This is a genomic window from Nocardia sp. bgisy118 (genome assembly GCF_057708605.1).
The window spans coordinates 1-55,861 of record NZ_JBYISM010000023.1 but is presented as its reverse complement, the minus strand read 5'-3'; the positions used below and the strand labels follow the sequence as shown (position 1 = coordinate 55,861).

General features: G+C 68.1%; 54 protein-coding genes and 2 pseudogenes (1 of these 56 cut by a window edge). 30 read left to right on the top strand and 26 right to left on the bottom strand.

Annotated features, from left to right (window positions below):
* On the bottom strand, positions 1 to 844 hold the 5' portion of the coding sequence (locus AC3EO7_RS25540; RefSeq protein WP_435592577.1) for an ABC transporter permease. It extends 203 nt beyond the left edge of the window; only the first 844 of its 1,047 coding nucleotides appear in the window; its start codon is at positions 842 to 844; its stop codon lies off the left edge, out of view.
* 130 nt (positions 845 to 974) lie between these two features.
* Here AC3EO7_RS25540 and AC3EO7_RS25535 point away from each other — a divergent pair, with 130 nt between their 5' ends.
* On the top strand, positions 975 to 2,171 hold the full coding sequence (locus AC3EO7_RS25535) for a sensor histidine kinase (protein WP_435592576.1): 1,197 nt from the start codon (positions 975 to 977) through the stop codon (positions 2,169 to 2,171).
* Positions 2,168 to 2,785, top strand: coding sequence for a LuxR C-terminal-related transcriptional regulator (locus tag AC3EO7_RS25530; protein ID WP_435592575.1), 618 nt, complete (start codon positions 2,168 to 2,170; stop codon positions 2,783 to 2,785). Before AC3EO7_RS25535 ends, AC3EO7_RS25530 begins: the two co-directional genes overlap by 4 nt.
* Positions 2,786 to 2,842: 57 nt before the next feature.
* Here AC3EO7_RS25530 and AC3EO7_RS25525 read toward each other — a convergent pair whose 3' ends face one another.
* Together AC3EO7_RS25525 and AC3EO7_RS25520 are read right to left on the bottom strand one after the other, a co-directional pair.
* Positions 2,843 to 3,580 carry an MBL fold metallo-hydrolase gene (locus AC3EO7_RS25525; RefSeq protein WP_431970502.1) on the bottom strand — a complete coding sequence of 246 codons (738 nt, stop codon included), beginning with the start codon at positions 3,578 to 3,580 and terminating at the stop codon, positions 2,843 to 2,845.
* Positions 3,581 to 3,590: 10 nt separating this feature from the next.
* A complete protein-coding gene (locus tag AC3EO7_RS25520) occupies positions 3,591 to 4,544 on the bottom strand; it encodes a fumarylacetoacetate hydrolase family protein (protein ID WP_435592574.1) in 954 nt (317 codons plus the stop codon).
* A 184-nt stretch (positions 4,545 to 4,728) separates the two neighbouring features.
* Between AC3EO7_RS25520 and AC3EO7_RS25515 the strand changes: the two genes are divergently transcribed.
* The gene (locus AC3EO7_RS25515) at positions 4,729 to 5,361 is read left to right on the top strand and encodes a TetR/AcrR family transcriptional regulator (RefSeq protein ID WP_435592573.1); all 633 of its coding nucleotides are present in this window, start codon (positions 4,729 to 4,731) and stop codon (positions 5,359 to 5,361) included.
* A gap of 79 nt (positions 5,362 to 5,440) precedes the next feature.
* Here the strand turns inward: AC3EO7_RS25515 and AC3EO7_RS25510 are convergent, their stop codons facing one another.
* Together AC3EO7_RS25510 and AC3EO7_RS25505 are read right to left on the bottom strand one after the other, a co-directional pair.
* Entirely contained in the window at positions 5,441 to 6,307 is an 867-nt protein-coding gene (locus AC3EO7_RS25510; RefSeq protein ID WP_435592572.1) for a thermonuclease family protein, read from the bottom strand.
* A 68-nt stretch (positions 6,308 to 6,375) separates the two neighbouring features.
* Positions 6,376 to 7,578, bottom strand: a complete 1,203-nt coding sequence (locus tag AC3EO7_RS25505; RefSeq protein ID WP_435592571.1) for a peptidoglycan-binding domain-containing protein — start codon at positions 7,576 to 7,578, stop codon at positions 6,376 to 6,378.
* A 286-nt stretch (positions 7,579 to 7,864) separates the two neighbouring features.
* On the opposite strand from AC3EO7_RS25505, the gene AC3EO7_RS25500 reads away from it, so the two are divergent.
* Together AC3EO7_RS25500 and AC3EO7_RS25495 are read left to right on the top strand one after the other, a co-directional pair.
* Positions 7,865 to 8,224 (top strand): hypothetical protein, encoded by a 360-nt coding sequence (locus AC3EO7_RS25500; RefSeq protein WP_431970497.1) that lies wholly within the window; start codon positions 7,865 to 7,867, stop codon positions 8,222 to 8,224.
* A gap of 106 nt (positions 8,225 to 8,330) precedes the next feature.
* The gene (locus AC3EO7_RS25495) at positions 8,331 to 9,194 is read left to right on the top strand and encodes an SDR family oxidoreductase (RefSeq protein ID WP_435592570.1); all 864 of its coding nucleotides are present in this window, start codon (positions 8,331 to 8,333) and stop codon (positions 9,192 to 9,194) included.
* A 109-nt stretch (positions 9,195 to 9,303) separates the two neighbouring features.
* On the opposite strand, the gene katG is transcribed toward AC3EO7_RS25495, so the two are convergent.
* From katG to AC3EO7_RS25465, 6 genes are all read right to left on the bottom strand, one after another.
* Positions 9,304 to 11,535, bottom strand: coding sequence for a catalase/peroxidase HPI (gene katG / locus AC3EO7_RS25490; protein ID WP_435592569.1), 2,232 nt, complete (start codon positions 11,533 to 11,535; stop codon positions 9,304 to 9,306).
* Between the two features lie 34 nt (positions 11,536 to 11,569).
* Positions 11,570 to 11,974 (bottom strand): Fur family transcriptional regulator, encoded by a 405-nt coding sequence (locus AC3EO7_RS25485; protein WP_431970626.1) that lies wholly within the window; start codon positions 11,972 to 11,974, stop codon positions 11,570 to 11,572.
* A 385-nt stretch (positions 11,975 to 12,359) separates the two neighbouring features.
* On the bottom strand, positions 12,360 to 13,214 hold the full coding sequence (locus AC3EO7_RS25480) for a class I SAM-dependent methyltransferase (RefSeq protein ID WP_431970494.1): 855 nt from the start codon (positions 13,212 to 13,214) through the stop codon (positions 12,360 to 12,362).
* Between the two features lie 5 nt (positions 13,215 to 13,219).
* Positions 13,220 to 13,561, bottom strand: a complete 342-nt coding sequence (locus tag AC3EO7_RS25475; protein ID WP_431970493.1) for a VOC family protein — start codon at positions 13,559 to 13,561, stop codon at positions 13,220 to 13,222.
* Positions 13,558 to 13,734 carry a CopG family transcriptional regulator gene (locus tag AC3EO7_RS25470; protein WP_431970492.1) on the bottom strand — a complete coding sequence of 59 codons (177 nt, stop codon included), beginning with the start codon at positions 13,732 to 13,734 and terminating at the stop codon, positions 13,558 to 13,560. Before AC3EO7_RS25470 ends, AC3EO7_RS25475 begins: the two co-directional genes overlap by 4 nt.
* A gap of 50 nt (positions 13,735 to 13,784) precedes the next feature.
* Positions 13,785 to 14,012, bottom strand: a complete 228-nt coding sequence (locus AC3EO7_RS25465; protein ID WP_431970491.1) for a hypothetical protein — start codon at positions 14,010 to 14,012, stop codon at positions 13,785 to 13,787.
* 224 nt (positions 14,013 to 14,236) lie between these two features.
* On the opposite strand from AC3EO7_RS25465, the gene AC3EO7_RS25460 reads away from it, so the two are divergent.
* From AC3EO7_RS25460 to AC3EO7_RS25450, 3 genes are all read left to right on the top strand, one after another.
* Positions 14,237 to 14,521, top strand: coding sequence for a hypothetical protein (locus AC3EO7_RS25460; protein WP_431970490.1), 285 nt, complete (start codon positions 14,237 to 14,239; stop codon positions 14,519 to 14,521).
* 20 nt (positions 14,522 to 14,541) lie between these two features.
* Positions 14,542 to 17,277, top strand: a complete 2,736-nt coding sequence (locus AC3EO7_RS25455) for an ATP-binding protein (RefSeq protein ID WP_435592568.1) — start codon at positions 14,542 to 14,544, stop codon at positions 17,275 to 17,277.
* 111 nt (positions 17,278 to 17,388) lie between these two features.
* A complete protein-coding gene (locus AC3EO7_RS25450; protein WP_435592567.1) occupies positions 17,389 to 18,054 on the top strand; it encodes a hypothetical protein in 666 nt (221 codons plus the stop codon).
* A 75-nt stretch (positions 18,055 to 18,129) separates the two neighbouring features.
* Here AC3EO7_RS25450 and AC3EO7_RS25445 read toward each other — a convergent pair whose 3' ends face one another.
* The 3 genes from AC3EO7_RS25445 to AC3EO7_RS25435 all read right to left on the bottom strand — a co-directional run bounded on the left by AC3EO7_RS25445 (position 18,130) and on the right by AC3EO7_RS25435 (position 22,372).
* Positions 18,130 to 18,651, bottom strand: coding sequence for a RipA family octameric membrane protein (locus tag AC3EO7_RS25445; protein WP_435592566.1), 522 nt, complete (start codon positions 18,649 to 18,651; stop codon positions 18,130 to 18,132).
* A gap of 118 nt (positions 18,652 to 18,769) precedes the next feature.
* Positions 18,770 to 21,592, bottom strand: coding sequence for a TIR domain-containing protein (locus AC3EO7_RS25440; RefSeq protein WP_435592565.1), 2,823 nt, complete (start codon positions 21,590 to 21,592; stop codon positions 18,770 to 18,772).
* Positions 21,593 to 21,853: 261 nt separating this feature from the next.
* Positions 21,854 to 22,372: a hypothetical protein gene (locus tag AC3EO7_RS25435; RefSeq protein ID WP_431970485.1), complete on the bottom strand. Its 519-nt coding sequence runs from the start codon at positions 22,370 to 22,372 to the stop codon at positions 21,854 to 21,856.
* 377 nt (positions 22,373 to 22,749) lie between these two features.
* Between AC3EO7_RS25435 and AC3EO7_RS25430 the strand changes: the two genes are divergently transcribed.
* Positions 22,750 to 23,298, top strand: coding sequence for a hypothetical protein (locus AC3EO7_RS25430; protein WP_431970484.1), 549 nt, complete (start codon positions 22,750 to 22,752; stop codon positions 23,296 to 23,298).
* Between the two features lie 215 nt (positions 23,299 to 23,513).
* Positions 23,514 to 23,996 carry a hypothetical protein gene (locus AC3EO7_RS25425; protein ID WP_431970483.1) on the top strand — a complete coding sequence of 161 codons (483 nt, stop codon included), beginning with the start codon at positions 23,514 to 23,516 and terminating at the stop codon, positions 23,994 to 23,996.
* A 309-nt stretch (positions 23,997 to 24,305) separates the two neighbouring features.
* Here AC3EO7_RS25425 and AC3EO7_RS25420 read toward each other — a convergent pair whose 3' ends face one another.
* Positions 24,306 to 24,971, bottom strand: coding sequence for an SRPBCC family protein (locus AC3EO7_RS25420; RefSeq protein ID WP_431970482.1), 666 nt, complete (start codon positions 24,969 to 24,971; stop codon positions 24,306 to 24,308).
* Positions 24,972 to 25,117: 146 nt separating this feature from the next.
* On the opposite strand from AC3EO7_RS25420, the gene AC3EO7_RS25415 reads away from it, so the two are divergent.
* From AC3EO7_RS25415 to AC3EO7_RS25390, 6 genes are all read left to right on the top strand, one after another.
* Positions 25,118 to 25,765 (top strand): TetR/AcrR family transcriptional regulator, encoded by a 648-nt coding sequence (locus tag AC3EO7_RS25415; protein WP_431970481.1) that lies wholly within the window; start codon positions 25,118 to 25,120, stop codon positions 25,763 to 25,765.
* Between the two features lie 230 nt (positions 25,766 to 25,995).
* Positions 25,996 to 26,433, top strand: a complete 438-nt coding sequence (locus tag AC3EO7_RS25410) for a Pycsar system effector family protein (RefSeq protein ID WP_431970480.1) — start codon at positions 25,996 to 25,998, stop codon at positions 26,431 to 26,433.
* Between the two features lie 120 nt (positions 26,434 to 26,553).
* Entirely contained in the window at positions 26,554 to 29,268 is a 2,715-nt protein-coding gene (locus tag AC3EO7_RS25405) for an AAA family ATPase (RefSeq protein WP_435592612.1), read from the top strand.
* Positions 29,269 to 29,442: 174 nt separating this feature from the next.
* A complete protein-coding gene (locus AC3EO7_RS25400) occupies positions 29,443 to 30,489 on the top strand; it encodes an alpha/beta fold hydrolase (protein WP_435592563.1) in 1,047 nt (348 codons plus the stop codon).
* Positions 30,490 to 30,730: 241 nt separating this feature from the next.
* Positions 30,731 to 31,159 (top strand): hypothetical protein, encoded by a 429-nt coding sequence (locus AC3EO7_RS25395; protein WP_431970478.1) that lies wholly within the window; start codon positions 30,731 to 30,733, stop codon positions 31,157 to 31,159.
* Positions 31,159 to 32,073: an alpha/beta fold hydrolase gene (locus AC3EO7_RS25390; protein ID WP_435592562.1), complete on the top strand. Its 915-nt coding sequence runs from the start codon at positions 31,159 to 31,161 to the stop codon at positions 32,071 to 32,073. Before AC3EO7_RS25395 ends, AC3EO7_RS25390 begins: the two co-directional genes overlap by 1 nt.
* A gap of 159 nt (positions 32,074 to 32,232) precedes the next feature.
* Here the strand turns inward: AC3EO7_RS25390 and AC3EO7_RS25385 are convergent, their stop codons facing one another.
* The 4 genes from AC3EO7_RS25385 to AC3EO7_RS25370 form a co-directional block, all read right to left on the bottom strand.
* Positions 32,233 to 33,678, bottom strand: a complete 1,446-nt coding sequence (locus tag AC3EO7_RS25385) for a dihydrolipoyl dehydrogenase family protein (protein ID WP_435592561.1) — start codon at positions 33,676 to 33,678, stop codon at positions 32,233 to 32,235.
* A 23-nt stretch (positions 33,679 to 33,701) separates the two neighbouring features.
* Positions 33,702 to 34,148, bottom strand: coding sequence for a VOC family protein (locus AC3EO7_RS25380; RefSeq protein ID WP_435592560.1), 447 nt, complete (start codon positions 34,146 to 34,148; stop codon positions 33,702 to 33,704).
* Positions 34,149 to 34,181: 33 nt separating this feature from the next.
* Complete coding sequence (locus AC3EO7_RS25375; RefSeq protein ID WP_431970474.1) at positions 34,182 to 35,033, bottom strand: alpha/beta fold hydrolase; 852 nt, start codon at positions 35,031 to 35,033, stop codon at positions 34,182 to 34,184.
* 259 nt (positions 35,034 to 35,292) lie between these two features.
* Positions 35,293 to 35,523 carry a hypothetical protein gene (locus AC3EO7_RS25370; RefSeq protein WP_435592559.1) on the bottom strand — a complete coding sequence of 77 codons (231 nt, stop codon included), beginning with the start codon at positions 35,521 to 35,523 and terminating at the stop codon, positions 35,293 to 35,295.
* A gap of 207 nt (positions 35,524 to 35,730) precedes the next feature.
* Between AC3EO7_RS25370 and AC3EO7_RS25365 the strand changes: the two genes are divergently transcribed.
* Positions 35,731 to 36,504, top strand: a complete 774-nt coding sequence (locus tag AC3EO7_RS25365; protein WP_435592558.1) for an SMP-30/gluconolactonase/LRE family protein — start codon at positions 35,731 to 35,733, stop codon at positions 36,502 to 36,504.
* Positions 36,505 to 36,616: 112 nt separating this feature from the next.
* A complete protein-coding gene (locus tag AC3EO7_RS25360) occupies positions 36,617 to 37,522 on the top strand; it encodes a GlxA family transcriptional regulator (protein WP_435592557.1) in 906 nt (301 codons plus the stop codon).
* A gap of 327 nt (positions 37,523 to 37,849) precedes the next feature.
* Here the strand turns inward: AC3EO7_RS25360 and AC3EO7_RS25355 are convergent, their stop codons facing one another.
* Both AC3EO7_RS25355 and AC3EO7_RS25350 read right to left on the bottom strand, forming a co-directional pair.
* Positions 37,850 to 39,034 (bottom strand): zinc-dependent alcohol dehydrogenase family protein, encoded by a 1,185-nt coding sequence (locus AC3EO7_RS25355; protein WP_435592556.1) that lies wholly within the window; start codon positions 39,032 to 39,034, stop codon positions 37,850 to 37,852.
* Between the two features lie 293 nt (positions 39,035 to 39,327).
* Positions 39,328 to 39,489: a hypothetical protein gene (locus AC3EO7_RS25350; protein WP_431970449.1), complete on the bottom strand. Its 162-nt coding sequence runs from the start codon at positions 39,487 to 39,489 to the stop codon at positions 39,328 to 39,330.
* Positions 39,490 to 39,522: 33 nt separating this feature from the next.
* Here AC3EO7_RS25350 and AC3EO7_RS25345 point away from each other — a divergent pair, with 33 nt between their 5' ends.
* Together AC3EO7_RS25345 and AC3EO7_RS25340 are read left to right on the top strand one after the other, a co-directional pair.
* Entirely contained in the window at positions 39,523 to 40,203 is a 681-nt protein-coding gene (locus tag AC3EO7_RS25345; protein ID WP_435592555.1) for a hypothetical protein, read from the top strand.
* A 64-nt stretch (positions 40,204 to 40,267) separates the two neighbouring features.
* A complete protein-coding gene (locus AC3EO7_RS25340; protein ID WP_435592554.1) occupies positions 40,268 to 41,098 on the top strand; it encodes an SGNH/GDSL hydrolase family protein in 831 nt (276 codons plus the stop codon).
* A 161-nt stretch (positions 41,099 to 41,259) separates the two neighbouring features.
* Here AC3EO7_RS25340 and AC3EO7_RS25335 read toward each other — a convergent pair whose 3' ends face one another.
* Positions 41,260 to 42,222 (bottom strand): NADP-dependent oxidoreductase, encoded by a 963-nt coding sequence (locus tag AC3EO7_RS25335; protein ID WP_431970446.1) that lies wholly within the window; start codon positions 42,220 to 42,222, stop codon positions 41,260 to 41,262.
* A gap of 69 nt (positions 42,223 to 42,291) precedes the next feature.
* Between AC3EO7_RS25335 and AC3EO7_RS25330 the strand changes: the two genes are divergently transcribed.
* The 6 genes and pseudogenes from AC3EO7_RS25330 (at position 42,292) to AC3EO7_RS25305 (ending at position 48,860) form a co-directional block, all read left to right on the top strand.
* A complete protein-coding gene (locus AC3EO7_RS25330; protein ID WP_435592553.1) occupies positions 42,292 to 43,302 on the top strand; it encodes a GlxA family transcriptional regulator in 1,011 nt (336 codons plus the stop codon).
* 66 nt (positions 43,303 to 43,368) lie between these two features.
* Positions 43,369 to 43,491: pseudogene (locus AC3EO7_RS25325) on the top strand (zinc-binding dehydrogenase); the annotation flags it as partial.
* Positions 43,492 to 44,124: 633 nt separating this feature from the next.
* Positions 44,125 to 44,838 (top strand): type 1 glutamine amidotransferase domain-containing protein, encoded by a 714-nt coding sequence (locus AC3EO7_RS25320; RefSeq protein ID WP_431970444.1) that lies wholly within the window; start codon positions 44,125 to 44,127, stop codon positions 44,836 to 44,838.
* 194 nt (positions 44,839 to 45,032) lie between these two features.
* Positions 45,033 to 45,986 (top strand): alpha/beta hydrolase, encoded by a 954-nt coding sequence (locus tag AC3EO7_RS25315; RefSeq protein WP_431970443.1) that lies wholly within the window; start codon positions 45,033 to 45,035, stop codon positions 45,984 to 45,986.
* Positions 45,987 to 46,021: 35 nt separating this feature from the next.
* Entirely contained in the window at positions 46,022 to 47,014 is a 993-nt protein-coding gene (locus tag AC3EO7_RS25310; protein ID WP_431970442.1) for an NAD(P)H-quinone oxidoreductase, read from the top strand.
* 280 nt (positions 47,015 to 47,294) lie between these two features.
* A complete protein-coding gene (locus tag AC3EO7_RS25305) occupies positions 47,295 to 48,860 on the top strand; it encodes an acyl--CoA ligase family protein (protein ID WP_435592552.1) in 1,566 nt (521 codons plus the stop codon).
* 6 nt (positions 48,861 to 48,866) lie between these two features.
* Here the strand turns inward: AC3EO7_RS25305 and AC3EO7_RS25300 are convergent, their stop codons facing one another.
* Positions 48,867 to 49,448 carry a TetR/AcrR family transcriptional regulator gene (locus AC3EO7_RS25300; RefSeq protein WP_431970440.1) on the bottom strand — a complete coding sequence of 194 codons (582 nt, stop codon included), beginning with the start codon at positions 49,446 to 49,448 and terminating at the stop codon, positions 48,867 to 48,869.
* 95 nt (positions 49,449 to 49,543) lie between these two features.
* Positions 49,544 to 49,852 carry an ArsR/SmtB family transcription factor gene (locus AC3EO7_RS25295; RefSeq protein ID WP_435592611.1) on the bottom strand — a complete coding sequence of 103 codons (309 nt, stop codon included), beginning with the start codon at positions 49,850 to 49,852 and terminating at the stop codon, positions 49,544 to 49,546.
* 163 nt (positions 49,853 to 50,015) lie between these two features.
* Here AC3EO7_RS25295 and AC3EO7_RS25290 point away from each other — a divergent pair.
* The 4 genes and pseudogenes from AC3EO7_RS25290 to AC3EO7_RS25275 all read left to right on the top strand — a co-directional run.
* A pseudogene (locus AC3EO7_RS25290) lies at positions 50,016 to 50,678 on the top strand (energy-coupling factor ABC transporter permease); the annotation flags it as partial.
* 12 nt (positions 50,679 to 50,690) lie between these two features.
* Positions 50,691 to 51,077 (top strand): PDGLE domain-containing protein, encoded by a 387-nt coding sequence (locus tag AC3EO7_RS25285; RefSeq protein ID WP_435592610.1) that lies wholly within the window; start codon positions 50,691 to 50,693, stop codon positions 51,075 to 51,077.
* Positions 51,078 to 51,839, top strand: coding sequence for a cobalt ECF transporter T component CbiQ (gene cbiQ / locus AC3EO7_RS25280; RefSeq protein ID WP_435592551.1), 762 nt, complete (start codon positions 51,078 to 51,080; stop codon positions 51,837 to 51,839).
* Complete coding sequence (locus tag AC3EO7_RS25275; RefSeq protein ID WP_435592550.1) at positions 51,836 to 52,555, top strand: energy-coupling factor ABC transporter ATP-binding protein; 720 nt, start codon at positions 51,836 to 51,838, stop codon at positions 52,553 to 52,555. Before cbiQ ends, AC3EO7_RS25275 begins: the two co-directional genes overlap by 4 nt.
* Positions 52,556 to 52,779: 224 nt before the next feature.
* Here the strand turns inward: AC3EO7_RS25275 and AC3EO7_RS25270 are convergent, their stop codons facing one another.
* Positions 52,780 to 54,378, bottom strand: coding sequence for an HD domain-containing phosphohydrolase (locus AC3EO7_RS25270; RefSeq protein WP_431970437.1), 1,599 nt, complete (start codon positions 54,376 to 54,378; stop codon positions 52,780 to 52,782).
* 97 nt (positions 54,379 to 54,475) lie between these two features.
* The gene (locus tag AC3EO7_RS25265) at positions 54,476 to 55,792 is read right to left on the bottom strand and encodes a tetratricopeptide repeat protein (protein ID WP_435592549.1); all 1,317 of its coding nucleotides are present in this window, start codon (positions 55,790 to 55,792) and stop codon (positions 54,476 to 54,478) included.
* Positions 55,793 to 55,861 lie beyond the last annotated feature (69 nt).

Below are 55,861 nucleotides of genomic sequence, written 5' to 3'. Positions count from 1 at the left end.
GCACGACGGCGGCTTGGCCGAGCGCGTCGCGGACCAGCGATCCCGAGGTCGCCCCGAGCGCCTTCAGTGTCGCGATGTCGGGCGTGCGCTGGATCGTCCACACGGTGAAGAACGCCCCGATCACCAGCGCCGAGATGGCGAAGAGCAGCACGGTCATCAGGGTCAGCGAACCGTTCTCGGCGCGGTAGGAGCCGAGCGCGTCCAGTGACCCGGAGACGCTGGTCGCGGTGGTCCGCGCGGCGGCGTTCGCGGCCGCGGCGTCGGACACGCCGGAGACCGCGAGCACCGTGGCCGCACCACCGCGCGGGCTGACCGAGCGCCAGTCCTCGACCGTCATCCAGACCACCGGCGTGTGGCTGTACCAATCGTCGCCGCGGACCGCCGCCACGGTGAAGTCGCGCTCGCTGAGATGCAGAATGTCACCCGCCGCCGTCTTCAGTTCTCGCGCCGCGCCTTCGCTGAGCACGACCGATCCCTGCTCGGTTGCGGCGCGATTGCCGACCGTGGATTCCCGCGCGCCGAACAGGGCGACGCGCGCGGGGGCGCCGGACCCGACCGCCTCGGCGCGTCCGATGCCGACCGGGTCCACCGTCCGCGCGGCGGCTCGCCAGATCTCGACCTGCCGCTCGGTGAGCGCGGACGTGTCGAAGGACGGATCACCGCCGCTGTCGGCGAACACCAGTTGCTCGGCGGAGATGGCCTGGACCGCGGAAATGTTCTGGTGCGCGAGCCCGGCGGTGAGACCGCTCAGGAAACTCACCAGCAACGCCACCAGCGTGACGACCAGCGTGATGAGCAGGAAACGGCCGCGGGCGACGCGCAAATCCCGGAGTGCGAGGAACATGCCTCCACTCTCGCGGTGCGCGGCCGGTGCGCCATCGCACGCGGGAAGGAACCGGCGGCGGACGAAGGGTGGAGGCGGTTTTCCACCTTTCGATGGATGCCGCCCGGATAACCGCACATAAGCTGGCAGCGTGCACCCGTCGCCGCTCACCCCTGTCGTCACCGCGCTGCGGCTGGGCTTGCACCTGTTGGTGACGGTGCTCGCCGCGGTGGTCGTGGTGCGCGCGCTGCTGCCGGGCGCGCCGCATTCGGTGCCGGTGGTCGTGCTGACGGCGGCGTTTCTGCTCGTCTATTTCGCGGGCGCGTTCTTCGGTGATCAGCGGGGCGCCGCGCTGCCGGTGTGGCTCGGGGCGCTGACCTTGCTGTGGCTCGGCCTGGTCGTCCTCGCACCCGACGCCGGGTACCTGGCCTTCGGATTGTTCTTCCTCTACTTGCACCTGCTGCCGCGTCCGTGGAGCCTGCTCGCGGTGGCGGCGGCGACCGCGGTCGCGGTCACCGGGTTCGGCGTGCACACCGGGTGGTCGGTCGCCGGCGTGGTCGGTCCGGTCATCGGGGCCGCCGTGGCGGTGGGCATCGGGCTCGGATACGAGGCGCTGTTCCGGGAATTCGCGGAACGACAGCGGCTCATCGACGAATTGCTCAGCACCAGGGCCGCTCTCGCGGACCGCGAACACACCGCGGGCAGGCTCGCCGAGCGTGAGCGCCTCGCCCAGGAGATCCACGACACCGTCGCCCAGGGGCTGAGCAGCATCCAGCTGCTGTTGCACGCGGCAGAACAGGCCGATCCGCGGCATCCCGCCCTGCCGCAGATTCGGCTCGCTCGCGAGACGGCGGCCGAGAACCTGGCCGAGACCCGTGGTCTCATCGCCGAACTCGCGCCGGTGCCGCTGGAGGGCTCGTCGCTGGCCGAGGCGCTGGAACGGATCTGCCGTCGCGCCGAAACGCCGAGTCTGCGCACCCAGCTGGTGGTGGAGGGCGAGCCCGAGCGGCTGGCCATGCCGATCGAGGCGGCCCTGGTGCGCATCGCGCAGGGCGCGGTCGCCAACGTGGTACAGCACGCGAACGCCGGTCGAATGCGTCTCACCCTGACCTACGCCGACACCGACGTGCACATGGACGTAGTCGACGACGGAGTCGGCATGGACCCCGAGGTTTCGGTGCGCACCAAGTCCGGCGGCTTCGGGTTGCCTGCGATGCGGGCGCGGGTCGAGCAGCAGGGCGGCAGCATGGCGGTGGAGTCGGAACCCGGGCACACCGCCGTCTCGGTATCGTTTCCGCTCGTGCCGGGAACCGTTGTCGCCGAGGCAGATTCGGCGGCCGACGGATGATCCGGCTGCTGCTGGCCGACGATCACGCCATCGTGCGCGCGGGCTTGCGCGCGCTGCTCACCGGTGCCGACGACGTCGAGGTCGTGGGGGAGGCGGCGACCGCCGAAGCGGCCGTGGCGTTCTGCGCCACGACGCCCGTCGACCTCGTGTTGATGGACCTGAGTTTCGGTGGCGGGCGTTCCGGCGTGGACGCCACCGCGGAGATCCGCGCGCTGCCGCGCCCGGCGAACGTCCTGGTGGTGACCAACTACGACACCGACGCCCACATCCTCGGCGCGATCGAGGCGGGCGCCTGCGGGTACATCCTCAAGGACACCCCGCCGCCCGAGCTGCTCTCGGCGGTGCGTTCCGCCGCCGCGGGGGAGAGTGTGCTCTCGCCCGCGGTCGCGTCCAAACTCATGACGCGGGTCCGGCGTGCCGACACCACGTTGAGCCCGCGCGAGATCGAGGTGCTCCGGCTCGTCGCCGACGGACGGTCGAACCGGGAGATCGCCAAGGAACTGTTCCTGAGCGAGACCACTGTGAAATCCCACCTCGTGCACATCTACGCCAAGCTCGGGGTCCGCTCCCGCACCTCGGCGGTGGCACGCGCTCGTGAACAGGGCGCGATCTGAGACTGTCCCATCACATCGCGGGTTTCGCGCGGCGTGATTCGCCCGGGCGGGAGGCGTTCACGGCTGCTGGAGGATGCTCATCGGCGTCGCCGGGTCGCGCTGTGTCGGCAGCCCGTGTCCGGGGACGATGATCCGGGCCGGCTGGGCGGCCAGGATATGAGCGCTGTCGAGGGTGCGGGTTTCGTCGTGGTTGAACACCTTCGGCAGCAGTTGCGGTCCGGTCTCCCGGACGAGGGGGTGTCCGGTGACCAGGGCGTCGCCGGTGAACAAGACCGCTTCGGACGGCATGAAGTAGGCGGTGTGGCCGTCGGTGTGGCCGGGGGTCGGTATCGCGACGAAGCCGCCGGGCAGCGACGACAGGGTGGTGTCGTCGGCGGCGGTGGCGGACGGCACGCTGGTACCGAGATGGCCCCGCACCGCTCGCAGGGTCTGGACCACCCATCGACGGCCCCGGCGGGTGCGGAGGAGCCCGAGCATCTGGGCGGGGGTGATTTGTTGCAGGTATTCGCGTTTCGCGTGCCGGACTTCCTCGGCGCCGGTGTAGACGGGCGCCCCGGTCCGTTCGACGAGGGTGGGGATGGCGCCCATGTGATCGAGATGGGCGTGGGTCAGCAGGACGGCGGCGATGTCGGCGAGCTCGTGGCCGATCTGGCGTACCGAGCTCAGGACGTCGTCGGTGTCGGAAGGGTATCCGGCGTCGACGACGGTGACGCCGGATCCGTCGCTGACCAGTGCCCAGTTGACGTTCGTTCCGGCCACGACGTAGACGGAGTCGGAGACCTGGTCGATCTTCACGGGTGTGTCCTCACTGCTCGATGCGGTGTTCGATGACGCCGACGCCGTCGATCTCCAGGCACAGTTCGTCGCCGGGCGCCAGCCAGCGGCCCAGTTCCATCCCGCAGCCTCCTGGCAGGGTGCCGCTGGACAGGAGTTCACCGGGATAGAGCTGCTCGCTTCGGGAGGCGTGCGCGATCGCCTCGGCCATCGAGTATCGCATTCCCTGAGTTCCGGTCCGCGAGACCGTGTTTCCGTTGATCCTCACGGTGGCCGTCAAGCGATCGAGCCGGTCGGCCACCGCCGCACCGGCGACCGCGGTCGCCGACATCGAGGTGGTGAAGTGCTTGGACTTCTGCGGACCGAACCCGGAACGCATTTCCGCGAGTTGCACGTCGCGCGCCGAGAAGTCGTTGACGACGACCACCGCGCCGATCGCGGCGGCGGCTTGCTCGACGGTGGCATCACGCAGCGGTGCGGCCAGCACGACCCCGAGTTCGAGTTCGAAATCCAGTGCGCGGCTGTAGGCCGGGCAGGTGATCGGGACGCCGGAGGGGACGATGGTCAGCGCGTTGGACATGTAGTAGATCGGCTGACGGTACCAGAGCGCGTGCGGCCGGAAGGCGGGAAAAGTGCGGCGGGTCAGTGTTTCGAAGGCGCGTCCGAGCCGGTGGGCGGCAGGCACGAAGCGTCGCGCCAGACCACGGGCGGCGGCGATGGCGTGCTCTTCGAACACCATGAAGTCGCGGAAGGACGCCGGGCACACCGGCAGTACCGTGGCACCGTCGGCCAGTCCCATGCTGTCGTAGCGGGCGAGCTCGAATTCCGTGGTGAACGCCGATGGAATAGCGAAAGCCTCTGTAGAACTGTCTATTTCGTCTGCGGACTGCCAGCCGTCACCGGTGTCGATGTGCACTTCGATCCGCCGTTCGGCGAGGTCGAGCGTTCGCCGCATCCGCGGCAGCAGCGTCGGAGAATCGTTCATCGCGTCACCGCCACGACGGTCTCGCGGACGACCGAATGATCGTGCAGACCCGTTTTCGCCAGTTCCGGCAACGACATCATTGCTGAGCCTTCCACCTAGCCGCTGATTCGCAGAATATTCTGCTTTAGTAAGCCTAGGTAGCCGGCGCGGCTAAAAGCAAGAGATTCTGCTTTAGAATTTCTGCGTGACCGAACTCGAGAACGCCGTGCCGCAGCGACGACCGGGAGGTCGCGCAGCTCGAGTGCGGGAAGCCGTCCACAGAGCGGTCCTCGACGTCGTGACCGAGCACGGCGTCGACAAGGTCGGGATCCCGGAGGTCAGCCGCCGCGCGGGCGTGCGCGACAGCTCCATCTACCGACGCTGGGGCAGCCGTGAGAATCTGATCCTCGACGCACTGCTCGCCGCGAGCGAGCGCACCCTGCCGCTGCCCGACACCGGGACGCTGCGCGGCGACCTCACCGCCTTCGGCACCGCTCTCATCGATCTCCTCGACAGTCCGCTGGGCCACGGTCTGTTCCGTGCGCTGGCCTTCGTCACCGACTCCGAGGAAGTCGTCGAGGCGCGAAAGGCATTCTGGGCCACCCGATATCGCGTGACCACGCTCATGATCGGCCACGCTGTGGCACGCGGCGAACTCCCGCCGGACACCGACGCCCGCCTCGCCATCGAACTGCTGATCGCGCCCATCCATTTCCGCAACCTGCTCACCGGCGACCACCCCGACGCCGAGTTCGTCGACCACCTCGTCGCCCACGTGATCCGCGCCCTCCAACCGGCTCCTGTCGGCGATCCCGACGATGGTCGCGCTCGAGAATGAGCTCACCAGGCGCGCTGTTGCGAGTATGCGACTACTCGAATTCTCGTCGACGCGCCTGGTCGCGCAGGCACTCGGCGCCTCAGTGGATACCGACCAGCCTAGGGGAGGGTGTCAGGTTGAGGCTGCCGACGGCCGCGCGGACGTCGGTCGGCCAGATGAAGAGCCGGTAGGTCGGGTCGATGTCGAAATAGTCCTCGGGGCCGACCAGCACTCGCGTGCGCATGTCGGCGCAGTATCGTTCGCGCCAGGCGAAAGGATCGGGTACCGGCTTCCTGTCGACGATGATCGATTTGGCGATCGCGTACAGCCTTTCCACGCAACGGTATTCGTATGCGGGCATGGTCGTCGGCTCGTCCCAGATTCCGCGTCTGGCGGTGACCGCCTCGTCGGCGGCGCTGAGGAACAGGGGCAAGTCGAGTTCGCCGGGGATCGATGGGTAGATGATGAACGTCGCAGCCCAGCCCGAGCGCACCATGTCGAGGTTGAAGGTCGAGCGTTGTTCGCGGGTCAGTGTCGCCAGTTCCGGCTTCGAGTAGTTCGGGGCGAGGTAGGCGAGCAGTCGTCCGTTGCCGTCGAACGGTGCGTCCGCGGTGTGCACGAACAGGTTTCGCCGGGTCCCGTCCGGCCGTGTCAGTCGCTGGGCGGCATTGGCTTTGGCGAAATCGGCCGCCTGCGTGCCCTGGGTGAACTGGATGGTTCCCGCCTTGCCGGTGGAGAGTCTCGGTAGGAGGAAATCGGCGAACCGGCGTGAGACGGGTACGTCGGCCGGCCGTTGCTGGATCCACTCCGCGAGTTGAGCGAACTTCTCGTCCACCCCCACCGCGCCTTGTGGCGAACCGGCGGTGACTTCCGGTGTGTCGATCGACAGCATCCGCACGGGCATCCGGATGCTCGGTGTGTCGCCGTCGTGGATGTCCACCAAGGCCTTCGAATCGAGTGACGGCATGCCGACACCGCTGGATGACCAGAAGATTTGTACTGCCTCGAGCATTTCGGTTCCTTCCGAGTTCGGATTCAGTGAAAGTCGCCGGGTTCCGGGAACAGGCCCCTGCCGATGGGGCGGTGCGTATTCGGGTCGGCGGCGATGACGTCGGCCACGTCGGCGGCGTCGCGGAACAGCCGCGCACTGATCTCCTGCTGCTCCGGCTTGCTGGTGAAGGTCAGCTGAGCTGTTCGACGAAGCCACAATGCGAGCTGCCGGTAGGTCTTCTCATGGCTCTGCACCATGTTCGCCATGTAGCCGTTGTCGAAGAACAAGCGAAGGCCGGTCTCGGCGAAGTAGAAATGCGCGGCCGCGCACAACTCGGACGGCGGCAGGAATCTCGCGGCGAAGGGATCGCCCGCGTCCTCACGCTCGGTGATCCACGTGACGTGGCGGGCGTTCATTTCGTTCGCGAAATGCATGAAGACGAAGGCGGTATTCGGCAAGTTCGCCGCGAGGACCGGGTCCAGGAAGGTATCGGTATCGAAGGTCGGCGTGCGCTCCAGGTTCGCACCCTCATTGCGCATGTGCGTCAGCTCGTGGGCGAGCTGGCCACGGAAGCTGGCCTTCGCCTGGCGTCCGTCCGGGTGGTGGGTCAGGACCATGCGTCCGCGAATCAACAAGTCGTTCAGCGCGATTGCGCTGCGCTGCCGCCCATTCGAATCCTCGAACGAGACCGTGACACCGGATGCGTCCCGGGGTAGTTCGGCGAGTTCCTCGATGACGTTCTCCGGTATTCGATCGTCGTTCAAGCCACGGGCCCGGCTCGCCGCGACGATGGCCGAGCAGTCACCGGAGGTGAGCCTGTCGAGCATCGCGCGGCCGAGGTCGTGGCGTTGGCTCTCGAACGACTTCCGCAGCAGGTTCGCGAGCTCCAATCCGACGAAGGGCTCCACGCGGTGCTCGGCGACGAAACCGGCGAGTTCACCGAAATCGGCGTCCCCCGAGATGACGGGATCGTGGAACATGAACATGTCCAGGCGGCCCGAAGTGCCCTCGCCGACGACCGGATCGTCCGGGAACAGGCGCTGTTCCCGCTTGAATTCGCTGACCGCCGCGCCGGTCTTCACCCCGAAGATGCCGTCGAGTATTCCGGGGTCTTTGTCCAACCTGCGCAGTGCTTCCTGCACCCGCATGACGGAGAGGTTTTCCTCGGGCTCCATCATTCGGTGGGAACCCGCCAAGCACTTCTCCAGCACCGGATCGCCGGAGAATCGTTTCGACATCAAGCTCATGTCTCGCCTCGCATTCGCACTGGCCTGGACACTCGCCACGCGGTCTCGCGACGGGGTCGACACTTGTCGGGACGCCGACCGGCGGGCAGCGGACCCGCACGATTCGTGCGTCACGTGCACTATCCGCTCGGACCCCCGAGGCGCACACGAGTAGCCGGTACTCGATTTCTCGACGGCACGCGTTGGCGGTGTCCGCTCGAACCGGCGATCGCTCCACCTTCGGTGCCCGAGTGCGTACCGTGGCGAGGGTTCCGGCGTGGAAACGCTCCGTGAGAAGGGTGGAAGCATGACAGAGGCGCGAGTGCTTGTGGTCGGTGTAAATCCCGCGACGTTCGAGGGCTGGGATCCGGCGCCGGTCGAGGCGGCGATGGCACGCGGCCGGGCCCGATTCGACGATCTCGGTATCGAGGCCGACTGGTGCTTGGTGGCCCTCGACGAGAACCCCGAAGGAACGATCGTGGCGGCGCTGAACCGCAACAACTACGCCTGCGTGGTGATCGGCGGCGGCATCCGCAAGCACGAGCCGCTGCTCGAGTTGTTCGAGAAGATGGTCAACCTGGTCCGGCAGCACGCGCCCGACGCGGCCATCGCCTTCAACAACAGCCCCGAGGACTGCGCCGACGCGGCGCTGCGGTGGCTGCCCTAGCCGGCGTGTGGGCTCGGTTTCGGCCGGGCGACCACTCCGGAACCCGCGCGCGCTACCGACTGACTGACGTCCGAACTCCATGATGGTCGAAACCGAAAGGGAGCACATGAAACTGGAAACAGGCCAGGTCGCGGTGGTGACCGGCGCCGCCAATGGAATCGGACGAGCCGTGGCGCAGGCATTGTGCGACCGCGGGATACGAGTGGTGCTCGCCGATGTCGATGGCGACGTGGTCGCGACAGCCGCCGACGAGCTCGGGCCCGACGCTCTCGCGGTGCGAACGGATGTCGCTGATCCACAACAGGTTCGGCAACTGGCCGACACCACCCTGGCGCGTTTCGGGCGGGTCGATCTGGTGTTCAACAATGCCGGAATGGCCGTGGGCGGACCGATCTGGCTGGTGGAACCCGAGGACTGGCAGCGGATCTGGGCGGTCAATGTGCAGGGCGTCGTCAACGGGATGCGTGCCTTCGTCCCGCACCTGATCGCGGCGGGACGCGGCCACGTCGTCAACACCTCGTCCCTGGCGGGTGTCACCACCGGTATGTTCAACGCCCCCTACACCGCGAGCAAGCACGCGGTCGTCTCGCTGACCGAGGCGCTGCACGGCGAACTGGCCGTACTCGCGCCCGGGATCGGTGTCACGGTGGTGTGCCCGGGCCCGGTCGACACCCAAATGTTGCGCGGGATCACCGACGGCATCGGATCCCTGCTCGGCGACAGCGTTACCACACAGCCGGAGGAAGGATGGCTCGGCACGCTCACTCCCGAGCAATGGGAGCGTCTCGCACCCGGGCTGGGCGTCATCGCCCACTTGGCGGACGAGGCCATGCCCGCGGCGCAGGCCGCGGAGATCATCCTGGGCGCGGTCGAGGCCGATCGCCTCTACGTGACCACTCACCCCACCTGGGCGACACAGGCCAGCGAACGGGTCGCGAGGATCGTGGCCGACATGCAAGCGTCCACCTAGCCTGCGGTCCTACGACAATCTCTCAGGGTCGCGCCCGCGTATTCGCTTGTGCGACAAATAAATCCCCAGGCCGACCCGGCAAGGTCGGCCTGGGGATCGTCGATATCGATCAGGCCAGGTCGAAGCGATCGTTGTCGACCACCTTGGCCCACGCGGCGACGAAGTCGTCGACGAACCTCCCCTCGCCGCCCTCCTGCGCATACACCTCGGCCACCGCGCGCAGCACCGAGTGCGATCCGAAGACGAGATCGTTGGCGGTGGCCGTCCACTTGGTCTGGCCGGTGCGCCGGTCGGAACCTTCGTAGACGTTCTCCGTCGACTCGGACGCCTTCCACTCCGTGCCCTGGTCGAGCAGGTTGACGAAGAAGTCGTTCGTCAGGGTGCCCGGCCGGTCGGTGAAGACGCCGTGCGAGGTTCCGCCGAAATTGGCGCCGAGGGCGCGCAGGCCGCCGATCAGTACCGTCAGCTCCGGAGCCGTCACGTCGAGCATGTACGCCCGTTCGAGCAGCAGTCGCTCGAGCGGGGCCTTCTCGCCCTCGCGCACGTAGTTGCGGAACCCGTCGGCCCGCGGTTCGAGCACCGCGAACGACTCCACATCGGTGTTCTCCTGCGTGGCGTCGGTTCGTCCGGGCGCGAACGGCACCGTGACGTCGTAGCCCGCGTCCTTCGCGGCCTTCTCGACCGCCGCGGACCCGGCGAGGATGATCAGGTCGGCGAGCGAGACCTTCTTGCCGCCCGAGGCCGACCTGTTGAAATCCTGCTGGATCTGCTCGAGCATCGGGAGCACCTCGGTCAGCTCGGCCGGCTCGTTGATCTCCCAGCTCTTCTGCGGCTCCAGCCGGATCCTTGCGCCGTTGGCGCCGCCGCGCTTGTCGGTACTGCGGAAGGTCGCCGCCGACGCCCAGGCGGTCTTGACCAGCTGGGAGACCGACAGGCCGGACTCGAGCACCTGGCCCTTCAGCGCCGCGATGTCCTGCTCGTCGATCAGCTCGTGGTCGACCGCGGGCACCGGATCCTGCCACAGCTGCGGTTCGGCAACCCACGGCCCGAGATAGCGGCTGATCGGTCCCATGTCGCGGTGCAGCAGCTTGTACCATGCCTTGGCGAACGCCTCGGCGAGTTCCTCGGGGTGATCCAGCCAGCGGCGGGTGATCTCCCGGTAGATCGGGTCTTCCCGCAGGGACAGGTCCGTGGTCAGCATGGTGGGGGCCCGAGAGGGTCCGCCGAACGGATCCGGGATCGTGCCTTCGCCGGCGCCGTCCTTCGCCTTGTACTGCCACGCCCCGGCCGGGCTCTTGGTGAGCTCCCATTCGTAGCCGTAGAGGTTTTTCAGGAAGCCGTTGTCCCACTGGGTCGGGGCGGCTGTCCAGATGACCTCCAGGCCGCTGGTGATGGCGTCTTTGCCTTTGCCCGTGCCGTAGGCGCTCTTCCAGCCCAGGCCCTGCTGCTCGATCGGGGCGGCTTCGGGTTCCGCGCCGACGAGATCGGGGTCGCCCGCGCCGTGGGTCTTGCCGAAGGTGTGGCCGCCGACGATCAGTGCGGCGGTCTCCACGTCGTTCATCGCCATGCGGCGGAACGTCTCTCGGATGTCCCGTGCCGCGGCCACCGGGTCGGGCTTGCCGTTGGGCCCTTCCGGATTGACGTAGATCAGGCCCATCTGGACGGCGCCGAACGGGCGCGCCAGCTCACGGTCACCGCTGTAGCGTTCATCGCCGAGCCAGGTGTCCTCCGGGCCCCAGTAGACCTCTTCGGCCTCCCAGATATCCGGGCGACCGAAGCCGAAGCCGAAGGTCTGGAACCCCATCGACTCGAGGGCTACGTTGCCCGCGAACACCAGCAGATCGGCCCACGAGATCTTGGTGCCGTACTTCTGCTTGACCGGCCACAGCAGCCTGCGCGCCTTGTCCAGGCTGGCGTTGTCCGGCCAGCTGTTGAGCGGCGCGAAGCGTTGCGCGCCCTGACCGCCGCCGCCGCGTCCGTCGGCGATCCGGTAGGTGCCCGCCGCGTGCCAGCTCATCCTGATGAACAGGCCACCGTAGTTTCCGTAGTCGGCGGGCCACCAGTCCTGCGAATCGGTCATGACCGCGGCGACGTCGGCCTTCAGGGCGTCGACATCGAGCTTCTCGAATTCTTTCGCGTAGTCGAAATCCTCGCCCAACGGGTTGGATTTGGACGAGTGGGCGTGCAGCACCGAGACATCGATCTGCTCCGGCCACCAGTCTTCGTTGGTGCGGGGGCGATGGCCGGTCTGGGGAGTTGGGGACGTGATCGCCGGGTTCTCGCTCTCACTCGTGCTTCGAGTTCCGGCGTCAGGAGTGGATGGACGGCTATCGGATGTCACGACATTCCTTCCTGAGAGGTGGTGCGGGCTGCGATCAGCGAGGTGGTGATGCCGCACAGTCGGGGCACAGGCCCCAGTAGATGACCTCGGCTTCGTCGATCGAGAAGCCGCGATCGTCGGACGCGGTCAAACACGGGGACTCGCCGACCGCGCAATCGACGTCGGCGATCAACCCGCAGGTCCGGCATACGACGTGGTGGTGATTGTCGCCGACTCGCGACTCGTAACGCGCCACCGAGCCGGACGGCTGGATACAACGGATCAAGCCTGTCGCGGTGAGCACGCGCAACGAGTCGTACACCGCCTGGTGGGATACCGCCGACAGACGGGACCGCACGGCGCGGATGATCGAATCCGTGTCGGCGTGCGGACGATCGTGCACCGCGCTCAGCACCGCGACACGCGGAGCGGTCACGCGCAGCGAAACTTCCCGCAGCATTTGCTGGAATTCCGTGGCCGTGGGCACGCTCGGAAGTCTCGTCCGGTTTCTGGAACGAGTCAAGCATTTCGGCGGCCGGGTTTCGATTCGATGTGCGGCCACAATCGCCCCTGACCTGGGCCTCGGGCGCCGTTGCGCCACCGCGGAGGGGTTCGGCCGGATCCGCTCGGTCGAAGGTAGCGACGCGTCTGCTGCGACCACCGCGTCAGTCGATCACGGACCGTTTCCCCTCGCTTCGATCACCGAGTGGCGTGCACCGGCCGCCGCTCGGCGCTGCCGCGGTCAGGGCCGTCGCTCTCGACACTGCAGCGCTCCGCGGCGACGAGGTCTTGTCCCGGGCACGCGCTCTACTGCATCGCTCCACAATGCGCGCGGCTCCGGGACATCAGCAGGTTGCCACCAGGATCTGCTCCGATTCCGCGGGCCGCAGACCGTCGGCGCGGTCGGCGAAGTAGCGGCGCGTCAGCTCTTCGGACGAAATATGCTGGGCGGCAGGGAAACCCGCTTCCTCGGCGAGCGACACGACCTCGTCGGGGCGGAAGAAGCTGATGAACGGAGTGCCCGAGGCGCGGGCGCCCTGTTCGGCGAACCGGCGCATCTGCTGTTCGCCGGAGCCGACGAGTTCGAACGGCAGCATGAATGTCATGGCCAGGGTGGACCCGGGCGCGAGTGTCGAAATCTGACGCAGGGTGGCGATATTCGCCTCTCTCGTGAGGTACATCGAGACGCCGGTGGACGCCACGACCGCGGGCCTGCTCGGATCGAAACCGGCGGCCAGCAGACGCTCCCACCACGAGTCCACCTCGAAATCGACGGGTACCAGCCGCAACTGGTCCGTGAGGTCGAACCCGAGCTCGGCGAGGCGTTGGCGCTTCCACGCCTGCGGGCCGGGCTGGTCGACCTCGAACACCGTCAACCGCGCGGCCGACTCGGGCCTGCGCTGGGCGAAGGTGTCCAGTCCTGCGCCGAGCAGGACGTACTGATCCACGCCCTGGCCGACCTGTTCGGCGAGCAGATCCTCGACGAAGCGAGCGCGGGACACCATGCCCGCGCGCATCGGGCCGGTGGTCTGCGGATCCATATCCGGGCGCTGCTCCCAGCCGTCCTCGGGCCCCGCGAGCCGCAGCCCGATCTCGTCGTCGAAAACATGCGGGGCCGCATCGATCCGCACGTGCAGCGCCCGCCACAGCGCGGTCCGGATCGCGGTCTGATCCGGGGCGATCGTTAGCTCGTTCGGCATCGCGCTCACTCCTTGCCCGGTGCCTGTAGATTCCACTGCCGCCCGTCCGGGTCGCGGACGGTCATCTCCTGGGTCCCGTAGTGGGTCTGCTCGAATTCGGTGACGATCTCGACATCGCCGCCGGGGCGGCTCTGCGTGTCGGCGACCTTCATGACCAGCAGTGTCCGCGGATCCTGGGTCGGCGGGACCTCGGCCACGAAGACGGATGGGCCGTCACCGTTGCGAAACTGACCCGAACCGTGGCCGGTCTCGAACTCGACCTCGAATCCCAGCTCCTGCAGAAACCTGGCCTGCTTGCCCCAATTGTGGGTCTCCAGGAACACGGCATCGATGCCCTCGGTCCTCATTGCTGATCCTCTCCTGATGGTGACTGCGGGTGGGTGTCGCCGAGGTACGCGCGCAGCGCGGCGGCAACAAGCGCCGACAACGACATTCCCGACTCGATCGCCTGCAATTTGACCTGCTTGATCAGCCCGATCGGCAGATAGACGTTGAACTGCTTCACATCCTCGTCGCCCACGAGAGGATGCTAGCACGCTAGCTTGCTAGCATGCTAGCTCGAGCTTCCGATCAGAGTGACCGGTGGTCGGTCGTCGCGGATCTCCGGAGACCGACGCGGTTCAGCACCTGCACCACGATCGGCGCCGCGACGGCCGCCAAGACAGTGGCGACCACCTGCGCGAGCGCCGTGCTCATGAGGCAGCCGTCGCCGTAGCTTCGAGCGAGCCTGCCGGATTCTTCCGCGGCCCCTCTCGCGCGGGCGGCCGCTTCGGCTCCGTCCCAATGGGGAGATGTCATGGCGGTGAAGTCCTTTCGAGATCGGTGTCACCGACACTGTGACGCTATCGACCCGGAGGACGCGTCGAATCCGCCGAAATACTCAGCCTCGCTGCTCATTCCGTCGTTCCCGCGGGGCGCCGAATGAGTAGTGCCATTGAGTAGTTCGGCCGATGTCACCGAAACGTCGGCGCTCGTAGCGTTCGGTGCGTCAACACCGTGAGTTCGCGAAAGGCGGAGAAGCTATGCCATACATTCACATCACCCATGCCCCTGGCGCCGGTTTGACGGAATACCGTGCCGTGGTCGAAGCGCTCGGCCCGGAACCGGTGACGGGGAACCTGCTGCACATCGTCGGGGAATCCGATGGCGTCCTGCACGTGGTCGATGTCTGGGATTCGTCGGTGTCGGCCGATCGGTACGCGGCCGAGAGACTGTTCCCGGCGTTCGAGAAGGCCGGAGTGCGGCTGGGTCCCGATACGCGATGGGAGGTCTTCGACACCGAAATCATCCGGGGCACAATGGATTGACCCGGTGGAGGAGGCGGCGAGTGACATCCGGATTGATCGGTCGTGACCGCGAGCTCGCCGATCTGCTCTGCATCCTGGACGGGGCGGTCGGCGGAATCCCGCAGCTGGTGACGTGCTCCGGTGAGGCGGGCATCGGCAAGACCAGGCTGATGACGGAGCTCGCCGGACGCGCGCGCAGCAGGGGCATACGCACCCTCTGGTCGAGAGCGATGGAATTGCCCGACGCGCCGCCCTTCCGGCTGTGGCAACCGGTGCTCGGCGACGGCTTCGGCGATGAACCGATCTCCGGCCGTGCGGCATTGTTCGAGAGGTTCGCGGCACGGCTCGATTCCGGCGGGACCCCGACACTGTTCGTCATCGACGATGTGCAATGGGCCGACGAACCCTCGCTGCTCGGCCTGTTGCACGTGGTGCGTCAGCTGCGGACACAGCGAATCCTGGTGTGTGTCACCGAGCGCGACACCCTCGCCGACGCGGCGCCGGGCTGGCGAGTGATCAAACCGGAGCTGCTGCGGGAGGCAGCGGCCCGCACGATCCACCTCGCCGGCCTCACTTCGACAGCGGCCGCGGCGTGTCTCGCGGCGGAGGCGGAGCAGCCGGTGCCGGACGAGCTCGCCGTGCGCGTCCATGCGGCAACCGGCGGAAATCCGTTCTACCTGAGAGAATTCGGCCGCGCGTTCCGGGACGGCGCGGACCGCCGGCTGCCCGTGCCCGCCACCCTGCGGCAGGTGATCCAGGGCCGAGTGGCGCGGTCGTCACCCCGGGCGCAGGAGTTCCTGCGCGCCGCCTCGATCATGGGCGACCAGTTCGCGATCGCCGTCGTCGCCCGCCTGATCGGGCGACCGGCAGCCGAATGCCTGTCCGCCGTGGACGAGGCCGCCGCAACCGGGTTGTTGACCACCACGACCGAGCCCGGCTCGATGCGATTCGGGCACGCACTGGTCAAGGAGGCGTTGCGGGAGGGGCTGCCGCTACAACAGCGCGTGGTATGGCACACGCGTGCGGCGAACGCCATCGAGGCGTTGTATCCCGATGCGCTGGACGCGTTTTCGGCAGCGCTGGCATGGCACTACGCGGAGGCGGCGATCGCCGGAGATCGCGAGCCCGCCCGGCGGTGGGCGCTTCGCGCGGGCGATCTGGCGTTGCGTGAACTGGCTTTCGAGGAGGCCGTCCGGCTGTACGGGCTCGCGGTGGCCAATGCCGACGATGCCACGCCCGGCAAGCGGAGCCGGATGCTGCTTGCCCGGGCCACGGCAAGCCAGCGGGCCGGTGATCTGGCCGCGGCGCGCGCCGATTGCTCGGCGGCCGTGGCCCTGGCCCGCCGCACGAACGACGCGACGTTGTCCGCCGAGTGCGCACTGGTCCTCGAACCGATCGGAGATCGGTTGTGGGACCGTGACATTCACGCGTGGTGCGCCGAGGCGCTGGCGGGCGATGTCCCCGACCTGCTGCGGGCACGACTGCTGGCCCGCCTCACCGAGGCTGCCGTCTATCTCGGGCAACTCGATGAAGTAGCCGAAACCAGCAGTGCGGCAATGGCTCTCGCTGCCACAGTGGCGGACGACGAAACCAGCGTGGCGGCGCTGCGCGCGCGTCAGCTCGCCTGCACCGGGCCGGAACATCGCGACGAGTACGCCGTCCTCGCCGCCGAGATGGTCTCCGCCGGTGTCCGCACGGGCGACGCCGCGGCCGAGATGTGGGGCCACCTGTGGACCATCGACAGCCTCTGGGCGCGCGGAGCGATCACCGGCATCGCGACCGAACTGTCCCGGCTGCGCTGGTGCGTGCGGCACACCGGCGGCCCGATGGCGAACTGGCATCTCTTGATCGCCGAGGCCGCGCTCGCCCAAGGGCGTGGTGATCTCGCGGAAGCGACACGCCTCGGCGAGGAGGCATACCGGCTGGCCGAGTCGGTCGCCCACCCGGCGGGCGAAGGCGCGTACCGCGCATTGCTCACGGTGATCGGCCATCACGGCGGCCAGTCCGACGTCTCGTGCACGCCGCCTCCGCCGCGCATGAGCGGCGAGGTGCGCAACGCATTGTTCGCGGCACTGGGCATGGCGTTTCCGCTGGTGGAGCGCGGCCGGCTGCACGAAGGCGAATCGCTGTACCGCAGCCTCGGGCCTCCGCAGAAGTGGGAGATCCCGCCCTATTTCCTGCTGGATGCCCTGGTGACCGGAGGTGCGGTCGCCAGCAGGCTCGGGGCTGTCGACGATATCCGGTATTTCGCCGACCGCCTCGGCGAGCATCGCGGATTCCACGTGGCGGGCACCGGTGGAAGCGGTCACTACCTCGGACCGGTCGAATTGTGGCTGGGTAAGTTCGCTGCCGCGCTGGGTGACGCCGACTCCGCCGCAGCCGACCTGCGCAGCGCGGGACGGATCTGCCGTGACATCAGCGCCCGGTGCTTCGCGGTCGAGGCCGACTGCGAGCTCGCCGAACTGGTCGTGGCGGACGCACCCGAGGAAGCTCTGGCTTTGGCGAAAAGAGCTCTGCCCCTCGCGGAGAGCTGCGGCATGGCGCCGTGGGCGCAGCGCCTGCGAACGATCATCGGCGTGTACGCGCAGTCGACGACACTGTCACCCCGCGAGCTCGAGGTCGCCGAACTGGTCGCCACCGGCGCGACCAACCGCGACATCGCGCGCATCCTGATCATCTCCGAACGGACGGCACAGAACCACGTCCAGCACATCCTCACCAAGCTCGGCGTCAACAACCGCAGTCAGATCACGGCCTGGATGCGCCGGTCCGGCTGACAGCCGCACTTTCCTGCGGGAATCCGACTTCGGGCGGGTCTTGCACCGTGGAGTTCGCCGCGCCGCCCGGCAGCTGCCCGGTCTGTCGGGGCGCGCCGATAGTCTGCCGGGATGGTCAGTCCCGATTCGGCGCTGCGTCGTGTGCTGCGTGAGACAGGAAAGTTGCTACAGCCGTATGGGTTTCATGGTTCGGATCCGGTGTGGGTGCGGATCGAGCCGGGTGGTGTCGCCTCCGTCGGCCGCACCCGGTTGACCCGCACGTGGACCGGTGGACAGCAAGTCCTCGCATTCGGGCTGGAGCTGAACGCCACGCCGACGGCTTGGTGGGAATTCTGCAACTGGCGCGACGCTCGGCTGGGTCTGCCGCCGACGCCGCTGGAGAAGGCCGCGGGCCCGGACCTGATCACCTCCCATCGTCTGCCGGACGAGCTGACCGCGCTGTGGTCGGTGCGACTCGACCCGGAGCAACCGGGTCAGCACGTCCTGCAAGCCGATATCGATGCCATTCGCACCGAGTTGCCCCGCCGCGTACACGCTTACGCGCGCCGCGCATTGCAGCTGGTGGAGCCGGATCGGTACCTGGATGAGCTGCTGGATCGGCCGGACAAGGGGATCGGGGAGTGGGAGGTGATCGTGGTTCTGCTCGCCGATCGTGGTTCGGGGCCCCAACTCGATGACGCGATACGCCGGCTCCGAGTGTGCTTGTCGGAGCATGATGCGGCGGCCTACGAAGAGAACGTCATCGCGTACGCGCAGACCAGGGCCGCGCTGGTCTGAAGGCATCGAGGTCGTCGGAACCCGGGTGGTTACTGTTTCCGATTCGGTCCCGAGATGCTTGGGACAGAGCCGGATTCAGGTGAAAACGAGGGCCAGGAACCCGGAGGTGTAGGCGAGCGCGAAGAGGATGGGGATCCACTCCTCGATGTGCGAGAGGGGCCAGTACCGTGCTCGGTCCTTTCCTTCACCCAGCGCCCACCATTCGGCACGCCAGAAGGGGGAGGCGGGGAGTCGTTCCTCCAGGGCGCCGACGACCTGGTACTTGGCACTGTTGAGGAGCCGGTAGCTGCGGACCAGGTAGAACCACGCGAAACACTGGCCGAGGATCGCGGCCAAGGGGATCGCCAGCCACCAGACCTTGTCGTTCGGCGGGGCTTTCCCGAAGGCGGTCGTGAAGGTGAAGATGCCGGTGTTGAGTGTCAGGAAGAAGGAGTTCGCCAGGCCGCGCCTAGCGCTCACCCGGTCGGCCATCTCGACGCAGAGCCGGTACTGTTCGAGCACCGCACTCTCGAAGGTGGCGGTGCGGTTGTCGGAGTCTTCCGGTGCGTCGTTCCAGAGTCGGGTGCGAAGCTCGGATCGCTGATCGTCGTGGTGCACCGCCGACCTCCTCGTGTCGTTCTGGGCGTCCGGCTCGATCCGTCTCTTCCGGAGGCGTGGCCGGTAGGCGCGGACTCCGCTTCGGCGCCGAACTGCTTGGTTTGCAAAGGCTTTGGATTCAGCCGGCATAACGGCACGTCATCTTCCAGCCGGATGGCACGTAGGTCTGTACTTGGGCTCGGGTCACGAACGGAGTGGCGAGTTCGCACGCCTTGTTCGCGTCCCAGGGGCGGTCCCACAGTCGCACGGTGTGATCGGCGCCGGCGGTGGCCAGCCGCATGCCATCCGGGCTGAACGCCACCGCGTACACGGCGGCGGTGTGGCCGGTGAGTGGGGGACCGATCGGCCTACCGGTAGTCGGGTCCCACAACCGCACGGTGTTGTCCGAGCCTGCGGTGGCCGACAAGGTATCGGACGGGGCGAACGCGACGTTGTTCACCCCGTCGGTGTGGCCGATGAGCGGCGGACCTGTGGGTTGTCCGTCGGTCGCGTTCCACAGCCGCACGGTGTGGTCGGTGTCGGCGGTGGCCAGCCGGGTGCCGTCGTGGCTGAACGCCACCGCGGAGACCCCGCCGGTGTGGTCGATGAGTGGTCCGTCGACCGGCTTGCCGGTGGCCGGGTCCCACAGCCGCACGGGATGGTCGTCGAAGAGTCCTGCGGTGACCAGTCGGGAACCGTCTGGGCTGAACGCCAACGAGTACACCGGACCGGTGTGGCCGGTGAGCGGCGCACCGATAGGCCGTCCGCCGGTGGGATCCCACAGCCGCACAGTCCGATCCTGTCCTGCGGTGGCCAACCGCGTGCCGTCCGGGCTGAAGGCCACATCGAGCACCGCCTCGGTGTGGCCGGTGAGCGGAGGGCCGACGGGTTGTCCGGTAACGGGGTCCCACAGTCGCACGGTGTTGTCTGCGCCCGCGGTCGCCAGCCGAGTGCCGTCGGGGCTGAATGCCACCGCAGCTACCGGGCCAGTGTGTCCGGTGAGCGGTGCACCGATCGGCTTGCCGGTGGCCGGGTCCCAGATCCGCACAGCGCCATCCCGGCTGACGGTGGCCAAGCGGGTGTCGTCCGGACTGAACGCCACGTCGAGCACCCCGTCGGTGTGTCCGGTGAGCGGTGCACCGACCGGCGCGCGAGTACTGACGTCCCAAAGCCGCACCGCGTCGTCATCACCGCCGGTGGCCAGCCGAGTGCCTTCCGGGTCGAACGCCACCGCGTTCACCTCGCCGGTGTGGCCGGTGATCGGTTCACCGAGGGAATGACCGGTGGCGAGGTCCCATAGACGGACGGTGGTGTCGTTGCCTGCGGTGGCCAGCCGGGTCCCATCCGGGCTGAATGCCACGGAGTGCACCGTGGCGGTGTGGCCGGTGAGCGGGGTGCCGAGCGGCTGACCGGTGGTGGCGTCCCACAATCGCACGGTGTTGTCTCCACTGGCGGAGGCCAGCACGGCGCTGTCCGGGCTGAACGCCACGTCCGCCACCCAGTCCGTGTGGCCGGTGAGCGCGGGACCGACCTGTCCGCCGGTCGCCGGGTCCCACAACCGCACGGTGTGATCGGCGCCCGCGGTGGCCAAGCGAGTGCCATCCGAGTTGAACGCCACGTCGGACACCGCGTTGGAGTCGCCGACGATCGGTTCACCGACTTGCTGTCCGGTCGCCGGATTCCACAGCCGCACCGTTCCGTCCCAGCTTGCGGAGGCCAGCACTGTGCCGTCCGGGCTGAACGCCACCCCGTTCACCCTGTCGATGTGTCCGGTGAGTGGGGGACCGACCTGCCTGCCGAGGGCGGTGTCCCACAGTCGGACGGTGTTGTCCGCGCCAGCCGTGGCCAGCCGGCTGCCGTCCGGGCTGAAAGCTACCGAGTACACCCGCTCTTGGTCGCCGGTGAGTGGGTCGCCGACCGGCGCGCCGGTCGCCGGATCCCACAGTCGCACAGTGCCATCCATGCTCGCGGAGGCCAGCCGGGTTCCGTCCGGGCTGAACGTCACGTCGTTCACCCAGTCGGTGTGGCCGGTGAGCGGTGCGGCGGCTTGCTGCCCGGGGGCCTTGCCGAAGGCGATGCGGGCGTTGACCAGTGCGCTGGTGGCCTGCCACAGCGGGGCCGGCGTCGCTCGGCTGCTCTCGGCGGCAAGCGCGAGTGCGAGCCCGGCGTTGCCGGGCGCGGCATCGCGGGAGGCCGCGGCCAGGGCGAGAGCGACCGCCTCGTTGCGTTGTCGTTCCGCCTCGTGCTGCTGGTGGATCGCTTCCCGCCGTTGATCGAGCGCGATGGTCGCGGCGGCGAGGGCGATGACGGTCAGCAGGGCCAATCCGGTGACAGCGGCACGACGCAACCGCCGGAAGCGACGTTGCTCACGCAGGTCTTCGCTGGCCAGTTCGTATTTGGGCTTGCCGTGGACGGGGGCGGCCAGATCGATGACCTTCTCCCGGAACATCGGTGCGCGCGGGTCCCACGGCGCATCGTCGGTGACGTCGACGTAGAACGGTTCGGTCGTCAGGACACCCGGTCGTGTCAGCACCGGCAGGGCCACGTCGGATCGGTCCGGGTCGAACCGCCCGGTCTTCTCGTCCCAGATCAGGCGTCCTCCGGTGACGACGAACAGCAGGTTGTCCGATCCGCGGCGCGCCAGCCAGTGCGCGACTTCCTTGTCGACCCAGCCCGAGGCGGCCGCGTGCGGGGAGAGGACGACGACCAGGAACCGGGCCCGGTCCATCGCTTCGGCGACCTTGCCCCACAGGTCGGGACTGGCGGTGAGGTCGGTAGCGTCGCGAAACACACGCAGTGCGTGCAGGTGGCCCATGCGCCGGCCGATGCGGTGCAGGCCTTTCTGAATTCCGGCGGCGACCGGTCGATCGCGGTGGGTATAGGAGATGAAGGCGTCGTAGTCGAACGACGCCCCCTGTCCGCGAGCCGGCTGCTCCAGAGCAGCGGCAGGCTGTGCGCACATGGAAGATCTCCCGAGCCGAGACGTATGGGGCTGCGATATGCGAGCCTGAACGATACGAATGCGGATGTCGCGGGTAGTTCACTACTCGGGTTTACGGCAGGTCGAGAACCTCCCCGTGACCAGCAGTGCGGCGGACCCAGCGCGCACCGCGCCTGGGCGGCCGCCGCCTAGGCGCGGTGCGCGGACAAGCTGGAATCCCATGCCGATCCGATCGCCGATCATCGCCAGGTCGTCAGCCACCGGATCAGCCGTCGGACGGGCTCAGGGGAGGACGTTCGGAATGAGCTCCGGAGCCTGCTCCGCCACTGCCGATCCGATGAACGAGCCCGCGTAGTAACCGGCGTAGGTGCCGACCACGCCGCCGATCACACCGCCTGCGACGACTCCGATCGGTACGGCCGAACCACCCGTCGGCCCGGCGAGAGGCGTGGCGAGCGCGGCTCCGACGGTGCCGCCGAGCACCGCTCCGGTCACGCCTCCGATCACCTGGCCCGCGGTCTGGCCGATGTAGGTGCCGTTCTCGTTCGGGCTCGCGATCGCCGTCGCGTGAGCGACCGGTGCGGCCTGGGGGAGCGGCTCTACCGCCGAGGGCTCGACACTTTCGGCCACCGGATTCGATACGGCCGAGCTCGGAACGAAGTGGGCTGGGATCGCCGCCGGTGACTGGGTCGCGTATACGAGCGTGGCGGTGTCGGGCGCGTGCTCGACAGCCTGCGCGGGGGCGGCGTGCGCCGTAGTGACACCCAGATCGCCGAGGCTGACGGCAGCAGGCAGCGCCATCGCAACCGGTATTCCGCGCAGAACTTTGCTGCGCCTGCTCATCGCACGATGCCGACCGGCCATGTGTCTCCGCCTCTCCGTGAAAACGTCTGCTGTCGTCCGGGTATCGGCGGCCGCTTGCGGGGCACAACAGGAATGTGACCGGGTTCGCGCCCTGTCGCCGCGGCTATGGGTCGTTGGCCGGGCCGCTTCGCTCCGCGACCCAGGCCGCGATCTGGGCGCGTGAGGTGGCGCGGGAGCCTGCGAAGGCGTTGCGGGTGAACAGAAGTCGTGATCGGCATCGACAAGTTGCGGTCGAGCTGCGAAGAACGTCCGGGCGTGGGAGTTTATGATCTCGAAATCCGGGCGGCCACAACAGGACTGCCCTACATGCCTGCTTGGAGAACGCATTGAACAGCCCGTACTCGCCTGTTGCGGAGCTCAACCTGCTGATGGAGTTGCAGGAGAGACTCGGCTACGAGAATTACGCCGACGGTTTCGGCCTGACCGACTTCGGAGACCTCTCGGGCCTGGTGGCGGGCTGGTCGAAGGATCCGGAGTTCACCGACCGGCTGATTCCCTTCGCGCAGGCCAACGGTTCCGGTTCGTTCTACGCGCTGTGGCGTTTCGACGACCGAGACGATCCGGCGACGCTGCCCGTCGTCGTCTTCGGAGACGAGGGCGGGCAGCATGTCGTCGCCCGTCATCTGCGGGAGTTGTTTCAGCTCCTCGGCTTCGACTCGGAGATACGAGTCGATTGGGACGAGGTGTACTTCTACCGCGAGGAGGACGAGGAGTACAGCGACGGGCACGACGAGTTCGTGACGTGGCTCGACGAGCACTTCGGCCTGCCGGTGGCGGAGGACCCCGCGGCCGTTCTCGCGGCGGCGCAGGCGGGGCTGGGGGAGCGGTTCACCGAGTGGGCAAGGCCGTTCCTGGAGCACTGATGTCCAGCCGACCGGCGAGCCGCAAGTCTGGGCGGGTCGATGCCGTGAATATCGCACGCCGGGCTGTTTACTGGCAGGTGCTCGTTACCGCTCCGTGCCGAATGCGCAGGCAGCGCGGTGAATGCGGCCGTCGGCAACGCTGATCCGATCATGTCATCGATCGTCACGGCGTCACCGGCACGGATGCGGGCCGGAATCGACTGTGAGGAGGGCTAGTGACGAATAACGTGGTTCGCCGGGCTGCCGGCGCGGGCGTCAAGCTGGGTGTCGCGGGTACGGTGGCCGGTGCGCTGGTGCTGGGACAGCACACCGTCGCTCACGCCGCGCAGACGACCACGTTCCAGCTTCCGCTGATGAAGTTGACCCAAACATGGGGTATTCCATCGCAATTCAACGTCTACCTGACGGCGACCGTCGGTGACCAACCCGGCGTCACCACCTTCGGCGTCGCCAATCCCAGCCCCTTCGGCGGTGGCAGCATTTTCGACTCCCACGCCCGGATCTACTGGTCGAACACGACGACCGGAGCGTCCGGCATGGTCGACGTGGCGGATCGGGAAACGGCGCAGCGGCCCTGCGACTGCGCCCCGGCGCCGGTGCCGGTGTTCACCGGAGCGGGCGATATCGTCGCGGTCGCGTTCGCGGGCGGCTTCGCCATCAATATCTCCTCGGGCCTCGGTCTCTTCAGGGCTGTGTGAGCCTGGCTGCACGGCGTCGGAACCGCTCGATCCCACCGTCCTCACCGCTATCTGGCATCGCTCGGTGTGGGGTCGAAGCAGCAAGGCTTTCTCTCCGATCGGCCCGGGCGGGCATGGAACTCCGCCCGGGCCGATCGCCGAGTTGCTGTCACCCCGAACGAGTTTCGCCCGGTGGGTGCTGGATTCGCTCGCCGAAGGCTGGGTTTCCGGCAGGCCGGGCCGCGCGCGTCGAGGGCGGTCGGAACCCGATCGGCGAGCGCCATGTGCTGCCGCTGCGTCCATACCGAAATCTGTTGGTGAACAGAGGGTTTACCGACCTTCGGCGGCGGCGCGCAGGTCGGTCAGCCAGGCTTCGAGACCGGCCCCGAGGAACTGGGTGGAGGTCGCTACGTCGGCTTCGACCTGGGCTCCGTTCCAGTTCTCCTCGGTGCGCACGAGGACGCCGCCGTCCACCGGGGTGAAAGTCCAGACGTGGATGCCGTTGTCGATGCCGATCCCGTCGCCGATCGCAGGCCCGCTCCAGCGGATGCAGCGCTGGGGCTCTATCTGCTGAACGGTCGAGGTGATCGTGAGGGTGGTCGCGGGAGTCGTGGCGGTGGCGGGGACGGGGGTGGTCCACCGGAATTGTGAACCGGGCTGCAGTGGACCGGAATCCAGGCGCTTGTTGCTGGTGACGGGCTTCTGCCAGGTCGGCCAGCGTTCCACGTCGGTCTGCAAGTTCCAGATGGTGTCCAGCGGCGCCTTGATCAGGGTCTCGGTGCGGTAGTGGATCGGGGCGGCGGGATCGATGCCTTGTCCCCCGCAGGTCAGCGGAGCCGAGTCCGGCGAGCCGTCGGCGAGGGCCTGTGTGGCGGTGGCGCCGGCGATCGCGGCGGTCAGGGCGATACCGAGCAGGGCGGTTCGTCCACGGCGGCTGCGCGTGGCGCCGGAGGTGGTCTGCGTTTTCGGTGTGCTGGCCGGGCGGGTGTCGGTCATGGTTCTGCTCCTTGTCGGCGGCGGGCGAGGGAGTGTTATTCGGTCTCGCTTAAGTTAGAAGCTATAACAGATCACGGTGAGAGGCAAGAGTCAAAGTGATAGCCTCTAACCAACGTCGGAGAGACACAGTGGGAAAGGGGTGGACCATGACGGACACAGGGGTGCGCAGCCCGCGGGAGCGCTATCGCGCGCAGATGCGTGCGGAGATCAAGCAGTGCGCCTGGGAGCAGATCGCCACGGCGGGAACGTCCGCGCTGTCGCTCAACGCGATCGCCAAGCAGGTGGGCATGAGCGGCCCCGCCCTGTACCGGTACTTCGCGGGCCGCGACGAGTTGATCACCGAACTCATTCGCGACGCCTACCGAAGTCTTGCCGATACCCTCCGCGCGGCCCGAGACTCCGGCGCCGACGTGACCGGGCTGGCCTACGCCCTACGGGAATGGGCCTTGGCCGACCCTCAGCGGTACTTGCTCATCTACGGCACACCGGTTCCCGGCTATCGCGCACCCGACGACACCACCGCGATCTCGAACGAGACCATGACGATGCTGATCGAGGGATTCTCCGCGCTGCCCCTCGACAAGCGGGCGACACCGTTCGACACCCACCTCGAACACCATCGCCGATGGGCCCCCGACGACTCCGTGCCTACCGCGACCCTGCACCGCGCCCTGTCGTTCTGGACCCGAATCCACGGCGTCCTCTCCCTCGAACTCGCCGGGCACTTCACCGGAATGGAGTTCGACCCCGCCCTCCTGTTCGACGACGAACTGAAAACCCTCGTGACCGACTGACCGCGATCCCACTCCCACCGGCTTGTCGCCACCGTGCGGCCGGTCCCGGAGGCGGCGCACGGGAGACACTGGCTCCCTTTTGGTTTCGCGATGAATCTCGTCGAGAATCGGGTCATGACTACTGGGGGATCCGGCGGCAGACCGCGCGGCGTGAGTCTGGATGTCGTTCACTGGCACATCCTTCGAGAGGACGCCAGGTTTGCCGCGGGGTGACGACGCGGGCGACCGCTGTGCTGAGTACGAATGCGCTCGTGGTCGCGGGAACGGCGCTGGCGTTCTCGTCGAGGGGCTCGAAGCCGTTGAGTCCGTGGGTGTTCGCGCTGGCGGTCGGCACGCTGGTGCTCGTCGCGGGCTCGGTCATCTACGCGACGCAAGCATTGGTTCTCTTGCGGCGTCGACCGTTGGGCAAGGTCTTCGCACCGCGCAGCGCGGCGTCCGAGCTCTACAACTATCCCTACATCGGTCGCACCTGGTCGAGCTTCGAAGACTTCCATGCCTCGGTGATGAGCCAGTCGCCGGAGCAGCAGCTCAAAGGGGCGCTCGACGAGCTGTGGCGGACGTCGCACCTCTACCTCTACCGCTACCTGAAGTTCCGCAAGGCCACGTGGTTGTTGCTGGCGTCCATCGGGCTGCTGCTGGCGACCGTACTCTTGGCGGCCGTGTCCTGAGAGATCGCGAGCTTCTCGGCCCTTCGCGCTCGCCGACTGCGGCGGCGCAGATCGACCGGACGGGCTCGAGTAGGGTCGTAGGGCCCGCGATCGAAACGGGCAGGAGAGGGAGTGCGCACCATGCCGCTGTTCGGGCGGGATACCGAGCTGAAGGATCTGGGTGCGCTGGTCGACGGGCCCGAGGATCGCAGTGGGATGCTGATTCGGGGTGCGGCCGGGATCGGGAAGTCGGCACTGGTGGACGAGGCCGTCGCGGCGGCGGCCATCGCGGGGGTGCGGGTGCTGCGGACCGCGGGGGTGGAGGCCGAACAGAACTATGCCTACGCCGGGCTGCATCGACTGCTGTACCCCTTGCGGAAACAGCTGGATGGGCTGCCGCCCCGGCAATACTACTCTCTCGCAACCGCTTTGGGATTGCCGGACGGCGGCGACGAACCCACCGCCTATCTCGTCGGGCTCGCGGCGCTGACGCTGCTGGCCGACGCGGCGGGCGAGCGGCCGCTGTTGATCGTCGCGGAGGATGTGCACTGGCTCGATCCCGCAAGTGCGGAGGTTCTGGCGTTCGTGGCCCGCCGCATCGACCCCGAGCCGATTGCGTTGATCGCCACCCTGCGCGATGGCGTCGACTCGCCACTCGCCGACGCGGGGCTGAGCCTCATGGGGCCCGAACCGCTGTCCGACGACCATGCCGCCGCACTGTTGGACCTGATCGCCCCCGAATTGCCCGCGCAGACCCGTCATCGGCTGCTGGCCGAGGCTCACGGCAACCCGCTGGCGCTCACCGAACTGCCGAGCGCGGTGCGCGACCTCGATGAGCTTCCCGCGACACTGCCGCTGACCGAACGGCTCGAACGCGCCTTCTCAGCGCGCGGCACCACGCTGCCCGCCCCCACCCGGACCGCGCTACTCGTCGCCGCGCTCAACGACAGCGACTCGGTCACCGAAACACTGTCCGCCGCAAGCATTCTCCTCGGCACACAGGCCGGCACCGAGATCTTCACGCCCGCCGTCGAAAACCGGCTGCTGGTACTCGGGCGCGACACCGTCACCTTCCGGCATCCTCTGATGCGATCGGCTTTCACCACGACGGCGACGGCCGACGAGCGTACCCGCGCACACCGCGCGCTCTCCGACGTCCTCGCCGCGCACCCGGATCGGCGCGCCTGGCAGCGGGCCGCGGCCGCGACCGGTCCCGACGAACAGGCGGCACGCGATCTGGAGAACGTCGCCGAACGAGCACGCCACCGCGGCGGCGCCGTCGCGGCATTGGAGCGCGCCGCCGACCTCAGCGGCAGCCCGGGCCTGCGCGCGGACCGGCTGCTGCGTGCGGCCGAACTCGCCGTCGATTCCGGCCGCCGTGATACCGCCGAACGACTCGTCCTCGCCGCACGCGCGCTCCCCACCACGCCGCGGCACGATGCCACCGCGGCCTGGCTGCTCAGCGGATTCGACGACGGAGTCCGCGAAAACCCCTCGCGCATCACCGAGTTGGCGGCACTGGCGGCCGCTGTCGCCGCCGACGGGCATCCGGACGCGGCAATGCGGATCCTGTGGGGTGCGGCCATGCGCTGCTTCTGGTCCGAACCCGGTCCCGACACCCGCCCCGCGTTGCTCGCCGTCGCCGACGAACTCCCCATCGCGGATGACGATCCGCGCCTTGTCGCCGTCTCCGCGTATGTAGCCCCGTTCGAACGCGGCGGACGGGTCATCGACCGCCTGCGCGCCCTGGCCTCGGACACCGGCCGCAACCCCGAGGTGGACCGGTTCCTCGGCAGCGCGGCACTTCAGGTGGGCGCTTTCGATCTCGCCGCGCACTTCTCCGCCGCGGCCGCGCCGGGATTTCGCGCCGCCGGACAGCTCGGACTGCTGCCGCGCGCGCTCACCGTGCAGGCGTGGAGTCTGACCCGGCTCGGCGATCTCGCCGCCGGGGCCCAGGCTGCCGCCGAAGCTGCCGACTTCGCCCGCGAAACCGGTCAGCCCTTCATGCACGGGCTGGCCACCGCCGTCCAGGCCGAAATCGCCGCGCTGCGAGGGGATTACCCGCAGGCCGCGACCCTCGCGAGCGATGCCGAACGAATCGGGCTCGCCGCAGGCGCGCGACCCGTCCTGGCCACCGTCCAACTCGCACGCGGGCTCGCGGCGCTCGGCGAGGGCAGGTACGACGACGCCTTCGCCGATCTGCGCCGCACGCACGATCCGGGGGACCCGTCGCACTCGCCCGCGCTGCGCGCCTATTTCCTGGCCGAACTCACCGACGCGGCGATCCGTGCGGGTCAGGTCGATGCGCTGCGTGAACTGCTGCGCGGCGTGGAGCCTGCCGTGGCGTCTACGCCCTCGCCCGCGTTGCACATCGGATGGCGATACGCACACGCCCTCCTGGCGACCGACACCGCCGAAGCACACTTCACCGACGCGCTCGCGGTGGATCTGGCCGCGTGGCCCGCCGAGCGCGGGCGGCTGCACCTGTCCTACGGCGAATGGCTGCGGCGGCAGCGCCGGGTCGTCGAATCCCGCACCCATTTGCGCACGGCCAGAGAGATTTTCGACGCGCTCGGGTTCACCGCCTGGAGCGAACGAGCTCGGCTGGAACTGCGCAGTGCCGGTGAATCCAGCCCGAACCGGGATCCGGACGCCCGCGATCGGCTCACTCCACACGAGCTGAGCATCGCCCGGCTGGCAGCCCAGGGACTGACCAACCGGGAAATCGGGCAGCGGCTGTACCTGTCGCATCGGACCGTCAGCACCCATCTGCATCGCATCTTCCCCAAACTCGGCGTCAGCTCGCGCACCGATCTCGCGGCACTGCTTCCGGCCGACGAGGACACGACCGCCTGATGCGGGCCGACCCGGCGGCGGACCGAAGCGCACGAACAGCCGTTCCACGCCGATGACCGACAGGGAGTACGTCAACCGACGCTCGCAACGGCATTCGCGCGCTACCTAGCGTCATCGGCGTGGCCGGGGCGATTCACCGGCCTTCGCTCATGGACGACACCGGTAGGAGTTGCGATGACCATCAGCAGACGACGACTGTTCGGCGGAGCGCTCGCGGTGAGCGCCGCGAGTGTGGCCGCGACCTCCCTCGCCGCTTGCGCCACCGACCATGCCGCCGCACCCGCGACCACCGCACCGGGCGCGGACCTGCGCGCGGGATCGGGAGCCAACACCACCCTCGGGCCCATCACGCAGATCGACGCCGGTGTGCTGAACGTCGGATACGCCGAATTCGGTCCCCCCACAGGACAACCGGTCCTGCTGCTGCACGGCTGGCCGTACGATCCACACAGTTACGCCGATGTCGGACCGCTGCTCGCCGCGGCGGGCTACCGGGTGATCGTCCCGTACCTGCGCGGCTACGGACCCACCACCTTCCTGTCCGACCGAACCATCCGCAACGGCCAGCAGACGGCCATCGCGCGCGACATCGTCGACCTGATGGACGCCATGCACATCGACGAGGCAGTCCTCGGCGGATACGACTGGGGCGCAAGGACGGTCGACGTCATCGCTGCGCTGTGGCCGCAGCGCTGCAAAGCCATCGTGTCCGTGAGCGGATATCTGGTCACCCAGATCGCCGCCAACCAGCAACCGCTCCCGCCGGAGGCCGAACTCGGCTGGTGGTACCAGTACTACTTCGCCACGGAGCGCGGACGGCTCGGCTACAGCCGCAACCGCCGCGATTTCAACAAGCTGATCTGGCGGCGGGCCTCGCCGCTGTGGAACTTCGACGACGCCACCTACGACCGCAGCGCCACCGCCTTCGACAATCCCGACCACGTCGACATCGTCGTCCACAACTACCGGTGGCGGCTCGGCCTCGCACCGGGCGAACCGCACTACGACGCCTATGAACGGCAACTCGACGGTGCCACCGTCTCCGTGCCTGCCATTACCGTCAGCAGCGATTTCGACGGCGTGGCCAAGGACGGAAAGGCCTACCGCGGCAAGTTCACCGGCAAATACGAGCATCGCGTCCTGGACGGCATCGGGCACAACGTCCCGCAGGAAGCGCCACACCCGTTCGCCCGGGCCGTCATCGACGCCGATCACCTGTGATTCCCGGCGCAGAGTGTCCGCGCCCCGCACAGAGGCCAGAGCTTCTGCGAGGAGTGCGAACGGCCTGCGCCCATCGTCCTGCTCTCCCGCGTCGCCAGTGCGAGAGGCGATTACGTCAACGCAGCGTCATCTGACGGATTCGCGGGGATACTCCGGAAAGCGATGCTCGATCAGCGTCCGGAACCGTGCACACGGCTCCGGAATCGCAGACATCCCTCGCTGAAATTCAAGGAGCATTCCCATGGCAACGGTCCGATTCCACCTGCTGTCCACCCTGTCTCCCGCCGAGGTCGTGCAGGTGCTCACCGATTTCGGACCCACCCGGGCCCAGACGTGGCCGACGATCGATGCCGAGCACTTCGTCGTCCACGACCGTGGCGACACCTGGGCCGAGGTCACCGAGGGCACCGCGGCCGCGTGGGAACGCGCCCGCTACCAATGGGATCCGGCCGGTGTCACCGTCACCATCACCACACTGGACTCCAAGCTCTTCGGCGCGGGCGGCGGCTGGGTCTTCCGCGCCACGCCCGGCCAGGGCGGCACCAGGGTCGACGTCGAACTGACCCGCACCCCGCGGACGGTCAAAGGCAAGATCCTCGCGGCGCTGCTGCCCCTGATCGGCCCGTCCTCGCTGCGCAAGTCCTTCGCGGGCCCGCTGAAGGCCGCGTGATGACCGCAGCGCATTCGACCACGCACAACACGCGGCTTTCGCCCGGCGTCCACTCGTTCGACTCCGACGGCGTTCGGCAGCGGTACCACGTCCACGGACGCGGCCCGGTGTGCATCGCTCACCCGGGCGGTCCCGGAATCTTCTGGGAGTACCTGCGGATGCCGGCCCTCGAGCAAAACTTGACGATGGTGTACGTCGAGGCCATCGGCACCGGCGCATCCGGTCGGCTGCCGACGCATCCGCACGGCTACACCCGCGAACGCTACAGTCGCGCCTTGCAACGGCTCATCGAACACCTCGACGTGCCGGAGGTGTATCTGCTCGGCCACTCGCATGGCGCGTTCGTCACCGCCTATCACGCGCTGCACCGGCCGACCAGGCTCGCGGGAATCGTCCTCTACGAGGGCGCGCCGGTGACCGGCCCCGAGCACGCCCTCGAGGCCGCGCGCAGGCTGGAACAGTTCGCTGCCGCGCACGCCGACCGGCCCGAACTGGGCGAGATCCTCGCCGCATTCGTTGCGATGCAAGACATTTCGGATGACGAGCAGACCCTCGCCGTCGCCCGCGGTGTGCTGCCGTCGTACTTCGCCGACTACTGGGGCGACGAGCAGCGCTGGGGGGCCGTGCGGAATGCCATACAGGCGAACTACATTTCGGGCTTGACCGCCGACCGGACCCCCGATCCGATCGACGATCGCGCGGACCTGCCGGGCATGTCCGTGCCGGTCTTGGTGATCGTGGGCCGCCATGACGTCATCTGTGGACCGCGCTGGGCGGAGGAACTGCATCGGCTGATCCCGGATTCACAACTGCTCGTCCTCGAAAACAGCGGGCACCTGGGGCATGTGGAGGAACCGGAGCGTTTCGCCGCAGCGGTCTGGGACTTCGTCTCGACGCGCGGACGGCGAGAATGAACGCAGCGCGACCCGCCGATCCCCATACGGATCGGCGGGTGCGCGTGGCTGTCCTCTTCGCTGGCCCGGTAGCACTGTGGCTATGGGCGGAGGCCGCGGTCCTGCACGGCAGCGGCCCGGCGGCCGGGGAGTTCACTGACGATGGTGGCCTCGTAGGCCTCACTGGTCTCGATAGGTTTCGAGCAGCCGCAGCCAGACCTCGCCGATGGTGGGGAACGAGGGCACCGCGTGCCAGAGCCGATCGAGGGGGATCTCGCCGCTGATCGCGATAGTCGCCGAATGCAGGAGTTCGGCGACGCCCGCCCCGGCGAAGGTGGCCCCGACGATCACGCGGCGCTCGGGATCGATGAGGACGCGCGCCTGCCCTCGATAGGACGGATCGTGCTGAATCGCGCCCGCGACCCGGCCGATGTCGTAGTCGACGACGTCGACCACCCGTCCGGCACGGGCGGCGTCCTCGGTGGTGAGGCCGACGGCCGCGATTTCCGGGTCGGTGAAAACGACCTGCGGCACGGCGAGCAGATCGGCGGTACCCGCGTGCCGTCCCCACGGGCCGGTGTCGAGGGCCAGCCCACGCGCCCGGTCCGCGATGACCGCACCGGCGATGCGTGCCTGGTACTTGCCCTGATGGGTGAGCAGCGCACGGTGATTGACGTCGCCGACGGCGTACAGCCAGTCACCCTCGACCCCGGTCACGGTGAAGGTGTCGTCGGTGGCGAGCCACTGCCCCGGAGTCAGACCGACGGTCTCGAGTCCGATGTCGTCGGTGCGGGGTGCGCGCCCGGTCGCGAGCAGGAGTTCGTCGGCGACGAGTCGGTCGCCGTCGCCGAGGGTGAGGTGCATGCCGTCGTCCGGTCCGCCCGCGCGCTCGGCGGCGGTGATGGTGGTGCCGAATCGCAGGTCGACGCCGGCTTCCCGGAGACGCTCGGCGACCAGGTCGGCGGCGAAGACTTCGACGCGGGGGAGCAGCCGGGGTTCCCGGGCGATGAGCGTGACCCGCGCGCCGAGCGCCTGCCACGCGGTCGCCATTTCGGTGGCGACCACCCCCGCGCCGAGGATGGCCAGTCGGCCCGGCACTTCGCGGGCGCTGGTGGCTTCGCGGCTCGTCCACGGACGCACGGTGTCGAGACCGGGGAGCGGCGGGAGGGCGGCGGAACTGCCGGTGCACACCGCGACCGCGTGCCGGGCGGTGAGCCGCACGGTGTCGCCGTCGGGGGTTCGCACCGTCACCTGCCGTGGCCCGGCAATTCTGCCGTGGCCGCGCAGGAGCGCGATCCCGGCGGAGTCGAGCCAGTCGACCTGCCCCTGGTCGTTCCAGTCGGCGGCCATGCGGTCGCGGTGTTTCAGGACGGCGCCGGCGTCCAGCGGTCCGGTGACCGCGGTGTCGACGCCGGGGAATCGTGCGGCTTCGGCGTGCAGCAGGGCCGGGCGCAGCATGGCTTTGCTGGGTTCGCAGGCCCAGTACGAGCATTCGCCGCCGACCAGTTCGGATTCGACGACGACAGTGCTGAGCCCGGCGGCGCTGGTGCGGTCGGCGACGTTCTCGCCGACCGGTCCGGCCCCGATGACGACGACGTCGTAGCTCTGGGTTTCCTTGTCGGACATGGGGTTTGCTTCCGATTGTGGGATCAGCGGCCGGGCGCCCGCCGAGTGACTTCCTGCAGGAACCAGCCGTTGCCGTCGGGGTCGGTGAAGGCGGCGAAGGAGCCGTAGCTGGCGCGATCCGGGTGCGGGCCCGCGACGCGGCCGGCGGTTCCGGCATGGTGGAAGACGCCGGTGGCGTCGCGGAAGGGTCCGTCGACCGTGATGCCGCGTTCGGTCAGTTCGGCGACGGCCTTCTCGATGTCGGTGACGATCAGGTGCAGGCCGTGCAGTGTCCCGGGCGCGGCGGCGGTGACGCCGGTGCCGAAGATGATCGAGCATTCCGACCCGGGCGGGGTGACCTGGACGACCCGATAGCCGTCGTCCACCGGGAAGTCGGCGTCGAGGCGGAATCCGAGCCGCTCGGTGTAGAACGCTGTGGCACGGTCGACGTCGGCGACGGGCAGGACGACGACTTCCAGCTTCAAGTCCACGATCGTGTTCTCCTGTTCGGTTTTTCGCGGTGGTCAGTGGGTGGCGCGGGCGGCCTGTTCGATCACGTCGGCGACCACGTCGGGATGTGAGACGGCCACGGAGTGCGAGGCGGCGACCTCGGTGACCTGAGCGTGGGCGCGGGCGGCCATGAACCGCTGGGCCGCGACGGGGATGTTCAGGTCTTCGGTGGTGATGACGTCCCAGCTGGGTTTCTCGCTCCAGGCCGCGACGGTGGCCTTCTCCTCCAGGGCCGACTGCGCGATCGGCCGCTGGGCGGCGGCCATCAGCGCGGCGCGGCCGGCGGAGACGTCGGCGGCGAACTGGTCGTGGAACTTGTCCTGCCGGATGTAGAGGTCGGTGCCTGCGCCGCCGTCGGTGGCGGTGAACGGCACCGGGTTCAGCGTGCCGGGCAGGGTGGAGCCCGGGTACTGGCTGGTCAGCCCGAGCGCGGTCTCGCCGGGCGCCGGCAGGAAGGCCGCCACATAGACGAGCCCCTTGACCTGGTCGTTTCCGGCTGCGGCCGCGCTGATGACGGAGCCGCCGTAGGAGTGCCCGACCAGGATCACCGGCCCGCCGACGTTGCTGACGAGCGCCCGCAGCGCAGCGGCGTCCGAGGCGGGACCACGCAACGGATTGGCCACGGCCACCACCGGATAGTGGTCGGCGCGCAGCTTTTCGATCACATCGTTCCAGCTGGACCCATCGGCGAAAGCGCCGTGCACGAGAACGACCGTCGGTTTCGGGGCGTCCTCGGTGGGGCCGGCATGGGTGGTGGTGCTCGCGGTGCACGCGACGGCGAGGCTGCCCGCCGCGACTCCGGCCGCGATCGCGGTGACCGCCTTGGTGATTCGCCGCCGTGGGCGGCCTCGTCCTATGTAGACCATGTGGTTCGTCCTTCGAGCAAGTGTCGTGCGAGTTGTGCGCTCCACTGTCGGTCGCGCGGCGCCCCCGCCACATCCGTCAGCTGACGCTGCGCGCGACGTAGTTCGGCCAGTGGTCGAGTTCCGCGATGTCCCAGTCGTCGCCGACTGATCGAAGTGTCGCTCGTCGGTGTCTCCGGCTTCGATCGCGCGCGGTGGGGTGACCGTGTCGGCGACGCCGAGCAGTTCCGCGAGGGTGGTGTCGTGGCCGAGGGCTGAACCATCACAGCCCGCGAGACCGCGACACCGGTGCGTCCACCGTCGACGTCGAGGACGATCCCGTGCACGAAAGCCGCGTCGTCGGAAGCGAGATAGACCGCCGCCGCGGCGATCGCGTCGGGGTGGTCGCCGCGTAAGCGAGGGCGATCGCCCGGCCGATATTGCTGGTGGAACCGGTGACGAGTGCGGTCTTGCCGGTGAACTGTCCTGCCATGTCGGCGAAGCTCGTCGGCATGTGTCCGATTCGGCCGCGAATTTGTCCATCCAGCCACTTTCGAGGCGTCGATCGGGCTTCGTAACGTAATGCTCACGCCTGTGCTTCCTCTCCGCGCTCCTGCGGAGGACGGGTCGCCAGGTTGTGGATCCGGGACAGAAAGACCGGCGTTGCGGGTCGATCGAGCGCCCGCCGGCGGACGATCCGACCGACGAGGATGGGTGCCCAATGCAGAAGTTGTACAACGCCACGGGGCTTCTCGAAGCGCCCCGGGTCGACTCCCGAGGGCGGGTGTTGTTCTCCAACGTCACCGAGGGTGGCGTGTATCGGTGGGCCGACGGCTCCGTCCAGACTGTGCTCTCCGCGCGCCGCGGCATCGGCGGGATCGCCGTCCACGCGGATGGCGGTCTGGTGGTCACCGGGCGAGATGTCTGCTACGTCCACGCGGGTGTGGAGCAGACCCTCCTCACGCTCGACGGAGCGACCGGCTTCAACGACGTGACAGTGGGGCCCGATGGGGTGGTGTACGTCGGGGTGCTGCGTCATCGACCGATGCGTGGTGAGCCGGTCGTCCCCAGCGAGGTTGTGCGAATCGGTCTCGATGGGTCAGTCGCCGACGTGGTCACCGGGGTGCATTGGCCCAACGGACTCGGGTTCGCTCCGGACGGGCAGACGTTGTACGTCTGCGAGTACGCCGAAAGCCGCGTGCTGGCGGTACGCGATGGGCGAACGAGCGTGTTCGCGACCGCGGCAATCGGGGAATGCGACGGGCTCGCGGTCGATGCCGACGGTGGTGTGTGGGTGGCGCTGGGCAGTGGCGGTGCGATTGCCCGATTCGCCCCCACCGGTCAACTCCTCGACACGATCGAGCTTCCCGGCACGTTCGTCTCGTCGCTCGCGTTCAGCGGCACCGTTCTCTACATCACGACGAACTCCGGACTGTTCACCACTGTCGTCGACACCACCGGTTCTGCCGTTCCGCCGGCTCGTATTCCTCACTGAGCCTTCTGGTTCGCTGGTGCCGTGATTCTTCCACCGAGGGCATTCGAGGCTCGGTGCTTCCGCACGAGGCTCGCGCATTTCTCGAATATGCGGTTCGGGAGACAATGACGAAATGAAAGCCGCGGTACTCGAACTACCGGACATGCGAGCGACTGGAATCGCGATCAGTCACGACATGCTCGAGTCGGCCAACCGTGCCTCGGAAACTCTCGGACGGCCCCGCCCGTTCGAAATCAGCGCACTGCGCCCCGGCGATCTGTTGCCCGACGACCTCGATCTGCTCGCCGTTCCCGGAATGGGGTGTGTATCGGTGAGCGAACTCGACGCCGCTCTGGCGCCAGCAACCGACCCGTGGTCGATGCGAATTCTGTCCGAAGCCGTTGACTCGCAAGCCCGGGTGGCCGCCTCCTGTTCGGGCGTGTTCCTGCTCGCGCAAACCGGCGCCCTCGACGGCGGCCGCGCGACAACATCCTGGTTCCTCGCCGCCGAACTCCAGGCACGGTACCCGGCGATCACCGTCGAACCCGACAAGATCATGGTCCGCCACGGCCGCAACATCACCGGCGGAGCATCGCTGGCCCATGTCGACGTCATGCTCGCGACGATCGAGATACTCACCGGCCCGGACGTGGCCGACCTGTGCGCCCGCTATCAGCTCATCGATCGCCGGACCTCACAACGTCCCTACATGATGCTCACCGTGCTGATCGCCGACGACCCCGAGCTGGTGAACGCCCACGACTGGATCGTGAACAACCTCCGCCGACCATTCACGATCGCCGACGTCGCCGACGCGGCGGGACTTCATTCGCGAACGCTCGCACGACGCTTGCAGCGCGCCGCAGGCATCAGCCCGCAAGCCTTCGTCCAATGCCTCCGCACAGACGCCGCACTGACGCTGATCCGGTCGGGGACGACTGTCGAGGCCGCCGCACATCGCGTGGGCTACGCCGACGCGTCTACCCTGCGCCGAGCCATTCGCCGCCGAGAAGCCGGCCGCACCACTCAATCCATATGACCCGCGCGGGCCGGTCAGCTCTCGAAACTGAGGTACGGTCTCGATCCGCGGACGTTTGCTGCTCGAGGCGCTACGCCCGCAGTTCCTCGGCCGCGATTGCGAACAATTGGTCCGCGGATCCAACGGCGACGAAGTGCCCAGCGTCCCGGTTGGGACGAACAGCCGCCCGCGCCACCCACTGACACCGCGAAGAACCGCGCAGGAGATCCCGGTTCCGTTGCCGTTCAATAGAGTTCACGTTCAATTGGAGCCATTTCGCTGACAAGGACGCCACCGCGAAGGGACGATGGAGTCGAGGGATGGCGCCGCACCAGGCCGCCGGATTCTTCACGGCACGGTGATGACGACTTTGCCGAAGGGGTCGCCCTCGGTGAAGTGGCGGAAGGCGTCGACGGCCCGGTCGAACGGAAAGACCTGATCGATCACCGGCCGCGCACCGTGCTCGGCGATCGCCCGATTCATGGCCTCGAAGTCGGTGCGGCTGCCGACCGCCACCCTCCGGATGGCCAGGTACTTTCCGCCCAGTGGATCAGCCGAGGGTTGCCTGGCCGGTCCGGGGAATGCGCCGATGAGTGTCACTTGTGCGTTGTAGGCCGCGGCGGCAAGGGATTTCGGCAGGGTCAGCGGGCCGACCGCGTCGATCACGTGGTCTGCGCCCAGACCATCGGTGAGGTCGAGCACTGCTTGTTCCCAGTCCGGTGTGCGGGTGCGGTCCACGATCTCGTCGGCGCCGAGCCGGCGCAGCCGCTCCGCCTTCTCGGCGGAGGAAGTGATCGACACGACGCGCGCCCCCAGCATTGTGGCGTGCTGCACGGCGAACAGTCCGACAACTCCGGAACCGACGGTCAGAACCGTCTGCCCGGCGCCGACCGGCACCGGCTTGGTGAGCCCCGCCCAGGCAACCAATCCGGCACAGGTGAGCGTGGCGGCCTCGGCGTCGGTCAGATGGCCAGGCACGTGCACGACCGAATCCTCCTCCAGCACTATGTGTTCGGCCAGCCAGCCATCGTGGTTGGCGCCGTACTGCCGCCACGACAGCGCCTGTGTCTGCGGGCCGTCGATCCAGCCCAGGAAGTAGGTGCCGGTGACCCGGTCTCCCACCGCGGCCCGAGTCACCCCGTTGCCGAGCGCGATCACCTCGCCCACACCGGAGGCCAACGGCACCACCCCCGGTTCGGCAGGCACCGGATACGTGCCTTCCATGAGCATGATGTCGCGGCGATCGATCGAGGCGGCGCGCACCCGCACCACGACCTGGTGCGGGCCGGGTCGCGGGATCGTTCGCGTCCGTGCGGTCAGTCCGTCCCGGCTGCGCATCGGTTCCAGTTGGTAGGCAAGTGAATTCATGATCTGCTGATCCCGGACCTCTTCGGGCGCATCGGTCAGCACTTGGGCGCTCCCCACTGCCCGCAGCTCCGCGACGTGCCTGCGACGGGCCTGCGGATCGGTTTCGTTCCACGCGGCCTGTTCGGTCGAGTTCGCGAGTGCACTGTCGTCGAGTCGATTGCTCATGGTGCTCGAGTCTGGTCGGCGCACGAACACCTGGCGATTCCCTCCAGGGAATGATCGACGCGGTGGCGCGCTGGGGGAATCGCAGCACCGCGCACCCGCCCGCACAGTGGAAAGCACCTTCCCTGACTTCGCATCGACGAGGTTTCCATATTTCCATGGCAAGGCGTCCAGGCAGCCTGAAATGGCCGTGAAACGATGTGCTCGCGGAAATACCCTGGGCCGCCTACGGACAGGTCGGCTGAGAAGGGGCGAACCGTCGAGGTCGAGCCGATGCGGCCAAGGCCCGTTAGAGGCTACGAACCGAGGGTGCGATAGCCCGGGTGCACGCCCGGGGTCAGTTCCCTTGTCTCGACCAACTTGTCCAGCAGGTTCGCCAGCTGCTCGTACTCATCGTCGGTCAGCCCGGCGAACAGGTCGTGCTCGTGGGTGAGGGCGACGCGGGCGATCTGTCCCATCACAGAACGATTCACTGTAGAGAATGGATAGTCATGGCCATCGCTGCCGCATCCTCCGTCACAAACCCTGCCCGGCCATTCGAACCACCGCTCGGACCACTCGCCGCAGCGGCCGTCGGACTCTTTCTCGCCGGACTTGTCGCCGGTACCGTTCGCGCCGGTGGCGCCCCCTTTCCGTCACCCTTCGCCGATGCCGAAGACGCGCTCGCCTACTTTCGTGAGCACTCCGCCGCGGTGCGGACGGGCGCGGCGTTGCAGTACGCGAGCGCGATCCCGCTGTCGCTGTTCGTGGCGGCTGCTGTCGGCCGGCTGCGCCGCTCCACCGACGGGTTCGGCGCATCGCTCACCGCTGTCGGTGGCACGCTCGCGGCGGCGTTCCTGCTCTGCTCCGGTGTGATCAGCTGGGTGCTGACCGTGCCGGAGGTGAACGCCGATCCGGCCACGGTGCGCGCACTGCACACCCTCGCCTTCCTGTCCGGCGGACCGGCCGATGTGATGGCCTCCGGCGTGCTGACAGCGGGCATCGCGCTGGGCGCGTCGTCGGGAAAACTGCTGGGGCCTTGGCTGATTCGGATCGGGTTGGGAATCGCCTTGCTGGCGATGCTCACCACCGTCTCGCTGACCTTCACCGCGGCCGCGGTCGTGCTGCCCATCGCCCGCTTCAGCGGCATGGCGTGGCTGATCGTCGCCGGATTCCGGCTGCCCCGCCCGTAACCGCTGACCACGCCGACCCATTCGGTCGGTATTTCGTTTCATCCGAGGATCATCAGGAGTTTTCGTGAACACCGAACTCGTCGCCAAACTGGTTCGCTTCCAAAAGCCCGAACTGTCGCTGCCGTATCTGAACGGCATCGACGAGGCTCGCATCGCCGCCCTGTTCGGGCTGGAACCCGACGAATACCGTTCGCTCCGAGACGATCTGGACAAGCAGGCGCGTGCCGCCGCGGCGGAGCTGCTCACCGAACCGCAGATTGTCGCGCAGGTGGAGCGGTTGCCGTTTGCGCCGGGCTCGCGGGTCGTCGCGCTCGGGGAGAGCAGCACCGCGGATCGGCTGTCCTGGTTCGAGATCCTGCGCCACCTGTTGGCACTGCACCGGCCGGGTGACGAGATCAGCTGCACGAACCTCGCCGTCGCCGGGGCCACCACCACGCAGGTTCTCGGGGGCTCCGGATCGTGGGGTTTCCTGCGGCCGGACTGGGTGCTGTGCCAGCTCGGCGCGAACGACGCACAGCGATTGGGCCGGGAGGGGGAGCGAGTCGTCAGCGCCGCGGAGACGGCGCGCAATGTCGAGCTGCTGCGCGGGCAGGCGCGAGATTCGCGGTGGGTGTGGCTCACGCCGACCGCTGTGGACGAGCAGCTGCTGGCCGAGTTCGCACCGTTCCGGATGTCCGGGATCAGCTGGCGCGTAAAGGATCACGAGGAGACCGCGGCGGCGCTGCTGGAGCGGCCCGAGGCAACGATCGACACCCTCGCCGTCACCAGGCCGACACCGGAGCAGTCCTTGTTCGAACCGGACGGCGTGCATCTCACCCTGGCAGGTCAGGTCGCGGTGGTGCGAGTCGCGCTGGCCGGACTGTCCGGGCTGCATTTACGGTCGGTGCTCTCGTAGGTATCCCTCTTCGGGCGAGGGGGGCGAGCCGGGCGAGTTCGGGTGAGGGGAGGGCGAGCCGGGCGAGCGGGCTTTATCGGCCCGGCACCGCCCACCCGGCTCGCCACCCGGGATATGGCGCCGACCGATCCATCTCAGGCATCGGCCTTCGCCCCCGGCGGTCAGGGCACGGTGAGGACGAGTTTGCCGACGGTGCGGCCGGTGTCACCGAGGGCGTGTGCCTTGGCGGCCTCCGCGAGCGGGAAGGCATCGGCGACGGTGGGGCGCAGGGTGCCTGCCGCGGCCATGTCGGCGAGAGCTCGCATCCCGGCGTGATCGGCCTCGACCAACATGACAACCGCTCGAACCGAGAACTTTTCGGCTGCGGCCGACAGCTGGGCGGCGTCGCACGGGAGCAGCGACACCGCGATGCCGCCGGGACGCACCGTGCGCAAAGACTTCAGGACGCTCTCCATGCCGAGCGGGTCCACGACGGCATCGACATCGCGTACCGCTGTGGTGAAATCGGTGGTGCGGTAGTCGATCACCTCGTCGACGCCGAGCTCGCGCAAGTAGGGATGATTCGGTGCGCTCGCGGTCCCGATGACGTGGGCGCCGCGAGCCTTGGCGATCTGCACCGCGAAATGCCCGACGCCGCCTGCCGCGGCGTGGATCAGAACGCGTTGCCCGGCTTGGATATCCGCGGTATCGACGAGTGCCTGGTAGGCGGTCAGTGCGGCCAGCGGGATGGCGGCGGCCTCGACATGGGTCAGACTGCTCGGCTTCCTGGCGAATGCGCGAGCCGGACCGGTGACGTACTCCGCGGCGGCGCCGTGCCCGTACGGATACGGCAACATGCCGAAGACCTCGTCACCCGGTGCGAACAATGTCACGCCGTAGCCGGTGGCGACCACTTCACCCGCGACGTCCCAGCCCAGCACGAACGGTGGTGCGGGCAGGAACAGGCCGCCGATGGCCCGATGCTTCCAGTCGGTCGGGTTGAGAGCGGTGGCGCGCACGCGGATGAGGATCTCGCTGGGGCCCGGCTGTGGCACCGGCAGCTCGACCTCGTGCAGCGCCTCGGGTCCGCCGAGGACGTCCTGGCTGATCGCACGCATGGTGGCGGGGACATCAAAGTTGCTCATGGCTCGAGCTTGCCGTCAGCCGACGTGCGGCGAAATGGCATGATCGCCAATGTTCGATAGGATCGTGCCATGGTGAGTGGGAGACCACATCGGGTGGTCGTGTTGGCGCTCGACGGCGTGTATCCGTTCGAACTCGGGATCCCGAACCGCGTGTTCGGGGTCGCCGATGGTCGCTACGAGATACTCACCTGCTCGATCGACGGCTCCCCGGTGCGCAGCCAGGCCGACTTCGTCATCGCCGTCCAGCGGGACGCAGCGATACTGGAAACGGCTGAGACGGTGGTGATTCCGCCGTGCGATATCGCGCCGTATCTCGCCGGTGAACCGCCGCAATCGGTGTCCGATGCGCTGGCTCGAATTCGACCGGGCGCCAGGATCGTTTCGCTGTGTACCGCGGCGGCCGTGCTGGCGGCTACCGGCAGGCTGGCCGGTCGGCCTGCCACCACACACTGGAACTCGACCGCCGATTTCCGTCGCGCCTTCCCGCAGGTTCGGCTCGATCCGAATGTGCTCTACGTCGATGACGGCGACATCCTCACCTCCGCCGGCGCCACCGCCGGTATCGATCTGTGTCTGCACCTGGTGCGTGCTGATCACGGCAGCGAGGTCGCGAACATGGCTGCCCGTCGCTGCGTGGTGCCGCCGTGGCGGGAGGGTGGCCAAGCCCAGTTCATCGAACAGCCGGTGCCGCCGACGACGTCCACGGGAACCGCGGCGGCCCGGCAGTGGGCGCTGACCCGTCTGCACCTCCCGCTGATGCTGGCCGACCTGGCAGAACAAGCCAGCATGAGCCACCGCACGTTCGCACGCCGCTTCCGCGACGAGGTGGGTGTCAGTCCCGGCCGGTGGCTGATTCAGCAGCGCGTCTTCCGTGCCCGCGAACTACTCGAGGCCACTGACCTGTCTGTCGACCGCATCGCTTCCGAGGTCGGCTTCGCTACCGGCGCTTCCTTGCGCCAACACTTGCACGAGGCGATCGGTGTCTCGCCCAGGACCTATCGCCGCAACTTCCGCGCGTCGGCGGGTTCGTCCGGGCAATCTGCCACGGCGCGAGCGGAACCCGGCTCCGGTCATCGGTGACCGAGAGGTCATTTGCCTCCGTCGCGGATGATCAGGAGTTCACGGTCGCGCCGGCGGGCGTCGTCGATTTCCGACGGAACAGTCGTGCCGGTCGTTTCCGCCGAGGTCCCGATCACCGATGTCGCCGAGGCGCATCCGCTGCTGGACTCCGCCGAGACCGTCGGCAAGGTAGTGCTCACGATTCGCTAGTACCGAACATGCTCTGCCCGAGAGCTATTCAGGTGGGGTGAGAGGCGAGTAGGGCGTCCGCGCTCGTCGGACTCGCTGAATCATCGGCACGGCAAGCTTTCTCGGCGTCGTTGGTTCGGAAGGGTATTTCGAAATACGGTCGGGGAGAGGGGCTTCTGGTCGTATTTGCTGTGCAAATCGGTTGGGTCCTGTGTTCGAAGTCCGAGCTTCTGTATCAAGTATGTAATTTTCAGCTCAGCCCACCCGCTGAATATCGAGCTGGACGTATTCGGTGCGAAGCTGAGACGCAACCTGGAAAGTGGATGGTGCCGAGCCTCGCGGCGACTGTGGAGCGTGGCTCGCGTCAGGTCATCCACCTGCGAGGACGAGGTGATCGTAGTGCACTTCAGCACTGCGCTGGCCGGGGCGAAGACCCTGCATTTCATCGCGATTTCGGGCGCGACGCCTTGGTATTTCGCGGGTGCGACCGAAAGGCCTAGTCTATTCGGCTGCCGCGTGCAAAGGTATCAGTTGGACGACTGCCGTCAACGGCACGAGTCTGCCTGATGTGGCGTCGGGCGGTCACAAGTTTTCGTGCGGATCGAACCGCCCGGTGCCGTATCCGTCTCCCATGACTGCATCAGGAGGAAGAAAATGACGAAGGTTCTTTTCGTGATCTCGGCGGCGGACCGCTGGACGCTGAACGATGGTTCGGTGCATCCGTCGGGTTACTGGGCCGAGGAGGTTGCGGTGCCGCACCGGATCTTCTCCGAGGCGGGCTGGGATATCACCGTCGCGACCCCGGGTGGCAAGGCTCCGACGCTCGATCAGCTCAGCCTCGGCATCGCCGGCGGGATGCCGTGGAGGCGTGGTGCGGTGAAGCACTACCTGGACGGCATCGAGGCTGTCCTCGCCACGCCGGTGACGCTCGATTCCGTCGATCCGGATGCGTTCGATCTGGTGTTCTATCCCGGCGGCCACGGCCCCATGGAGGACCTCGCCTACGACGAGACCTCCGGCGCGCTGCTGGCCAACCGGCTGGCATCCGGCAAGCCCCTCGCGCTGCTGTGCCATGCGCCCGCGGCGATCCTGGCCGCGACCAAGCCTGACGGCACCTCACCGTTCGCCGGGTACCAGATGACCGGGCTGTCCAACCGGGAGGAACTGCTCAACCGGTTCGCGAGGAAGGCGCCGTGGCTGCTGGAGGACCGGTTGAAGGAGGCGGGTGTCGAGTACTCCAAGGCGCGGATTCCGTTGCGGCCGTACATCGTTGTCGACAGGAACCTGTATACGGGGCAGAACCCGCAGTCCTCGGAGAAGCTGGCCGAGCGGCTCGTCGCCGACGTCGGTGCACGGTCCTCGAAGTGAGTCTCTCGCACATCGTCGATGCCCGCAGCACGCCCTCGGGTCCGCGCTCGCTGCCAAGGACTCCGTGACCCGAAGGGCCACCTGATGCAGGGCCGCATCCGCCATTCGGCCCTCGAACAACGGCGCGTGGCGCTCGATCCTGAGTCACACCAGAACAGCCGGAAGCAGGAACGCCAGAACCGAAGGAGAGTGCGATGACCGAAATCAAGCCGGTGCTCGAACCCGAGGCGACCGAGTTCGCGAAGGCTACCGACACGCCGCCGTTTCTGTTCCAGTTGCCGCCGGCCGAAGGCCGCAAGACGGTCGACGAGGTGCAGTCGGGTGAGATCGACAAGCCGGCGATAGACGAGGAATGGGTCACCGCCGAGGGCGGACCGACCGGCACGGTGAAAGTCCGCGTCGTCAAGCCCGCCGGCGCCACCGGGTCGCTTCCGGTCATCTTCTACATTCACGGAGCGGGCTGGGTGTTCGGCAATGCGCACACCCACGACCGGCTGGTCCGTGAGCTCGCGGTCGGCGCCGATGCGGCCGTCGTGTTCCCGGAGTACGACTTGTCCCCGGAAGCGAAGTATCCGACCGCGATCGAGCAGAACTACGCCGCCGCTCAGTGGGTGTTCGCCCACGGCGCAGAGAAGGGGCTCGACTCGTCGCGGTTCGCGGCGGCCGGAGATTCGGTGGGCGGCAACATGACGGCCGTTCTCACCTTGATGGCGAAGGATCGCGGCGACGTCGAGATCAAGCAGCAGGTGCTCTTCTACCCGGTCACCGACGCCAACTTCGACACACCGTCCTATCACCAGTTCGCCGAGCACTACTTCCTCGCCCGAGAGGGCATGAAGTGGTTCTGGGACCAGTACACGGAGAACGACGCGCAGCGCGACGAGATCTACGCGTCCCCGCTGCGTGCCTCGACCGAGCAGTTGAAGGGCTTGCCGCCGGCGCTGGTGATCACCGGCGAGGCCGATGTCCTGCGCGACGAGGGCGAGGCGTATGCGGCCAAGCTCCGTGCGGCCGGTGTTCCGGTCACCCAGGTGCGGTTCGGCGGCATCATCCACGACTTCGTGATGCTGAACGCCCTGCGCTCGACCCATGCCGCGAACGCGGCCATCAAGCTGGCGCAGGACACCCTGCGTACGGCACTGCACTGAACCCATCGGGCCCGCCCGCTATCGGAAGGAGGCGAATGTTCGCGGTGACACTCGACGGTTTCGGCGGTCCGGAGGTCATGCAATGGGCTCGGGTGGACGACCTGCCCGCGCCCGGCCCGGGGGAGGTGGCGGTCGATGTGGTGGCCGCTGGGGTGAACCGTGCCGACGTCATGCAACGCAGCGGCTTCTATCCGCCGCCGCCCGGAGCCAGCGAGATCCTCGGCCTCGAGGTTTCGGGTGTCGTCGCCGAGGTCGGCGCCGGCGTGCAGGAGTGGCGGCCCGGTGATGAGGTGTGCGCGCTGTTGGCCGGCGGTGGCTACACCGAACGGGTCAACGTGCCCGCCACCCAGTTGCTGCCGAAACCCGACGGGGTGAGCCTCACTGCGGCGGCGGCGCTGCCCGAAGCGGCCGCCACCGTGTGGTCGAATGTGGTGATGACCGCTGGGCTGCGCAGTGGACAGGTGTTGCTGATTCACGGCGGAGGGAGTGGGATCGGCACGCACGCGATTCAGGTCGGCCGGGCGCTGGGTGCGCGCGTGGCGGTGACCGCGGGATCGCGGTTCAAGCTGGAGCGCTGCCGGGAGCTGGGGGCGAACACGCTGATCAACTACCGGGACGAGGATTTCGTGGCCGTGGTGACCGGTGAGTACGGGGGCGCGGACGTGATTCTCGACATCATGGGCGCCGGCTATCTGCAGCGAAATGTGGAGGCGTTGGCCGAGGGCGGCGACCTGACGATCATCGGGCTGCAGGACGGGGCCGTTGCCGAGCTGAATCTTGGTGTGCTGCTGGGCAAACGGGGCTCGATCCACGTGACGAACCTGCGCCGCCGTCCCGAGCGCGGGCCCGGGTCCAAGGCCGACATCATCGCCGAGTTGTGCGAGCGGCTGTGGCCGTTGATCTCCGAGGGAACCGTCACGCCGGTTGTCGCCGCCGAAGTGCCGATCGCCGATGTCGCCGAGGCGCACCCGCTGCTGGACTCCGCCGAGTCCATCGGCAAGGTGGTGCTCATTGTTCGCGAGTCCTGACGCGGGCTTACGTCGTCGGCCCCGTCGAAGCTTTCGGCTTCGACACGCTTCGTCACGGCCGAAATCGGACTCGCGCCCGCCTGAATTCCGCATCGACGCCGATGCTCGCCCGGGGGCGGCCGATAGATCTTCCGCTCATGGCAACTAGCTATTAGCGGGATATGTCAACTCGATCCAGATATTCAAGACGATTCGTGCAAATAGGCTACTAACCATTAGCCGCCTCCACTACGCTGTCGGTCGTTACCGTCGCCGCAGCTGTATCCGAGGAGGCCGATCCATGGCGCTGGATCTCGATCGTTTGTCCTACGAGCCGTTGACGCCGGTCGCGTTCCTGGACCGGGCTGCCGACGCACACGGCGACCGGGTAGCGGTGATCGATGGTCCTCGGCAGTGGACCTACGCGCAGCTGCGCGACCGGTGCAGCCGACTCGCCGGTGCGCTCGCGCCGCTGGCCGATGGGCGACCGGTCGCCGTCTTGGCTCCCAATACGCATGTGCTGCTGGAGGCTCACTTCGGTGTTCCATGGGCGGGCGTTCCGCTGGTCGCTCTGAACACTCGCCTCGCAGGCGCCGAGATCGCTTACGTGATCGAGCACGCGAAAGCGTCTGTCCTAGTGGTCGATCCGGTGTATCGAGACCTTGTCGACGATGCGTTGGCGCGGATGAGCGCGCCGCCCGTCGTGGTGACTGTGGGTGAGCAGTACGAGCGCATGATCGCCGAAGCCGAACCGACGGTCCTCGTGCCGTCCGATGAGCGATCGCTACTGTCGATCAACTACACCTCGGGCACGACCGGGAAGCCGAAGGGCGTGATGTATCACCATCGCGGCGCGTACCTGCAGGCTCTGGCGATGGTCGGTCATACCGGTTTGTCTCCGTCGTCGGTGTATCTGTGGACCTTGCCGATGTTCCATTGCAACGGATGGTGTTTCCCGTGGGCTGTCACGGCAGCCGGTGGTACCCACGTTTGCCTGCCGAAGGTGGATCCGGCCGAGGTGTGGCGACTGATCGGGGAGAAGGGCGTCACGCATTTGAACGGTGCGCCGACCGTGCTTTCTATGCTCGCCTACGCGCCCCAGGCGCATCCGGTGACACCGTCGGTGCGGGTGGCGACCGGAGGCGCGCCGCCGAGTCCGGCGATTCTGCGCAGGATGGGGGAGCTCGGATTCGACGTCACCCACTTGTATGGACTGACAGAAACATTCGGGCCTGCGATGATCTGCGACTGGCGTCCGGAATGGAACGGACTGGACGATGCCGCGCAGGCGCGACTGAAGGCACGCCAAGGGGTCGGCAACCTGATCTCGTGCCGCGCCAGGGTGATCGGCGCCTCGGGCTCCGATGTCCCCTCCGACGGTAAGTCGGTAGGCGAGATCGCACTGCGCGGCAACAATCTGATGCTCGGATACCTCGATGACGACGAGGCGACCCGTACGGCCGTGCCCGATGGTTGGTTCCGCACCGGCGACCTGGGGGTCGTCCACCCCGACGGGTACGTCGAACTTCAGGATCGAAGCAAGGACGTCATCATCTCCGGCGGGGAGAACATCGCCTCCGTCGAGGTCGAACAGGTGCTGGCCGACCATCCGGCGGTGCTGGAGGCCGCGGTGATAGCTGTGCCCGACGAGCGTTGGGGCGAGGTTCCCGCCGCGTACGTGGCGTTGAAGGAGGGCGCGACGGCGACGGAGGGCGAACTGATCGAGTTCGTACGGCGGCATCTGGCGAGGTTCAAGGCACCCAAGACCGTGACGTTCGGCCCGCTGCCGAGGACGTCCACGGGGAAGGTGCAGAAGTACGTGCTGCGGGATGCGGCGTGGGCGAGGGCGGACAGGCGAATCCGGTGAGCACGGTCAGGCGGCGCCGACCAGCCGCAGCGCGAAATCGACGTACTGCCAGACGATTTCGTTCTCGTTGAACTCGGCATCCTCGCGAAACCAAGTGGCGACACCCATGCCGAGGTCGAGGATCGCGTACGAGGCGATCCGCTCCGAGGCCACCTGGAACCGGCCCGCGGCGACGCCATCGGCGATGAGGGACCGGAAGTTGCGCTCGTACTCCGAGCGTCGGGACAAGACCGCCGACAGGTACGGCTCGGTCAAGCTGCGGATCTCGCGGTTGCCCGCGAAAGCCTCCAATCGATGGCGTGCGTGATAACGAACGTGCGCCTCGACCGCTCGGCGCAGCCTTTCGGTCGGGTCGCTGGTGCCCGACACCGCCCGTTGGTGCTCGGTGAGCAGGGCATCCATGGTGCCGATCATGATGTCCGCCAGGAGTTCCTGCTTGGACGTGACGTGCTTGTAGAGGCTCGGACCCCGGATCCCGACCCGGGCTCCGATCTCACTCATCGAGGTGGCCTCGTACCCCTGCACCACGAACAACTCCAGGGCTGCTCTGCGGATCGCGGTGCTGCGCGCAGTCGCCGTCCCGTTCATCGAATGCTCCCTTCGGCATGCGGCTATCGCATATTAGCCACAGCTCGCCGCTTCTACCGGAAGGGGCCTGTGCCGCTCCAGCCTGGCCGCCGCTGTCAGAGCGGACTGGGCTCGGGGGCGTGAGGTGCGCCGATCCAGTGCAGGAGCTGATGGATCGTTTCGTCGGCGAGGCGGTACCGAACGATTCGGCCGCTCTTGGATGCGGTGACCCAGCCCTGATAACGCAACAGGCGCAGGGCATGGGACGCGGCGGTGGCCGTCATGCCGACGGCGGCCGCGAGCTCGGTCACGCTCCGATCGGGGGTGTGGTGCAGGCACACCAGCAGCCGGAGCCGATTGGCGTCGGAGAGGAGGTCGAACCGATGGGCCCAGTGTTCGATACCCGCGACATCCAGGCCAGGCACTGGGAGCCGGGCGTGTTCGGGGTTCTTCGGGGAGCTCGAGGCCACTGTTCTACTCTGCCGTTCTCTCCTTGCCGGGGCCAGTCGTCGCCAATGCTCACATATCTGTCCACTTGTACATATATTGCGCGTATCGTATCGGGGGGTGAGCCTCACCACGTCCGCCATGCATATGAGTGACGGCATTGTCGACGCACCCACCTCTGTGTTGTTCGCAGTGATCGCCGTCGCGGGCTTGGGATTCGCGACGTGGCGCGCCCGTGCGGAGCTGGACGAGCGTGCCGCTCCGATGGCAGGTCTGGTGGCCGCGTTCATCTTCGCGGTGCAAATGGTGAATTTCCCGATCCTGCCAGGCGTGAGCGGGCATCTCTTGGGCGGGGCGCTCGCCGCGATCCTCGTCGGGCCATACGTGGGGGCGCTGTGTGTGGCGATCGTGCTCGTTGTCCAAGCGCTGCTGTTCGCCGACGGCGGGCTGACCGCACTGGGTACGAACATCACGAACATGGCGTTGATCGGGGTGGCCGTCGGATACTTCGTCGCGCGTCGTTCGCTGCCCCTTGTGCCGTCGCGAGGCGGGATCGGTGCCGTCGCCTTCGTCGCCGCAGTGGCCGGAACCATCGTCGCCGCAATGGGTTTCGTCTTCGAGTACGCGATAGGTGGGGCCGCGGGGTCGACCGTCGGGGCGGTCGCCTGGTACATGCTGGTCACGCACACGCTGATCGGCATCGGCGAAGGCCTCATCACCGCGATCACCGTCGTCGCCGTCGTCAATGCCCGGCCCGACCTCGTGTACCTACTGCGTGCCACCGAACGGACCGCGACGCCGCGCGTCGCGCTCTCGATGAACGGATTCCTGTTCGGTTTCGCCGCCGTCGCGGTGCTCGTCGCGGGCCTGCTGTCCTACGTGGCGAGTTCGCAGCCCGACGGACTCGATGCCACGACGCAGCGCGGCTGCACCGTGGTCGAGGTCGACGGAACCGAGGAATTGCACGGCGAATGCATCGCGCAGAACGCGGACAGTCACGCGCTGGCGGATTGGCCCCTGGCCGACTACACGATCGACGGCAACGACCGGTTGACCGGCATCGCGGGCGTTCTCGGGGTGGCCGCCGCCTTCGCCGCACTGTTCGCGATCGTGCGCATCATCCGCGCTGGTCGATCGGATCGCCCACGGGCCGAGCGGGTTTCGGAGTCCGAAAGCGCATCGCCCGAATCGGAGTCGACCTAGGTGTCCACAGTCAGCCACCGGCTGCACTTGCCCGGCAGTTCGCCGGTGCATCGGACTCCGGCCGAAGTGAAGATCGTCTGCGCCGTGATCACGGTCTTCGCCGTGGTCGCGACGCCACGAGAGATGTTCTGGCCATTCGCTGTCTACGCGGCCGGATTGATCGTGATCTGGCGCATCGCGCGCATCCCACCGCGGTGGATCGCGCCGCGTCTGCTCATCGAGTTGCCCTTTGTCGTGCTGGCGCTGCTGCTGCCGTTCGCGGCAGGCGAACCCAGAACGACACTGCTCGGGCTGTTGCTGTCGACGACTGGCCTCTACGCCGCCTGGGGGATAATCGCGAAAGGAACAATCGGGGTGGGGATTTCGCTGACCGTGGCGGCGACGACCAGCGTTCGTGACCTGCCGGGCGGGCTGAGCAGGCTACACGTGCCCGGCATGATCGTCACGATCGTGGTGCTGATGCTGCGGTACGTGGACGTGATCGCCGACGAGGCGGCACGCATGCGCCTGGCACGGGTCTCGCGCGGAGACGACCCGCGGACGATTCGTCAGATCGGCGCGACAGCACGCGGCGTCGGTAGCCTGTTCCTGCGATCCTACGAACGAGGAGAACGGGTCCACTTGGCCATGCTCTCGCGCGGATTCACCGGCACCATCGTGGATTTCGGCACACCCACCGCCACCCGCGGGCAATGGCTCGTCGCCTGCGTTCCCGCATTGGCGGCAGTCGGAGTCTGCGTCGCCGCGTGGGCCGTCCGATGAACGAGTCCGCGGCGCCCGCCGTACGCCTCGTCGACCTAGCTTTCGCATATCCGGACGGGACCGCCGCGCTCGATGGGCTGAACCTCGATATCGCCGCAGGCGAGCGAGTCGCGGTTCTGGGGCCCAACGGTGCGGGCAAGTCCACACTGATGCTGCATCTCAACGGTGTCCTCATCGCGAATTCGGGAGAGGTGCACATCGGCGGAACTCATCTGGACCGCAACACCGTTCGCGCCATCCGTCAGCGCGTCGGTGTCGTGTTCCAGGACCCTGACGACCAACTGTTCATGCCGACGGTCGAACAAGACGTCGCGTTCGGACCGAGCAATTTCGGTGCGCGCGGCGAACACCTCACCGAGAGCGTGCGTTTCGCGCTCGCCGCGGTCGGCATGTCGGACCGGGCCGATCGTTCCCCGACGCGGCTGTCGCTCGGCGAACGCCGCCGCGCCGCGCTCGCCACCGTCCTGGCCTGCCGCCCCGAAGTACTCGTCCTCGACGAACCGGCCGCCAACCTGGACCCAGTGGCCCGCCGCGAACTCGCCGACATCCTGCTGTCCCTGCCGACCACACTCGTCCTGGTGACCCACGACCTGCCCTACGCCCAGCGCATCTGCGACCGCGCGGTGATCCTCGACAGCGGACGCATCGTCGCGGACGGCCCCATCGACGAGATCCTGGGCGACACCGACCTTCTCGCCGCCCACCGCCTCAGCTGACCCCACAGCGGACCGATCCCGGATCGTGCGCCAACACGCCGCCGAACCTCCCCATCCGCCACCTACACTGCGACGATGGCAGCAAGTGACGCACCCAATCTGTTCGGAAAAGTCGTGTGGTTCAACAGGAATGCGCCGCTCGACCCAGCCTGGGGCGAATGACTTCTCGGCATTCCTCTCGCGGTCCCACCCGGGCCGCAGCGGACGAGCACCGAGCGCCCGGTTCAATCGGGTAGCAGGCCGTGCTCCATGGCGAAGACGGCCGCACCCGCGCGTGTGCGGCGGCCGGTCTTGTCGTAGATGTGCGCGAGGTGATGTCCCACCGTGCGCTCGGACAACACCAGTTCCGCCGCGATCAGTCGGTTCGACAGGCCACGTGCGGCGAGCCGCAGCACTTCGACCTCGCGTTCGGTGAGGCCGCAGGGGAATTCGGTACGCGGCTTGCGCAGACCCGCCGCCTCCACCACCGCGGCGCAGGCGGCCGTGTCCAGCCTGCCCGTGGTCGCCTCGGCGACGAGCATCTGCGCGGCGTCGTCGGGAGAGAAGGCGGGCCGATGCGGTCGCGGCTCGGTCAGCGCCGCGAAAACGTCTGCGGCGGCGAGGATTCGGGCCGATTTCGACAGGTCGTGACTGCCGACGCCGCGGTGGTAGCCGCTGCCGTCGAGACGTTCGTGGTGGCCCGCCGCGATCTCACGCAGATCGGCCAGGCCCGGACACCGTTGCAGCACCCGGTCGGTCCAATACGTGTGCAGCCGAACGCGTTCCCAGTCACCGGGACCGAGCGGTCCGGGGCGATCCCAGATCGCGGAGGACACCGCCGCCCGGCCGATGTCGTGCACCAGCGCCGCGGCGCGGAGGGTGTCGAGATCGCCCGCACCCATCCCGGACAACCTGGCCGCGCCGCACGCGAGATCGGCCACGTGCGCCGAATGCCCCAGCAGCCAGCGACCTTTCAGGTCGACCACGATGGCGAGCGCGAGGCACAGCTCCAGCCGTTCGGCAGGCCGGATGTACAGCGGAATCCCCGGCTCGGCGTGCATGACCGCGGCCAGCACGTCCGGAACGTCGAGGCAGTCCCACACCTCGTCGGCGGCGAACGAGTCCACTACCTCCGGGTCGAGATGCCCGCCCGCGCGGCGCCGTAGCTCGTCCACCGCACCGCGGCGTCCCCGGCCCATCGCGGCGAGGACCGCCTGCTCGGCGACGTGCACGATGCGCCCCGCCAGCGAGATCTCCTCTCCCCGAAGCCGTTCGGGCGCGCCGAGACCGTCCCAGCGTTCCTTGACCTCGGTCAGCGCGACCACGGCCGCGTCCGGCAGCCCGAGCCGCGGTCCGAGCGCTCGGCTGACCTCGCACACCGAGCGGACCGCCGCGGATTTCTGCGCGGGCGTCGTCGTGGCGAACCGCTCCCGGACCAGCGGCTGGACCCCGGGAGCCCAGGAGCCGAACTGCTCGAGCTGCGCGGCGAAGACCGGTGCGTCGCTGCTGTCGATCACGTGGTAGGCCCGCTGGAAAGCTATGTCGTCGGCGAACGCCTCGGCGTTCTCCGACGCTCGGCTGGTGCACCCGACCGCACCGAGCAGGGCGGCATGGAAGACGATGCGCCGGTCGGCCTGATCGAGACCGATCCGCTCCGCGAGCGCGGTCGCCAGCAGGCAGGTTGCCAGTCCCTTCTCGAACGGCGCTCCGGTCGCTAGGTCAGTGGTCAGTGACAGAGCGGCCAGGACTTCGGTGACCCGGATGGACGCGGCTGGTACACCGCCCGAGCGAGCTGATCCCCGGTACTCGTTTCCGGTGTCGAGACGGGGGGAGGAGTCGGACACCCTCCTACCGTATCGCGGGCCGGATCAGCCCGAATCACATCGACAGTGGCCCGCGTCGATCCGGCGGACCGGTCGACGCGGGCGTGTCCCTATCGATTCATCGGGCGCCGAGCGCGTCGAGGGCCTGTCGGGCCCGCGGAGTGTGCAAGGGCGAGAAGTACGGGTTCGTCCGCAATGCATCGGACAGTGCGGCGGCGGCCTGATCGGCCTCGCCCAGCGCCGCGAGGATCATGCCGCGATGGTAGGCGAGAGTGGCGCTGCGCCAGCCCAGCGATGCCGCTCGGTCGGCGTAGACGATCGCTTCGGCATCACGCCCCGCCTTGTGCAGCGACCAGGCGAGCACATCGGAGGTGATGACGCTCTGCCTGCGGCCGAACTCCAGCTGCGCCAGCCGCACCGCCTCGGCCGGGTCACCGTGTTCCGCGGCGAGTTGAGCGGCGTCCACGTACTCGGTGGCTCCCTGCTCTTCGAGCCTGCGGAACTGGTCGGAGACCTCCCGATACCGGACGGCTGCCTCGTCGGGCCTGCCCGCGGCCTCCAACAACTCGCCGAACTCGATCAAGTACTCCGGCAGTGGCGCGCGGTCGGTCAGTGCCGTGTACTCGGCGATGGCCCGGTCGAGATCGCCGCGGGCGGCGTACGTCTTGGCCATGCCCTGTTGCAGCGCCGCGTTCGCCGGGTTCGCCAGAAGACCGGAGCGGTAATGGCTTTCGGCCTCATCGAGGTTTCCGGTGTGGAACGCGAGCTCGCCGAGGTGGTAGCGGCAGAAAGCGATCTGGTCGGCGGTGTTCGCCGCGTCGAGCGCCATCTGCAGCGCCTGCCGGGCCTCGTCGGTGCGACCGCGCAGTTCGAGGTCGTAGGCGGCGCGGGTGAACGACGGAACGCCGGGACGCAGGTCGAGCATCCGCTGCACGGCCGCGCTCGCGGCGTCGGCCTCGCCGAGTTGGGTCAGCGCATCGATCAGGACGCCGTAGACGTCCGCACTGTCCGGTCGCAGCGCGAGAGCTTGTTCTGCGTAGCCGCGCGCGGCGATGAAGTCGTGCCGGGCGTTGGCGAGCGCACCGAGTCCGCTCAGCGCTTCGGCATTGCCTTCGGGCTTCAGCTCCAGCGATCGATCCAGCGCCCGCTGCGCCTGGCCATAGTTCTCGGGATCGCCGGTCACTCGGGCCAGCTCGACATAGGCTGCGCCGAGTCCGGCCCAGCCGATCGCGTTGCCGGGCACTCGATCGAGCTGTTGCTGCGTCTGGGTGATCTGTGCGACCAACGGGCCGCTGGGGTCGGAGGTGACGGGCTGCGCGGCCGGGGAGTCGTCGGGCAGCGCCGCGGTGACTCCCAGCGCGGCGGCGATCGTGGCGGCCAGGACGAACAGGATGAGCAAAGGTCTACGGAGGGTGCGGGAAACAAGGTCGGACATCACGAGTCCTTCGGGTGATCATGTGCGAGAAGAAGAGGGACCGTTCCGGTGGGTGGGGTACCCGGGTCC

Coding starts and splice junctions, on each gene's coding strand:
- AC3EO7_RS25330 (WP_435592553.1), top strand. CDS start 42,292: ATGGTGAGTGGGAGACCACATCGGGTGGTCGTGTTGGCGCTCGACGGC.
- AC3EO7_RS25420 (WP_431970482.1), bottom strand. CDS start 24,971: ATGACCGACACCCGCCCGGCCAGCACACCGAAAACGCAGACCACCTCC.
- AC3EO7_RS25275 (WP_435592550.1), top strand. CDS start 51,836: ATGAACGAGTCCGCGGCGCCCGCCGTACGCCTCGTCGACCTAGCTTTC.
- AC3EO7_RS25530 (WP_435592575.1), top strand. CDS start 2,168: ATGATCCGGCTGCTGCTGGCCGACGATCACGCCATCGTGCGCGCGGGC.
- AC3EO7_RS25510 (WP_435592572.1), bottom strand. CDS start 6,307: ATGCCGTCACTCGATTCGAAGGCCTTGGTGGACATCCACGACGGCGAC.
- AC3EO7_RS25385 (WP_435592561.1), bottom strand. CDS start 33,678: ATGTCCGACAAGGAAACCCAGAGCTACGACGTCGTCGTCATCGGGGCC.
- AC3EO7_RS25475 (WP_431970493.1), bottom strand. CDS start 13,561: ATGAGGACCGAGGGCATCGATGCCGTGTTCCTGGAGACCCACAATTGG.
- AC3EO7_RS25415 (WP_431970481.1), top strand. CDS start 25,118: ATGACGGACACAGGGGTGCGCAGCCCGCGGGAGCGCTATCGCGCGCAG.
- AC3EO7_RS25355 (WP_435592556.1), bottom strand. CDS start 39,034: ATGAGCAATCGACTCGACGACAGTGCACTCGCGAACTCGACCGAACAG.
- AC3EO7_RS25285 (WP_435592610.1), top strand. CDS start 50,691: ATGAACGGATTCCTGTTCGGTTTCGCCGCCGTCGCGGTGCTCGTCGCG.
- AC3EO7_RS25450 (WP_435592567.1), top strand. CDS start 17,389: ATGGTCAGTCCCGATTCGGCGCTGCGTCGTGTGCTGCGTGAGACAGGA.
- AC3EO7_RS25365 (WP_435592558.1), top strand. CDS start 35,731: ATGCAGAAGTTGTACAACGCCACGGGGCTTCTCGAAGCGCCCCGGGTC.
- AC3EO7_RS25390 (WP_435592562.1), top strand. CDS start 31,159: ATGACCGCAGCGCATTCGACCACGCACAACACGCGGCTTTCGCCCGGC.
- AC3EO7_RS25400 (WP_435592563.1), top strand. CDS start 29,443: ATGACCATCAGCAGACGACGACTGTTCGGCGGAGCGCTCGCGGTGAGC.
- AC3EO7_RS25265 (WP_435592549.1), bottom strand. CDS start 55,792: ATGTCCGACCTTGTTTCCCGCACCCTCCGTAGACCTTTGCTCATCCTG.
- AC3EO7_RS25335 (WP_431970446.1), bottom strand. CDS start 42,222: ATGAGCAACTTTGATGTCCCCGCCACCATGCGTGCGATCAGCCAGGAC.
- AC3EO7_RS25320 (WP_431970444.1), top strand. CDS start 44,125: ATGACGAAGGTTCTTTTCGTGATCTCGGCGGCGGACCGCTGGACGCTG.
- AC3EO7_RS25315 (WP_431970443.1), top strand. CDS start 45,033: ATGACCGAAATCAAGCCGGTGCTCGAACCCGAGGCGACCGAGTTCGCG.
- AC3EO7_RS25520 (WP_435592574.1), bottom strand. CDS start 4,544: ATGAACGATTCTCCGACGCTGCTGCCGCGGATGCGGCGAACGCTCGAC.
- AC3EO7_RS25440 (WP_435592565.1), bottom strand. CDS start 21,592: ATGTGCGCACAGCCTGCCGCTGCTCTGGAGCAGCCGGCTCGCGGACAG.
- AC3EO7_RS25495 (WP_435592570.1), top strand. CDS start 8,331: ATGAAACTGGAAACAGGCCAGGTCGCGGTGGTGACCGGCGCCGCCAAT.
- AC3EO7_RS25460 (WP_431970490.1), top strand. CDS start 14,237: ATGCCATACATTCACATCACCCATGCCCCTGGCGCCGGTTTGACGGAA.
- AC3EO7_RS25375 (WP_431970474.1), bottom strand. CDS start 35,033: ATGGTCTACATAGGACGAGGCCGCCCACGGCGGCGAATCACCAAGGCG.
- AC3EO7_RS25360 (WP_435592557.1), top strand. CDS start 36,617: ATGAAAGCCGCGGTACTCGAACTACCGGACATGCGAGCGACTGGAATC.
- AC3EO7_RS25305 (WP_435592552.1), top strand. CDS start 47,295: ATGGCGCTGGATCTCGATCGTTTGTCCTACGAGCCGTTGACGCCGGTC.
- AC3EO7_RS25500 (WP_431970497.1), top strand. CDS start 7,865: ATGACAGAGGCGCGAGTGCTTGTGGTCGGTGTAAATCCCGCGACGTTC.
- AC3EO7_RS25395 (WP_431970478.1), top strand. CDS start 30,731: ATGGCAACGGTCCGATTCCACCTGCTGTCCACCCTGTCTCCCGCCGAG.
- AC3EO7_RS25345 (WP_435592555.1), top strand. CDS start 39,523: ATGGCCATCGCTGCCGCATCCTCCGTCACAAACCCTGCCCGGCCATTC.
- AC3EO7_RS25485 (WP_431970626.1), bottom strand. CDS start 11,974: ATGCTGCGGGAAGTTTCGCTGCGCGTGACCGCTCCGCGTGTCGCGGTG.
- AC3EO7_RS25310 (WP_431970442.1), top strand. CDS start 46,022: ATGTTCGCGGTGACACTCGACGGTTTCGGCGGTCCGGAGGTCATGCAA.
- AC3EO7_RS25370 (WP_435592559.1), bottom strand. CDS start 35,523: ATGCCGACGAGCTTCGCCGACATGGCAGGACAGTTCACCGGCAAGACC.
- AC3EO7_RS25350 (WP_431970449.1), bottom strand. CDS start 39,489: ATGGGACAGATCGCCCGCGTCGCCCTCACCCACGAGCACGACCTGTTC.
- AC3EO7_RS25405 (WP_435592612.1), top strand. CDS start 26,554: ATGCCGCTGTTCGGGCGGGATACCGAGCTGAAGGATCTGGGTGCGCTG.
- AC3EO7_RS25300 (WP_431970440.1), bottom strand. CDS start 49,448: ATGAACGGGACGGCGACTGCGCGCAGCACCGCGATCCGCAGAGCAGCC.
- AC3EO7_RS25480 (WP_431970494.1), bottom strand. CDS start 13,214: ATGCCGAACGAGCTAACGATCGCCCCGGATCAGACCGCGATCCGGACC.
- AC3EO7_RS25465 (WP_431970491.1), bottom strand. CDS start 14,012: ATGACATCTCCCCATTGGGACGGAGCCGAAGCGGCCGCCCGCGCGAGA.
- AC3EO7_RS25435 (WP_431970485.1), bottom strand. CDS start 22,372: ATGGCGCTGCCTGCTGCCGTCAGCCTCGGCGATCTGGGTGTCACTACG.
- AC3EO7_RS25505 (WP_435592571.1), bottom strand. CDS start 7,578: ATGAGCTTGATGTCGAAACGATTCTCCGGCGATCCGGTGCTGGAGAAG.